Below are 54,280 nucleotides of genomic sequence, written 5' to 3' on the forward strand. Positions count from 1 at the left end.
ATGGTTTTCACCTTCCAACCGCCATTTTGGGCTGGACTGTCAGGATATGTCGCCGAGATCGGCAGCGGCCTCATCTGCGCGCAGCTCGGCCTTCCGAACGCGCTCCACGACAATCACGCAAGCTACGTCGCGCACTGGCTTGGCATTCTCCGCGCCGACAAGACCGCGATCATCCATGCGGCGGCGAAAGCGGAGCAGGCGTTCAACTATCTGCTCGCGTTCGGCTCCGACCAGGCGGTGAACGAACCGGCGTCCGCATCAATGGCCACGCTGGCCACCGCAGCCTGACCTTCTCCCTTTAATCTCAGAGGAATTTTGTCATGGGATGGCTCACCATGCCGTTCACGTCGATGAGTGGTCATGCGACGGCGAAGGCCTATCTCGACGACCAGTTCACCTATACCCGAACCGTCGATGGGGGCAGTTCGGGCCTGCGGGTCCTCGCCTCGTCCTGCCCACAGAACCGCACCTATTATGCGGCTGCGCAGGTGATGACCAACGGCGGCGGCGGCGAGGTTTTCGCGATCGTCTGCAAAGTCCTCTGGAACCCGAACAGCAAGACCCGCGAGCAATTCGGCTACAAGGACATGACGGAAAATATGGGGCCTTGCGAGGACAATTGCCCGAAGAATATTCTCGATCTGCTGACGCCGACGGAGAATGAGCATGCGCTCGACTGGCGCCGCCGTTGCGCGGAGAACCTGGAGCGCCGCACGCGGAAGCTAGCCAACGGCGATCGAATCCGCCTCGCTGAACCGGTCACATTCTCGGATGGTCATGTCGGCCAGGAATTCATCGTCGAAAAGCGCGACCGCCGCGTGACACTTCGCGATCCCGAGGGCCATGGCCGATATCGGATAAGTCGGCTGATGGAGCGGCCGTGGCAAATCGTGCCCACTACCAAGGTCCACAAGACGATCTTTGCCTGAGCAGCGCAGCCGGTATCATGCTTGCCCAAAGAGGATTTGCCATGCCCGCCTCGAGCCCCGCTCTGTCACCGAAGCGGCTGCTCCTTTGCAGCCGCGAAAACGCGAACCGCGTCGCATCCCGGCTCTTTGATGAGCGCCCGGGGCGCATCAGCATTGTTCGAACAACCAACCCTATCCAGCCATTCCGTGTCTGCACCTTGCCGAGCTTCGGCGAGCGCGTCGAAGTCGAGATGGTGCTTTGAAGCGCGGCGTCGCCCAGGTTACCGCAGTGGCGCTTTCGTGCGCCGTCGCCGCGCGAGGCTCCTCGCAATCCTTCGATGCGAAGGCGCGGGCTCTCGACGGGGATACCGTCTCGGTGGATTTCCGCCTGCTGGGCGCTGACGCGTTCGAGCGCCGCCAGCTGTGTCAAAAGGCCTCGGGGTGCTGGAAATGCGGCAAGGCCGCGCAGGATTTCGCTGCCAAGGCGCTGCGCTCCAGGAGCGCTACAATCAGCCTCAGGCCCAGCAGCTCCTATGGCCGGCCCGTTGCAACAGTGGTCGTCGACGGTGCGGACCTCGGCGAACGTATGATCCGAGCCGGATTGGCTATTCCGGAGCTGCAGTATCTCCGGGACGATCCCGCTCGCGCTCGACGCTACGCATCGGCTTTCGCGCAAGCCAAAGCGGGGAGGGCAGGGGCGTTCGCCGGTTCATGGCTGGAACCTTCCCGCTGGCGGCACGGCCAGCGCTTGACCTGCGAGCGCTGAATTCCGATGCCTGATGGCTTATCAACCGTCCGACCAGCGGATGACCGTCAGCGCAGGCCAGCAGGCCTTCCAGCGCGCGACGTTCGCGTCGTAGATCGCCTCGGTGATTTGCACCTTGTTCGGCCGAACCGTGCAGCTCAGCAGATCATCCAGACCAAAGGGAGCGAAGACCGCAAGTCCTCCTTGATCAGGCCGAATTCCGAGCGCGCCTGCTGTCGTCGGAAAGGTCGAGATCGCGTGCTCGCTCGACCGGTAGGGCGTGATCGGATAGCCGAACTTTGCCTCATACCAGAGATGAACCCGCGCTTCGTTCTTGGCATCGATCCTCAAAGGCAGATCGGAAAACAGCTCGCACACACGGTCCGCGTGCCGCGCCTCGGCTTCTTCAGTCAGGTTCACCTCATCGAAGTAGACTAAATCAACATCGGCGAGACCATATGCCGCCGGCAAGCCGAACGCGGCGTTCCATGCCGTTTGCGCGATGGCGCTGCCCGACAGCCAGCAGTCGGGCAGATCGATCGCCGACCAGCGGTTCAGGATCGTACTGAGGATCGGGCTTGCTGCTACGATGGATCGAAGGCTGCCGTGCGCTTTCGAAGTCATGCTTCTGCTTGCTTCATCGACCAGGTCCGCAGCACGTCGAAGAGACGCCAAGTACGGGCAGAACGACCAAACTGATCATCTGCCCGCACCGCGCCGTCAATTGCGATTATACGGACAAAGTCGCGTCGGCCCACCATGACGGACCCTGCTCGAAGTCGACATCCAGCTTCACCATCGGACCGTCTGGCGCGTCCGCGACATAGGGGGGCGTGAGCGGCATAGCCGTCGCTTTCAGCCGCTTCTGCTCGCCCGCGACCCGGCCACGCCGCTCAAGCAGGTCTTCGAGCCAGTCCAGATCGTCGAGCATCGCCACGACCCCGCGGCCGGCGAGACAGAAATAGATGCAGCGCTGGAAATCGTCTGCTCCGTCATTGGCGAGGATCCCGGACAGCTTTTGCTTGCCGGCAGGAATGCCCTCGTGAACCCAGGCCACGGCTTCGCGGAGCTCGCGTACCGAATAATAGGCGTCTTCGACATGCATCCCGATCGAGGCGTTGGCGATCATGCGGCGGGTCGGGCGGTTCTCCGCGTCCAGCGCGGCATCGCGCAACGTGATGTCGAGATCGAACCGCTCCCGAAATAGCGTCGTCGTCATGGCAAATCTCCTGCCTTCGGAACGTAACGTGAACGATGCGCCCCGTCAACATGAGCAAGGCCGAGGAGCTGCCCCATGTCGATCGAGATCATCATCGGTTTGCCGCATCTGAGCGAAGGACCCATTCTGGCGCAGGCGCGCAATTTGCAGCTTCCTGCCCTCATCTCCGCGAACGCACTGTCGCGCTGGTCTGACCGGCGCGGCTGGCGCGAGTGGGTCGGGTGGCGTCTCACCCGGCTTCGCAACGCCAAGGGCTTATCTTCGCTATGCCTCGATTCGGCAGGCTTCGTCGCGGCCGCTCGCTACGGCGGCTTCCCTTGGTCACTCGCGGACTATGTCGCGCTCGCAGCGGCTTATCCGTTCCGCTGGTGGGCGAGCGCTGACTATTGCGTGGAGGCCGAGGTCGCTCAGGACCGCGAAGAGGTCATCGATCGTCTGGCGCGCACGATCCGCGCCAATCGCGATTGCCGACGCCTTGCGGAGGATCACGGCATTGCCGAGACCCTGATGCCTGTCATCCAAGGCCGCCGACCGACGGACTATGAGCGCTGCGTCGATGCGCTCTGGGGATCGCTGACGCCCGGATCGCTGATCGGTGTCGGCAGCATGTGCCGCAGGGACATTCACGGTCCCGAAGGCCTGATCGCGGTCGTCGACCATCTGGACCAGATACTTCCCGCGGGCGTCCGGCTGCACGCCTTCGGCGTCAAGGGGTCGGCGTTGGCGTTCCTGCTCCCGTTCACGCATCGCATCGCGTCGATTGATAGCCAGGCCTATGGCGTCAGTGCTCGTCAAGCCGCGCACCGCAGCGGCGTTTCCAAGAGCGATCGCCTCGTCGCCAGCCACATGGCGCAATGGGTGGCCGCGCAGCAGGCCCGTCTCTCCGGGCCTCCGTTGCGGCTGCCGCATCACCGGCCAACAGATCCCGATGCGGCGCCAAGCGACAGCTGGAAGGCTGCGATCGCGCAGGCGCGCACGGAAATTCGCGAGCTCATCGAGAGCGGTGACCTCGACCATGACGAGATCACGGCACCATGGATCGAGCAATGGGCGGCCGACATCTACCGCGAGAAGCTCGCCGGCTGAGGAAAGGGGAGGGGGCAGGAATGGGATGAGCATCAGGCTCGCCAGAGGGAGGCACGCGCCCGCGATGGACCGGCCCCCGCTATTCCCACAAGGAGATTGCTCTTGACCGCACCCCAACTCGACGGGACCACCATGGTCCCGCTCGCCCGGATAGCCATCGGCTATAATCCGCGCCGCTTTTTCGACAGCAGGAAGCACGAAGAGCTCGTCACGTCGCTTCGGCTGCACGGCATGCTTCAGCCCATTCTCGTCCGTCCAGCCGCTGCCCAGAACGGCTTCACCGTCGTCGCCGGTGGCCGACGGTACCGCGCCGCGCTCGAGGCCTTCGGCGCTGACGGGTCGGTGCCGGTCATCATCCGCGAGATGACCGATCAAGAGGCGCTCGAGGCGGCCATTATTGAAAATGATATCCGCTACGAGACCTCCGAGACCGAGCAGGCGGACGCTGCAGTCCGTGTGTTCGCCGCTTGCCAGAACGACCGTGCCGAGGCCGCGCGGCGCCTTGGCTGGTCGCGCGCCAAGCTCGACCGCCGCCTTGCCCTCGCCGATTTGTCGGACGGGGTAAAGCTCGCCCTCGACGAACGCCGCATCAAGGTGGGTCATGCCGAGCTGCTCGCCGCTGTCCCCGCCGACAAGCAGGACAAGGCGCTCGAGACGATCCTTGGTGCCGACCTCGATATCGGCAAGACCCGGGATCTCCTCATGCGCGTCACCCAGAAGCTGGCGGACGCGTGTTTCGACAAATCCGATTGCACGACCTGCCCCTTCAACTCCGGGACGCAGCGCGCACTCTTCGAGACCCACGTCGACGACGGTCATTGCACAAACGCCGCGTGCTTCCAGCTCAAGACCGAGGCCGCTGAGACTGCTCGCCTCGAAGCCGAACAGAATGAAGCGTCAGAAGACGACGGCGATGAGGAGGATGGCCCCGAAGACGATACCGACGATGAAGGCGAGGCCGGCACCGATGGCGACGCCGTCGCCGGTGGGGTCGAGGCCGCAGCGCGGCGGGCAGCCTTGGCGCCCGGCGCGCCGTCCGCTCGGGGCAGCACGAAGTCGAGTGGCACCGCCGGCGGGACCAGCGCCAGCGCCAAATCGATCGCCGGGCGCACCAGCGATTTGCGGGAGGCCACTTGGAGAACCGCGCTCGCGCGCGGCGTCGCCGACAATGCCGCCCAGGCCCAGGTCACGATCCTGACGGCGGCGCTGACCGGGACGCTCTCGCAGATCAAATCAGCAACGATGACGTCGCGCGCAGGGCTCCTCGTCAACCCGACCTTTCCCGACCTGAGCTTCAGCGCCAAGATCGGGGAAATCGGCGAGCTCTCCGACGGCCAGGCCACCACGGCTCTTTGCGCGATCGGGGCTGCTTACGCGCGCGACGTCCAGTCCTTCAGCCATGTCGCGGATCTCGCCCGCGCGTTCAATATCGACATCCGCCAGGTCTGGCAGGCCGATCGCGCCTTTCTCGAACGCTACACTAGGGACGAGCTCAAATTCATTGCGCGGGAGTGCGGGCTGATCTCGCACATGGGCGAAAAGGCCTTCGCCAAGCTGCTCGGCTCGAAAAAGGCCGATCTCGTCAATGGGATGCTCAACGCCACCGGCTTCGACTGGGCGGGCCGTCTGCCGAGCGCGATGACGCTCGACGGGGATTATGGCGCGCCGCGCCCACCAGCGCCGGCCTCCGACAGCGAAGTCGCCGCGCTCGCCGCCTGAGCCATCTCCCCCCTTCTTAGCAAGGACGAACGACCATGCTCATCGCAAATCTGCTCCCGCTCCTGCACCGTTACTCATTAGGGTTCGACCTCGTCGCCGGACCCGATGACACCGTCACGCTGACCGTGATCCCCAGGAAGATCGAGGGAAAAGCCGGCATCCCCGAGGCCGGCGAGACCCGACCGATCTCGATCACCGCGAGCGCTTCCGAGATCGACGCCGAGCTCGCCCGCGGCGCCGAAGGTGCGCTCGGTCAGCTCATCACGACGCGCAAGACGCTTGCCGACCAGATCGCCGAACAGCGCGAGGCCGCTGAAGCCGCAAAGACCGCGTCGGCCGAGGCCGCGAAGGCGAGCGCTGCTCCAGCGAGGGCGGCCTCGCCGAGCCTATCGGCTTCACCTTCACCATCGGCATTGCCTGCAGAGGCCAAGTCGAGCGAGCCGAAGAGCCTCTGGTGACGGCGGCCGCCGCGCCGACATCCGTCAGACTTTCAGGAGAAGAGCCATGCAGATCAACCATCTCTCCCGCGCATATCGATATGACGGGATCGACCTTCCGGTTCCGCCGCATCTCACCGAGGACCCGCAGGGTCTGCGCGCCTACCACGCCACCCTCTATCCCGCGATCCTCAACGCCGAGCTGATCGATGCCGGCGTGACCGCGGGCGTCCACGTCACGGAATACCGCCGTGCCGTGGGCACCAAGGGCTGACCGTGCCCCGCAAGGCCGAAGCGGTCGTGCCAGCAGCACCCCGCAAGACACTCCTCGAATGGATCGAGTTCGACGATGGCGACGCTCCCCGCTCTGCCGGCCCTCCCTGCGACGCGCAGGCCCAGGCCTTCCACATCAAGATCGCCCTCGACACGGCCTCGCGGCAAGGCGAGCCGGGCGAGCCCCTCCAACCTTGCGGCAGCTTGCGACTGCCCCCGCTCGGCTGACCTCGCCGGTCGATCGGTCGGACTCGCAGACGCGGTCCCGCTCTGCTTTGACCAGCCCCTTGCGCGCCATCATAAGCTGATCGGCCGCTGGCTCGCGGCACGGGAGAAGGTGGCTCGACGCTATACACGCGGAGAGGCCCGGCGCCGGATCGAGCAGGCCTTTGAAACCGCGGTCCTCGCGATCCTTCGGCCGATCGATTTCGTCGAACTGCGGGTCGCTGTCCTCAATGCCGAACATATGGACACGCCGGCGATCGCCATAGTTTGCGACAGCATGGGCCAGCTCGATCTCGGATGGATCGAGACGAGCGACGCGCCGATCGGCTGGCGCGCAGCCGCCTATGCTGCGCTCGCCCACACCCTTGGATCCGCGCTTCCGATCTTTGGCTATGACGACCTCTTCGAAGAAATCTCAATGTACTATTGGGATGGCGAGACCGACGACGAGGCCGCGCGGAATGCGCTCGTTGCCTATCACGGTGCCGACCCGGAAGATTTCGAAGACACCGTTTTGCCGTCGGACATGAACGACCGGCGGCCGGACTGGATGGTCTCCGCAAATGCCGCGCCGGCGAAGTCGCTTCCCAGCGGATTGCGCAAGGCGCTCAGCTCCGTGCGCGACGCCCACAAGGCCCTCGGCCGCATCCCGGACGAGCAAAACGCCTGGCATTTCGACGGCCCGACGATCCAAGATTATCTGCCCGACCTTGAGGACTCGTCTTCGTTGCCGCCGCTGACGCTCGTGCCCGTCGAGCAGTTCGCGCGCGAGGTCGACGATATCGCCCGTCACGGCATGGAATATGGTTTCATGGATCTCGCGGGTCTCTGCCCGATGCCGACCGCCGACCGCGTGTCCGGCTGGTTCGCATCGCTGGAGGCGGGAGCCCGGTTCCTCCTCGCCGCCCAACATCTGATCTCTCTCGATCCCGCCACCCTGTGAGGCAGTCATGTCGAAACATTCAACCCAGTTCGAAGCCACGCCGGGCGGCATGGTGCTGACCAATGCCATCCTGCTCTACAAGACCGAGGTTCGTCGCGGCGCCTCGACCCATGGGGCGCCCGGTCAGCAAGGCGGGGCCTTCGCCAGCCTTCACCATGTCGAGCACGACGATGAGGCGGGTCCACGGATTGCTGCCGGGACACCACTGACGCGGGCGCATTTACGCCAGTGGTCCGAGGCCCTCGTGCGCACCGCTCCTCCCGAGCTTCTTCCCGCTGACGTGCTCGTCGCGCACCAGGATCTCCTGGCGTGGTGGATTCCTGCCCAGGTGCGATCTGCCTACTTCGATCTGAGCACGCCACCGACGAGCCTCAAAACGCTCCGGAGCCGCACGGTGGTGCCCGTCCCATATCCGCCCCATCTGCTCATTGCCACCAGGCGAGCGCTCGGCGTCTACGCCCTTCGGGATGACCAGCGACCTGTGGCGGACACGCCCATCTTCCACTCCCCCATCCTCAACGTTTACGCCGATGGCACCCTCTGCTGGGGCAACATTCCCAGGCCCAGAAGCCTGACAATCTCCGCGATCCCGGAATTCGAGCGCGCGTTGTTCGAGTCCTGGTCGACCCACCCCAATTACGGCCAGGACCAGACCGTCTCTGGCAAAGGCGGTCTGGTCGCCCTCTGGGACGATCTTGCGACCCGCCGCGCCGCCCGTTTTCCCGTCACGCGTCTGAAGGCCTTTGCCAGACGTCGGTCGCCGCAGACTTCGTCGTCCCGCAAGGCCACAGAGCCGCTAACGCTTGGCCGGCTGATCGAACGGGTGGCGCGATGACCGTCCTGGCAGATGATCCGACCGCCGCGGCACTGCTCGCTGCGTTCCCTTGCTTTCCAGCACCCCCCACCGGTCGCTCGCCCGGGCTGGATGCGGTCCGCGCCTCCCGCGTCGGCCACTGCCTTGCGGTCGGGCGCGACGGGGTGTTTCTCATCGTCCGGCGGCCCTGGCTGGAACTCGAGGTGCCTGTCACGTCGCCGATCGCCGCCTATCTTCCCTATGGCGCTGTCGGCGCGCCCCGGGCCGATCTTCGTTGCGGCCTGATACCCCGGACGCTGCTTGACGAGGTCATCACCCAGTTCCGCGCGGCACTGCCCAACGAGGCGGCGGCCTTTATCGTCTGGGACGAGGTTGATCGCGCATTCTCGCTTCACATGCCGGAAATCGACGAGGCGACACCTTCGCGCCTTATATACCGAACGCCGATCCTGCCATCTCACCGCCATATCGTCTGCGACATCCACAGCCACGGCCATGGCCGGGCATTCTTCAGCGCCACAGACGATGCGGACGACGTTCATGCGACGAAGATCGCGCTGGTCCTCGGCCGCGTCGCCCATCCTGACGGACCGGATCTCGCCTCGCGCCTGTGCGCGGGCGGCATGTTTCTCCCGCTCCCGCGCAGCCCTTTCGATGGAGACGGCCATGACGGCTGACACAAACCACCGCCATTACCTGATGGCTGGATTCGATCATCGCGAGCTCCGTGTCGCCCTGATCGGCTGCGGCGGAAACGGCGCTCAGATGCTCATGGGGCTCGCCTCGCTCGACACGGCCCTTCGGGCCATCTCCTCCCGCTCGCTGCATGTCACCGTGGTCGACGACGACATCGTGACCGAGGCCAATCTCGGGCGGCAGCCCTTCTACCGCTGCGATCTAGGAAACTCGAAGGCGCATACGCTGACCGAGCGGATCAATCTTGCCAACGGCCTCGCCTGGCACGCCGTGCATGGCCGGGCGCCCGATGCGATCGACGTGACGGGCGCGGACATCCTCATCACCTGCGTCGATACGGCGTCCGCTCGCCGCGCACTCGGCGCTGAGCTCGCCACGAGTTCCAAGGCGCCCGCCTATTGGATGGATCTCGGCAATCGAGCCAGCGATGGCCAGGTCATTATCGGCTGTCCGGCCTCGCCCAATCGCGGTGCCAGGCACCGCCTTCCGACCGTCCTCGAATATTTCCCTGAGCTCGCGGATGAAAGCTTGCCCGAAGACCATGCTCCCTCTTGCTCGGTCGCCGAGGCCCTGGAGCGGCAATCCCTCTTCGTGAACCGCATCATAGCGAGCCATGCATTGGCACTGCTGTTCGACCTCCTCGGCCGCGGGTCGATTGGCCATGCAGGGGCATTCATCAATCTCGGGAGCGGGCGCTGCGCTCCGATCCCGCTGCCGGCGGCCGGCTGATGATCGCGAGAAGCTGAGCTTACGACGTCGGGGAGAAGAGAGGGGAAGGGCCGATCGAGCGGATTTGCGCTTGAGATCGGAGTCTCCCCATGGAGCATATTGTCACATTGCCGCGCCACCCAGCGTTCGAGTTACGGCCCGGAGATCATCGGTCCCCGGGCGTTGCTGCCATCCCCGCCTTTAATCCCTTGGACGGGGCACGGCTGTGAGCAAGCGGGCATCGCGACCTGATGTGCGAAACCCCGTGCTCGCGCTTCCAGCGGTGGCCCGCCTCCGCGCGCTCAGTCCTGAGGCCCGCCATGCGCTTCAGGAGATCCTGCTCGATATCCAACGCGACGCGCAGGTCCGGGCAGAAAACAGCTGGCGCAGCCATAAGCCGCCGGTCGCCGCCTATTGGGCGGCTTGCGGCGTTTACGCCGGCCACATCGCGCGATCGATCGGTCCGCTTGCTGGTCGCCGCTCCTCAGCGCGCTGAGCGTCACATTCCAAAAAGGACATCGCCACATGCGGATCGAATTGCGCAAGCTGAAGATCGTCAAGGCGCTCTCCGAAGAGACGCCTTGCTACACGGCAGAGATCTGGATCGATGGTGCCATCGCTTTCCTTGCCAGCAATCGTGGTCACGGTGGGGCCGACGAGTATCGCCAGGTCGGAGCGCTCACCGAGGCCGAGGTCAACGCATGGCTCAAGATCAACCGACCGAGCCGATCCTACGATGGTCTCACGCTGGAGCCCGATCTCGAGCATGAGGTCGCGCGGTTGATAGACGAGGCCGAGCAGCTTGCACTGCTCCGGCGTCGCCTTCGGTCCAACATCATCACGATCGAGGGCGGTGCGGTCTACACCTACGCGCTGAAGGGCCGTCCGGCGGCTGCAGTGATTGCCGCCGTCCGCGCGCGCAAGCCCGACATCGGCGTTGTCAACGAGATGGGCGAGCCGGGCCTCGCCCGCGCCGTCCAGATCCTGCTGGCTCAAGCCGACGCTGCGGACGCGGAGCGGCCAGACGGCGCGGACTGACGTTCTGGCGCCCCTGCATCACCGTCGCCCGAGGACAAGGAGCCGCGGCGCTCCAGGGCGTAGCCGGCTCCCCGCAGGCGGATCAGCAGCGCGTAAAGAACGATGTCTGCCTTGAGCAAGCCGCTGGACGGAAGAGGGGAGGGGGAGAGGGCTGGTCGAGCGGATTTGCGCTCGAGACCGGAGTGCCCGACCCATGAACTACGACGTCGCGATGCGCCACCAGCAGGCACTCGACCCCAGCGCGCTGACCACCATCGCCGGAGCATTGCACGCGATCGGCGCCGCGATCACCGATTGCCGCAATGCCGGCAAGGACGCCGAAACCGACGCCGCCGTGATCCTGCTCGTCCGGCATCTCGCTTCGGTCACTGATCGACGACCCGACAGCATAGCGCTGCGTCGCGCCTGCATGGACCAGATCGCCGAGATCCGCCGTCACCCAGTTCTCCGCACGCTCGCCTATCGTGGCGTCGCCTATGACGAGGCCGCGAAGCGTACCTTCCATGCCGAAGGGCGCACGGCCATGCGGCGGCTCGCCGAAGCGCTAGGCCTCGAGGCCGAAAGCTACTCGGTCCGGTCCAACAAGGGCGGCCCCGCCGTCTCTGGTGAAATCACGCTCCATGGCGAGGAGGTCTATGTCCAGCTCTCGCTAGGCGGTCTCGGCCAGGACCGCGAAGTCCTCTACCGCCGCGTCAACGGACGGACCGATTATTGCGGCGAGCGCAACCACTTCGCACCGGTCACGACACTGCTCGCGCCGGACCGCTTCGCACAGCAACTCCGGCGCGATCTCCAGCTCTCGCCTCCGGTCGCCCGGTCTGAGCGGCTTTTCGCCTGACCCATCTCACCATCGGCCCGTCGCCGAGGGAGCGCTCCCATGACCCATCACGCTCGACACGCCGCAGCGACGGCATCGCACGTCATTCTCCCGGAGCTTCCTGATCTCGCCCTCACGCCGGAGATCATCCGCGCTATCCGCGATGGCGCCTGGATCGTCTTCAACCTGTCCGGCGGCAAGGACTCGAGCGCGGCGATGGCCGCGGTCAATCTTTTCCTTGACCTGCTCGGACACCCACGCACGCGCCGCATGGCCATCCATGCCGATCTTGGTCGTGCCGAATGGGCCTCGACCCCGGAGACGGTGGAGCGCATTGCCGCTGAGGCCGGCATACATCTTACGGTCGTCCGGCGGGCTGCCGGAGACCTGGTCGATCGCTGGATCCAGCGGTTCGAGAGCGGCAAACGGCGTTACGAGGCGCTCGAGACCTATAATCTCATCGGCCCCTGGTCCTCGGCCTCGCTCCGCTTCTGCCAGTCGGAAATGAAGGCGGCCGTCATCGGCCCGGCGATCGCGCGGATGCACCAGGGCGCTCAGGTAATTTCGGTTCTCGGACTGCGCCGCGATGAAAGCCACACCCGCGCGTCGATCCCGATCGCCAAGACCGACACGCGATATGCCAAGGCCGGGAACCGGCATGGCACAAGGATGATGGTCTGGCATCCCATCGCCGACTGGACGAGCAACGACGTCTTCCGCGCCCACCGTCTGCTCGGCATCATGCTCCACGAAGCCTATTCGGTCTGGGGCTCGAGCCGCCTGTCCTGCCGCTATTGTATTTTCGCCTCGCTGCAGGATCTCGAGGCGTCCGCGGCTGCCCCGCCCAACGCGGAAGTCTATCGCGAGCTGGTCGGTATCGAGGCGCGATCCACATTTCCGTTTCAGCCGGCGCGGTGGCTCGCCGATGTCGCGCCTCTCTTGCTGAGCGCCGGACTGCGCGCCGATATCGTCCGAGCCAAGGCCGACCAACGCGAGCGCCTCCGGCTGGAGGCAGAGATGCCGCCCGGGCTCCGGTACGTCAAAGGTTGGCCGCCCCGGCTGCCCGCCAGGGATGAGGCCGAGAAGATCGCCACCTCCCGGCGCCGCATCCTGGCGCGCCATTCACTTGCCGAACATTTTGCGACGGCGTCCTCGATCATCGATCGATTTGCCGAACTGCTCACGATCGCCGCGCGGAAGTCCGCGCGATGATCGCGATCGATGTCCGTGCGGGCCGCTGGTCAAGCGTTGTCGACATAGAGGATCAGCCGCCGCTCGGCTGGCGGTTCTGGTCGCTCGCTGGCTTTGCAGGCGATCCGCTCAACCCCGACCCGCATGCCGGCTCCCGCTGCCTCGCCCTCGCCATGGTGCAGCTGGAGGGCGGCGATCGCTGGCTGTGCGCGATGGAGCTCGACCATAGCTTTCGTCTGCTGTGCCCGCATGACCTCTTTCCATCCGCTGACCAGGCGGGTGCCGACCGCTTCGCCCGCCAGATGCTCGACGCGCACTCCCGCCAACCCCGTCTGCTCTGACTTCCGGATGATCATTCGATGCATACCGACCGCAGCCAGCGATGGCGCGAGCGACGCGCGCTCTGGGCGCGCGACCTCGAGCTCATCGATCCCACCGCCTATAGTGTCGAGGTTATCGGCCATGCCGAAGCGCGCGCCTTCATCGCCAGGCATCATTATCTCCCAAGCTATCCAGCCGCGCAGCTCGCGATCGGCCTCTACGGCCGTGCCGGGACGCTGGAGGGCGTCGCGGTCTTCGCGGTCCCCGCCACCGGCGCGGTCATCTCCCATCACACCGGCTTCGACGATCCGGCGCGCGGCTGCGTCCTCGCGCGGCTCATCCTGACCGACGCGGTACCGCAGAACGGCGAGAGCTTCTTCGTCGCACGAGCCTTTCGGCATCTGCGCCGCGAGCGGCCGACAATCGAGGCAGTGGTGTCGTACAGCGATCCCGGTGCCGGTCATATCGGGCGCGTCTATTGCGCGCTCTCGGCGGCGCACCGAGCGGTCACGAGGCCGCGAACCGTGCTGCGAGCCGGCGGCGTCACGATCTCAGGCCGGACCCTTTCGAAAATCCGGCTTGGCGAACAGGGCCAGGCGGGCGCGATCGATCAGCTCGTCGCATTGGGTATGCCAAGACCGGGTCTCGGCGAGGAGCCGCGCCGCTGGCTCTGGCGGCTTCAACGCGAGCGCCACCTTGTCGCCCACCGGCAGGCCGGCCTCTACGCCTATTGCTTCGAGCTGACCCGCGAGGCGCGGCGCCGCGGCCGCGCGCTCCCGCGCCTCCCTTATCCCAAAACCCTCCCACTGCAGCACCCCATGCTGCCGCTCTTCCAGGCCGACCCGGAGATTTTCCATGGCTGACATCACGACCCTTCCCGTCATGACCGCGGCCGATGCCGAAAGCATCGGCTTTGCGCGCTTCAATGATGTGCCGACGCTTCCCATCGACATTCCTGACGGCAATTTCACCATCACGGCGAAGACCTCGGACGGGCGCCGGATCACCTTCTTCTTCGGCGAATATGAGCCCGGCGCGCCGCCGAGCTTCGTCGACGTCCAATATCACGATTCCCGTACCAGCATCGCGAACGCCAATGGCGGCACATCACCCACCTTCGACCTGCTCACGATCGGTCTCGGCGGACGCCAAGTCTTCGACAGCCGCAAGCTCACGGCCGACGACAAGCCGTCGATTGCCGTCATTCTGATAGGCGAGCCCGGCAACAAGGAATGAGGGGAGAGGGGACTGCTGGGTCGGTGGTGATGACCGCCTTCGAGACCCGAGGCTTTGAGCATGTCCGCATTTCTGCACCCCGAGGCCGCGAACGCACGGTCTCCCGATTACATCCTCGTCTCCGCGCCACCACCGGTCGTTCTCGCCTATGGCATCGGGGTCGATTCCACCGCTCTCCTCGTCGAGCTGGAAGCGCGCGGCGAGGCTCCGGATCTTGTCCTCTCCGCAGATCCGGGTGCCGAGAAGCCGGAGACATACGAATATCAGAAGATGATCGCCGCCTGGATGGCGGCGCGAGGTATTCCCTATGAGGTGGTCCGGTATGTTCCGCGGCGCTTCAAGCACTGGCCACCCTATTATTCCATTCTCGCGAACGTGCTTACCAACGCGACGCTCCCGAGCATCAGCCTTGGCCGGCATAGTTGCAGCTTAGGTCTAGCCTGAACGAGTGTCTTGTTAGCTCGCCGTGAAGAAGGGTCAGGCCGGACGACGCGCTAACCCAAAAAGCTGGCGGCGGCCGGCCTGATCCTTCTTCACTCCAGCGTCACGATGTGGATCGGCAGCGCGTCAGGCGAGCGCCCGGCGTTCATACCAGGGCCGGGTGCGCTTCACGATGCTGACCACGGAAAGCATCACCGGCACTTCGACCAATACGCCGACGACGGTAGCGAGCGCCGCGCCCGAGCCCAAGCCGAACAGGCTGATCGCGGCGGCGACCGCCAGCTCGAAGAAATTGGACGCGCCGATCAACGCGGCCGGCGCCGCGACGCACCAGGCCACGCCGAACCGGCGGCTCAGCCAGTACGCCAGCCCGGCGTTGAAATAGACCTGGATGAGGATGGGCACCGCGATGAGCGCGATCACCAGCGGATTGGCGATGATCGCCTCGCCCTGAAACCCGAACAATAGCACCAGCGTCGTCAGCAGCGCGACCAGCGACACCGGCCCCAGCAGTCCAAGCAGGCGATTCAGCGCCGGCTGTCCGCCTGCGGCGAGCAATGCGCGGCGGATGAGCTGCGCGGCGATCACCGGGATCACGATATAGAGCGCGACCGAGATCAGCAGCGTGTCCCACGGCACCGTCACCGAGGCGACGCCCAGCAGCAGCGCGACGAGAGGCGCGAAGGCGAACACCATGATGATGTCGTTCAACGCGACCTGGCTCAGCGTGTAGTTGGGCTCGCCGTCGCAGAGGTTCGACCAGACGAACACCATCGCGGTGCAGGGCGCTGCCGCGAGCAGGATCAGCCCGGCGATGTAGGAGCCGATCTCGGCCTGCGGCAGCAGCGGGCGGAACAGCCATCCCAGGAACAGCGTGCCGAGCAGCGCCATCGAGAAGGGCTTCACCGCCCAGTTGATGAACAGGGTGACACCGACGCCCTTCCAGTGCTGGCGCACCGATCCCAGCGCGGCGAGATCGATCTTGAGCAGCATCGGCACGATCATCAGCCAGATCAGCACCGCCACCACGAGGTTGACGCGGGCGACCTCGGCCGCGGCGATCGCCCCGAACAGGCCGGGAAGCGCATAGCCGAGCGCGATGCCGACAACGATGCAGGCGGCAACCCACAGGCTCAGATAGCGTTCGAAGAACCCTATCGCCGGGCGCGGCGAGGCAAGTGCGACATCGGTCATGCGGTGATCCTGTTGCCGGCATCATCGACGACCTTCTCGCCGTCCTCCTTGGTGAACGCGCCCTGTTGCGGCGACGGCAGCAGGTCGAGCACGGCTTCAGAAGGGCGGCAGAGCTTCACGCCGAGCGGCGAGACGACGATCGGGCGGTTGATCAGGATCGGATGCGCCATCATCGCGTCGATGATCTGGTCGTCGGACAGAGCGGATCGCCAAGGCCAAGCTCAGCGTAAGGCGTGCCTTTCTCCCGCAGCATGGCGCGTGGTGTGACGCTCATACGCGCGATCAGCGCGACTAGCATCGCCCGGCTCGGCGGGGTCTTCAGATACTCGACGACGTGAGGCTCGATCCCGGCGTTGCGGATCATCGCCAGCGTGTTGCGCGAAGTGCCGCAGTCGGGGTTGTAATAGATGACGATATCGACCGGGCTCATGCCGCGTCTCCGCGCCGGCTGCTGGCGCCATCGGTCTGGCCGATCTCATGGACGTGTGCCTTCAGCGCGAGCGCGTCGAGCCGGTCGAACGGCAGCGCGAGGAACAGGCGGATGCGGTTCTCAAGGTAGCGCAGCGCGGTCACGAATGCGCGCTCGCGCTCGATATCATTACCCTCGACCCGGCTCGGATCCTCGATCCCCCAGTGCGACGTCATGGGATGGCCGGGCCAGACCGGACACGTCTCGCCGGCCGCGTCGTCGCAGACGGTGATCACGAAATCCATCACCGGCGCGCCGGGCTGGGAGAACTCTTCCCAGCTTTTGGAACGCAGCCCGTCGGTCGGATAGTCGATCCGCTCCAGAAGGCGCAGCGCGTCGGGGTTGACCGCCCCCTTGGGGAAGCTGCCGGCGGAGTAGCCGCGGAAACGGCCTTGCGCGAGCTTGTTCATAGCGCTCTCGGCGAGGATCGAGCGTGCCGAGTTGCCGGTGCAGAGGAACAGCACGTTATAGATGCGGTCGGTCATTGGACGGCTCCGGGCTGGCAGCAGGCGGCCTTGGCGGCGACTTCGGCGAGCGGTGCACAAATCTCCGGCACGCCACCGCAGCAATCCTCCATCAGGAAGCCGAGGAGGCTGGTCATCCGCTCATAGTCAGCCGTGTAGATGATCGAGCGACCCTCGCGGCGCGACGACACCAAGCCGGCGTGCCCCAAAATGTTGAGGTTGCCCGACAGCGTCTGGGGGACATGGCCGGTGGCGCGCGCGATATCGCCTGCGGCCATGCCGTCTTTGCCGGCACGGATCAGCAGGCGGAACGCTTCGAGCCGGCCCGGGTGGGCGAGCGCGGAGAGCGCCGTGACGGCGGCGGGCGCGTCCATCAGCAGCACGCCTGCTTGGGCGTGGGGGCCGTCGCCGGTCCGCAGCAGGCTGACCCTGTCGGCTCTGGCAGAACTTCGTCCTCGCCATAGCTGGTCGCTTCGCCGAAGGTGAAAAAGGTCTCCCAACGGACGCCGGCCGGATCGTGGACCCAGCTCTTGTCCGACTTCGCGTAGCAGCAAGTGGTCGCTTCCTGGTCGAACGTCTCGGCGCCCGCCGCCTTCAGCCGATCGGCCAGCGCGCCCAGCTCCTCGGCACTATCGACCTGGATGCCGATATGGTCGATGCCCGTGGCGCGCGTGCGCTCCGAGATCGCGAAGTTGACCTTGGGATCGTCGAGCATCCACTTGGCATAGTCGTCCTTCACGACGACCGGCGCCACGCCAAACAGCGTCTCGTAGAACTGGATCGACCGGGCTAGGTCGGGCACGCTGACGTGCAGGTGCATGCGCTTCATGGGACTGGCCTCCTGACGACTCGATGATATTACGAGTATATCCGTAATATGGTGGAGTCAATCATCAGGCGGACTGCGAAGCGTCCTGAAAACTCATCGCTCCGCCGCCCCTGTCACCTGCCAGTCGCCCGGATGCGGTATCGTTGCGGACTCCCAGCGCGAGGGAATCCGACAAGATGGTATCGATCATCCGTGCGATAGCGGGTGAGCCGGGCATACCCGCCGGCTTTCCGATCCTGTTCGACGCCGACATGGCGATCATCGAACCGGCGTTCGTCTGGCTGATGGAGCACGCCGAGCTGAACGGTCGCGCGCAGGCGTCGGAAACCGTGCGGACCTATGGCGAGCATCTCCACGACTGGTTCGACTCCCTCGAACAATCGGGGATCGAATGGCGCGAGGCCGACGAGCGTGTCATCGCCGCTTATCGCAACCGGATGCTTGAGACCCCCAGCACGCACACCGGCCGACCCTATGCCCGGACCACGATCAACGCGCGCGTCTCCACAATCTGCCGCTTCTATGGTTGGGCGCTCGACCGGGGGCTGATCGACCATTGCCCGTTCCGGTTGACCGAAAAGATGACGCTGATGCTCGACGGCGCCTACCGCCCGGGCTTGCAGCGGCGGCAGGTCAACGCGCTGATCGTGTCGCGCCCCGAAAAGTTGCCTCGGCCATTGCGCGCCGACGAGCTGGCACGGCTGTTCGCGCATCTCAGGCCCACCGCGCGACTTGCCGCGCAATGGGCGCTCGGGGCGGGCCTGCGCCGCAAGGAGCTTTGCGCGCTCGCCATCGACCAGATCCCCGATAGCTGGCCGCTCGATCTCGGCAGCGACCCGCTGGTCGGCGTGCCGCTGCATATCACCAAGGGCGACCGACCGAGGACGGTCTATCCGCCGCTTCGGCTGCTTGATCATACGCATTGGTATATCGGCGAGGAGCGCGCGCGGATCGTCCGCCGTACCCGTCGTTCCGACCACCGCTACCGCGCGCCGTCCAATCTCCTGCTGAACGAGCATGGCCACGCCATGATGCGCAAGCTCCTGACGGGGCAGCTCGCGGAAGCGTTCGCGGCCGCAGGACTCCACGGCACGCTGCACTGGCTGCGCCACACCTTCGCGATGGCGATGCTCGCCCGCCTTCAGGTTCAGGCCCGCACCAATCCTGATCTCAACCCGCTCAAGGTCGTGCAGGTGCTGCTCGGCCACGCCTCGATCACGACCACGGCTATCTATCTGCGCTGCGTCGAGCTGCACGAGCGCGACCTGAGCGAAAGCCTCGCCTATCTCTACGGCGAGTTGATACCCGCCGATGGCTAGGGTCCGCCTCGATCGAACGCTGCGCCTCGAACCGGCGCCAACGGATCATCCTGCCGAGATCGCAGAAATCCAGTTCCGCGACGAATGGGGCAAGATCGTTCAGCGCTTCGACCCGGCGCTGTTCGGTATGCCGGACGACATCAGCGCAGCTATCGCTCGGGCCTTCCGCGATCATGACGTGGCCTCCAGCGCCGCCACCCGCACCGCACGATGGTTCGCGCTGCGCGTGTTCGGCAGGTTCCTGCGCGATGATGCGCATGTCAGGCGCGCGGGCGACCTCGATACGGCAACGATCCGCCGGTTCATCACTTGGCTGGCGAAGCCTACGAACGGACGCAGGCGCGGCATCCAGTCGCAATCCGGCCAGCTCGGTATGGTCAGGCCGGTCCTCAAGCGCGCGATCACGGACAATCCCGGCCTGTTCGCCCCCGACTTTGCCGTGCCCAACAATGCGATCCCGCTCGCCGGCGTTCAGCGGCTACCGCAGGACAGGCTGACAACCGCGGCAATGCGCGCGCTGCTGGCCGTCTGTTATGCCGAGATCGACACCGCATGGGACAAGTTCCAGCACGGTCAAGCCATAGTCGCTCTTCGCCAGATCCCGCCGCACGGCAGCCATGCCGCGCACCGCGACCGCTGGATCTGGAAGCTCCATCGCCTCGGCAACGGCATTATGCCGCCCGCCCGGGGCTCTGTCCTGCGAAAATCGGATCGCCAGCGGATCGCCGAAGCGGGCGGGTTCCGCGAGCTGGAAGGCTATCTCCACCTTACGACCGACACGCTGGTCGCGTTCTACATCGTGCTGCTGATCCAGACGGCCGCAAATGCCGGGCCGCTGCGTCAGATCAAGCGCGACTGCCTGGTGCCCCATCCGCTCGAACGGCACCGCGTCATGGTCGAGTGGGTGAAGCCCCGCGCCGGCGGCAAGGTGAAGCGCATGCAGCGACGCTCGTTCGACAATCGCCGACCGTATGCCGCGCCTCACCTGATAGAGAAACTTCTTGCGATGACGGCACCTCTGCTACCGCATGTGGAGCCATCCAGACGTGACCGTCTGTTCCTGCACCGCTTCCTCATGACGACAGGCCGCCTCGAGCGCGAGCATCACGCCGGCCATATCGTGCAGGCCACGTTGCGATCGGCAATGTTGCGCTTCTACGAGCGCCAGAACGCCACCATCGCCTCATGGAACAAAGCACATCCCGGCAAGCCCCGGCCATTGCTGCCCGACTTCTCACCCAAGCTGTTCCGCAGCAGCATGGCGAGCGCCCACTATACCGCGTCGCAGGGCGACATCATGGCGGCCAAGGCGGTTCTCAATCACGCGAATGTCGCCACCACCGATATCTATGTCGATGGCGAGGCCGTTCGCCGTCTCGAACGCGATACGATCGCCCGGCTCCAGTCGCTGATGATTACATGGGTCAGCGGCGAAACAAGCTCGGATCGCTCGCAAAGATCGGATACCGGCGTGCCGGTGACGGTGCTGTTCGGTCACGACTGCCTTCGCCCGACCGACGATGGGGCCGCGCGCGCTGGGCGCACATGCCCGAAACTGGGTGGCTGCCTTGCCTGTCCGGGCCTGATCGTCCCGATCGACCCTGATCATCTGGCGCGGATCGTCCAGGCCATCCGGCATCTTGAAACGGCGCGGGAGCGGATCGACCCGATCCGGTTCGGCCTCTTCTACGCACCCAGCCTTCAGGTGCTGACGCAAGACCTGTTCCCGGCGTTCCCGCCCGAGATGATGCCGGACGCGGAACGGCTCATCGTTGCTCTGCCGCCGCTGCCGGACCTGGAATAGCTCATGGCCTCCATCCCGACATCCACGCTCACCCAGGTTCCGGCGCCATTACTCGGAAGCGATGGCGTGCCCGCCGCCATGACGTTCAACTGGGGCTTCGAAATGCCAGACGGGAGTCGGTTCACCGACGATCGATGGACGCCGCTCCGAGACGCCGCGGTGCTGTTCCTGCTCTCGCTGCGGAACGATCCACCCGAAAGGCGAATGCCGCTACGAAAGGCGACGATCGGCGGCCACTTCAGTCACATCCGCTTCCTCGTTCGATGGATGGCGGCCGAAAATGTCCGATGCTTCAGGGATCTCGACCGGGATACAGTCGATCGGTTCGTCGGGATGCTTCGCGCCCGTCTTGGCAGGAATGGCGCGTTGCTCTCGCTCAGCACCGCTGAAGGCCATCTCGGCACGATCCGCACCTTCCACATGCAGAGCGACAAGCTGGAGGATGCGCCGTTGATGGCTCCGCCTCGCGTTGCCGCGATCGGAAAGCGGCACTGGAAGCCTTATGGCGGCCATCCCTACACGCCCGACGAGATCGCCGTGCCGCTGATCAGCGGCGCTATCGAGCTGCTTGGCGAACCGGCCGATCAGATACTTGCGCTGCGCGACCGCCTCGAAGATCTCTATGCCCAGTTCCGACCACGGCACCAAGGGCGCACGCTTCACTGGCATATCAGACGCGCCATGCTGGATGAGGCCTGTCCCTACGCGGATCGCTATCCGAATCCGGACTGGCCGCTGCGCCGCCTGGCGTTCATGCTCGACCGGCTTGGCGACGTATGCTTCGTCGTCGTCGCCTATCTCGTTGGCGCGAGAGCTTCAGAGATCCTCAGGCTTGAAGAGGGATGTCTCGAGCGCCACACGGCCGACGGTGACGGGGAGGAGCACGTCTATCTGGTGGGCACGATCACGAAGACGTCGCTGACGGAGCATGGCGACATCCACCGCTGGCTCCCCCCCCCCCCCCGCTTCGTGAACTCAGCGGCACGAGGAATCTCTGGCTCCACCAGCACGGCTACGGGCGATCACCACTGCCCACGGCAATGCCGGTTGGGCAACTGACTTCGTCGATGGTCAATGTCCGACTGAACGAGCGGCTCGCGCCGTTCCTCGCCTTGCCGGACCACCAGGGCGACACTTGGCGTCTGACCACCTATCAGGGGCGCAAGACGTTCTCGCGGTTCATCGGACGGCGCGATCGCACCGGCCTGACGGCGCTGCAACGCCATCTCGGTCACGTCCATCGTGCGATGACCGACCGTGCCTATGTCGGCACCGACTTCGAGCTTGCCGAGCTGATCGACGAGCAGGCCGCCGACGAAACCCGGAAGGCGCTGGAGGATCTGCTGCTCGCCCCGTGGGTCGCCGGCAAGGCGGGCGTCATGCTCTCCGAACGATCGCCGTTCCGCGGACGCACGCACTCGGGCGAGGTGGACGCCTATATCACGGAGATCCTCGCCGAAACGGATATGCGCCTCGGCGTCTGCGACTGGGGCTACTGCCTATACCGCCGGGAAACCTCTGCCTGCCTCGGCGGTGAGCGCGAGCCGAACCCGGTCCTTCGCACGCAAAGCACCTGCTCGACATGCGCCAACTTCGCCGTGACCGAGAAACACAGGCCAGTCTGGGAAGCACGCCTTGAGCGCAACACCGCATTACTTCAGCGCGATGACCTCGATGTCGAGAGCAGTGCGCTTGCCGAAGCCCGCATCCAGGAATCCCGCCGCATCCTGGACCAGCTCAACGAGGGAAATGCCGATGGCACCCGAAGCTGACCTCTCCAGCCCGCAAGCTCGACGCCGGGCGAAGACCGACGCCCGCCTGCGCGACGCCCTTGCTGGCCTTGCCGGCAACCCGTCCACAGAACCCACCGTCGCCGCGCTCGCACGGGCAGCCGGGGTCGGCCGCAACATCATATATACCCATCATGCCGGCGTTCTCGACGCCCTCCGCGCGCTTCAGTCGCAGCGTGCCGGCGCGAACGAGACGGCTGCCGGACAGGCCAATCGCACGCGCTCGGATCTTCGGGATGCCGAAGCCCGAAACACCGCCCTCGCGACGCATAATGCCAGCCTGTTGAAACGCGCCGTCGATGCCGAGCAACGTGCCGAGCGGCTTGAGCGGCGCAATGCCCAACTCGTGCAGGAACTCGATCGGATACGCAGGCCAGTCCCGATCCGCCCCAGCGCTGAAGCGCACGATCCATCCGCTGTCTGACCTCGATCACGCCCTAATCGGGCGTCTCGAAAGGGGAGAGGGAGGAGGAATGGTGGAAAGGCGGGCTTTGCAGGGCAAAGAAGACAGACCCATCCAGACCTAATGCAGCCTCAAGTGGAAGGTCGCGCCGCAGGACGCCTACCTCAAGCAATGGGCGCCAGCCCAGGCCGCGTGGCAGCGAGGCCAGAAGGTCGTTCGGCTAATCGGCTACGATGCCTCGCCTGCCGACACGCGTCGCTACGCGCATGCGTCCGCGTTGAACGATCCGCTGTTCGAGTGCCGCTATCCGCTGCGCGAGTGGAACTGGAGCCGCGACCGGTGCGCCGCGCGTATCGAGCAGGCCGGTCTTCCGATCCCTCCGAAATCGAGCTGCTTCTTCTGCGGGGCCATCCAGCCGGACGAAGTACGGGCGCTGCCAACCTGGTGCCTCAGGCTGATCGTGCTCATCGAGGCGCGCGCGGAACCTCGGCTGCGCACCGTCGAGGGGCTCTGGCGGCGTTCGACCAGGACGAAGCCCGGCAGGATCACCGACTTCATCCGCGGCGAGCGGCTGCTCCCGGCAGCCGAGATCGAAGCCATTCGCCGCGATGCGCCCACTAATCTCATCCGGTTCCAGGATGCAGCGAGCATCGTACCGCTTTCCGAGCGGCCGACGATGGAAGCCTGGATCGAGACCTTCAACGCTGGCCTGATGGAGGCTGCATGACCGACCAGCTATCCCGCATCGCCGAACTCAACGACCGCTGCCGGCACGGCCTCGATCCGACTGCCCGCGTCGTCATCACTGCGGCTTGCCTCGCCGCATTTGCCGGCGAGCTCTCCGCCCAAGCCGAGCTGCTCTCGGCGATCCGAGGTTACGCATTCACGCGCGACGATGGCCCGGAACGCTCTCGCGGGGAGTTCACCGTCCGTGGTCAGGCCGTCCGTTTCGCGATCGACTATTACGACCGCGCGCTGGAATGGGGATCGGAAGACCCTGGCGATCCGCACGTCACCACGCGAGTCATGACGATCATGCTGCCCGAGGACGACTGATCCTGGGGAAAGGGAAGGGGAAGCGGGTCGGGGCCGTCGGCGCGTGAATGCAAGTCGGACTCTACCCTGCAAACGCCCCGGGCCCGCTGCAGACGCGCCTTTCCGCATCCATCGTCCATCCAAGGGAGAAGCCCATGCGCCGAATCGCCTTCGCCACGCCCGCTGACGGGCACGCCATTGCGATAGCCGTTGAGCGGCTGCGCGAAGCCCGTACCTTGCTTCGCCAGGCCGGAGCGCGTCAGGCTGCGTCGGCCGCCGGCAAGGCGATCAGCAGCGCAGAGGGCGCGGCGCGCCATGTCCAGCATCGTATCCGGAGGACGATGGAATGAGCCGTCACGACCTTCAGCCCAAGCCGGACAGACCAGACGTCGTCCGTGCGACGGTCGGATGGGACCGGCCGCTTCAGACCTTCTTCGCGCAAGTCTTCTTTCGCACCGAAGACGAGCCCGCAGAAGGCGAGCCCCTCGTCTGGATCGGCACGGAGCCGGGCGAACTCCTCTCCGCCGAAACCGCGATCGCCGTTGTCGCGCCTCATGCCATCATTCCTCCCGACCTCCGCCGGCAGCTCACTGCCGACATGCAGTCGTCCATCGGCATCGAGGATGGCAGCCAGCAAGTCGCCGCCAAGCGCTACCTGTTCGGCTCGACTCACTGAAGCTGCAATCAGACAGATGCCGGCGCGGCCGAGCCGCTGCCGCCACGATCCTTTCCAAAGCCCGATCATCACCGGTCCCCGCGATCACCGCGTGGTGGCCGAACGTGCGCGCTGCGTCGCGCCCAACCAGAGGAGACCATCATGGCCGACCGGGTATCCGCCTCCATCGTCATCGGCGGCGCGCTTGACGCTCCCGCCTTCGCAGAACTTGCCGAACTCATTGCCGCCGACCGGCTTGCCGTCGAGTGGGACGGCGATCCGTTCGAGCCGGAACATCGCGTCGACGGCGAGCCGCTTCGCCTGTTTGCGCACGAAGTCGCAGGCGGGCGCTTCGAGGAGATCGAGGACTGGTGCATTATGCATCGCGTCCCCTTCGTACGCTGGTGCGGGGGCTATTCCGGGCAGTGGGGACCCGAGCGCGTCGTTGCCATCGGCGACGGCAAGGCGGTGTCCTATGCTGTCACCGAGGACGACGAGGTTGTCATCAGCCGCAGCATCATCACGGCGCTTGGCTCGCTCGATGCGATCTTCGCTCATTTCGATGCAGCGGAATTCGTCGTGCCGGCGCTCGTCGTTGCGGATGCCGCTTCCGCGCTCCCCTCGACTGCCGGAACGCACCATGTCCAATAGCTACACCAAGGCGGCGTTCGACCTGACCGTCACCGTCGCCGAGGTCGACATGCTACGCCGGGTCATCGCCGCGGTGGAACTGATCGACGACACCGAGGCCGGGAGCGACGTTCGCGAAGCGCGTTATGCCAGCCTTCGCCCGGACTTCGCCGCCCTGTTCCCGCGCGGCGACGAGGACCCGTTTGCGGGACTGCTCGACCTCTTCGAGGATCCGCAATATCCCTATCTCGATTTCCATGTCGCGTTCAGCGAGGCCGACCAGCTCGGCCAGGTGCTCGTGACCTTCTCCGGCGAGCAGTTCGGAATCGATGTCGCGGCCAAGCTGATCCAACGTTGCGCGCGCTCGGCGCTGCCCTTCGGGTTCGAATGGGCGTCGGATTGCGACAGGCTGCGGGTCGGGGAGTTCGGCGGCGGCTATGTCGTCATTACTGAACACCGCGTCAGCTATGGCCACACGACCCAATTGCTCGACCGTGCAATCGCCCGCGCGCGCGACGAAGGCGCCGATGGATTCGTCCTCGCGATCCGCGATCCGCAGCACGGGCTCAGCTTCTGGAACGACGATGCCGGCTTTGACCGATTGTCGCGCGCGCGGGTCTTCAGCGAAGCCGAGGCCGCGAACCATGACGTGCCGCTCGCGCACGACCAGCGCGAATGGCTGGCGATGCCGGAGCCCCTGCGCCTTTGATCCGAACGTCGCGATTGCGCGATCGGCACAGACGTATAGCATCGTGGCTGGAGATGCCGATGACTTCGATACCCACCGATCACGACGCGATGCTGGCGGCGCTAACCCGGCTGATACCGATCGCGATGAGCGATACCGGCCAGGCGCGCCGGGTCGCGAACTTCCTGATGGCGTGGTGGAACGGGCCGGATCTCGGCCATTTCGAGATCGCCGACCTGTTCGGATTGGATGTCGCTGTCGCCAACGATATTGCGACCATCGTCGGCTATCTCGGACAACGCCCCGGCGCTATCTACATCGATGCCCTCGGCTTCGCCGAGGAGATGCAGGACATCATTGCGCTCTGGCGCAAGCCGGTCTCGGCTTCGACCTGACCGGGCCTCCGTACCCGAATTTCTCGAACCGCGGCCGCCACAGACACCCCCCGAGGGGCGCCAAACCTTGCGCGGCATTCATCGCGCGCCATAACGTGAAGTCGTCGGGCGAAGATCGCCAGGGCGTATCCTTTCGTGGGAGGTGCGGTTGCCGGAAGAGAACAACCTTGTCGCGATGACGATCGAAGTCGTCGCAAGTTACGTGGCGCACAATAATATCCGACCCGAAGACGTGCCGGACTTCATCGCCAAGACCCACGCTGCGATCGCCGGCATCGCCAAGGAACCCGAAACACCCGCCGAAGAGACACCGGCGGCCCAGCCCGAGTTCACGCCGGCCGTCTCCGTGCGCAAGAGCCTCGCTTCGCCTGATCACATTCTTTCGATGATCGACGGCAAGCCCTACAAGTCGCTGAAGCGACATCTCAGCAGCCACGGCCTGACCCCTGCCGAATACCGCGTCCGCTATGGTCTCAAGTCCGACTATCCTATGGTGGCGCCCGGTTACTCGGCGCAGCGGCGCGAGGTAGCCAAGCGTCTCGGCCTGGGTCGCAAGCGGCAGGAGCCCGAAGCGCCCGCCAAGGCAGCACCGCCGTCAGGGGACGCCGCGCCCGCTCCGCAACCGAAGCCCCGCGCCCGCCGCGCCAAGGCCGAGGACACGCCCCCCGCCCAGGCCGGCGCCAAGACGCCGCGGCGGCGCAAGCAGCAACCCGCAGACGCTGGAGCAGTCGAAGCCTGAGCCGTGGGGCCGAAGCACCTGCGACGACGGTACGATCCCGACGGCGCCGAAGAGGCGCTCGTCGGAGCGGCGCTGACGCGCCTTACTCGGCCGAACGGCCGAGGAGCTGAGTGGGTGAGAGAGAGTGTTCGGACAAGGGGTTCGAGCGCTCAATCTCAGGAGACTTCCCATGAACATCGGCACCATCACCCAGAACGCCAGCGGCACCTACACCGGCAAGATCTCGACGCTCACCGTCGCGATCGTGATCGCGCTTCGGACGGTCCAGTCGACCAACCCGCGCGCGCCCAAGTTCGAAATCCTCGCACTGTCGGCCGCCCGCCAGTGGGTGCAGGTCGGCGCCCTCTTCGAGCTCGCCTCCAACTCGACCGGCGAGACCTTCCTCAACGGCAAGATCGAGGATCCGAGCCTCGACAAGCCGCTCTACATCTCGGCGTTCCGCCAGGAGGACGGCTCCTACAACATCGTCTGGTCGCGTCCCACCCGCCGCCGCGAGGCGCCCACCGACACGGTCGCGACCGACGACGGCCTGCCGCCGCTGCCGGGGACCGAACAGCCGGCCGCGCCCGTGGGAACCGACGGTCTGGGTGAGTCCTCGGCCGAAGGCGCGTTCGGCGGCAGCGAGCCCGCGCCGGGCGGCCGCCGGCGCCGCACGCCCGAGATGGCGGACTGATCGCCGCCAACCGATTGGCGCGCAGCTGCTCTGCGCGCCGGCGCCACGACAGGGCCTGCTTCGCCTGCCGCGAAGCGGGCCCTTTTTTTCCCAGCGTGCGAGGACGTTCTCTTCCCCTCGGCAACACATCGTTGAACAAACCCGTCCAGTGATGTATATGCTTGTGTATATGCAAGGAGTCTGCCGTGACACCCGATCATGAAGCAACGGTCACCAGAGAAGCGAAGCTGTTCCGCAACAACAAGAGCCAGGCAGTGCGCATCCCGGCCGATTTCGAGCTGCCTGGGGATCGGGTCATGATCCACCGGGAGGGAGATCGACTGGTCATCGAGCCGATCCGCCGCCGAAACATCGTCGAGGTCCTTGCGAGCCTCGAACCCCTTGGCCCCGAGGATGAGTTCCCGGACATCGACAGCGACTTGCTTCCCGCCAAGGCCGTCGATCTGTGACCCAGCTCTACATGCTCGATACCAACATCGTGTCGGAACTCGCGCGAAGCCCGCACGGCGCCGTAGCCACCCGCATCGCGCAAGTCGGTTCCGATGCGATTTGCGTCAGCATCATCACCGCGGCGGAGTTGCGCTACGGCTGCGCGAAGAAGGGGTCCCCCAGGCTCCTGGCCCAGATAGAGGCGATCCTCGGCAGCGTGTCCGTGCTTGCGCTCGATGTCCCGGCGGACACCGAATATGGCGGAATCCGAGCCGAGCTGGAGAGCGCGGACAAACCCATCGGGCCCAACGACCTGTTCATCGCGGCTCATGCCTATGCGCTCGGCGCCACATTGGTGACGGCCAACATCGGCGAGTTCTCCAGAGTCCGGGCTCTCAAGGTCGAGAACTGGCTCAGCGACGTCCATTGAGGCGATCGCACCAGAGAAGGACGGGTCGGGTCCAGACATGCTCGGCTCTCGGCTTACGCGCGTGGTTCAAGCGCCAGCCAGGGCCGACCGTGCTTCGCTCGTCGGGGCCCCATCAGGCCCTTTCCAAGTCGGCCTTCCGAGACATGGCCCCACCGCGCACCCGTCCCTGTTCATGCCACTTGACCGGTCGGCCAGCGTTTCCGTCGAGGGAAGATCGGCCCAACGGCGCGTGCCGAGAGGGATGGCGCAAGAAGTTCGAGGCGTGTCACGACGGACGTGAGCGACAGCCGCAATCAGCCACAAATCCATGTCGCAGCGGGTTGTCCCAAGGCGCTGCAGCGGCGTCGCTCCAATGCGGCGAGGCTGGTGACGTGCGGCACCGAGATCACCGGTGCCCATACCGTCCAAGCGCATGCTACCTTGATCTCTCTCCGGAAACTCCGTATATTCTGGACAGGAGAATTGCCATGCCCCAGACCGCCAGCTCCGTCGAGGTGTCGAAGTCCTTCGGCCGCTTCAGCCGCAAGGCCCTCGAAAGCCCACTCACCATCACCCATCATGGGCATGAAAGCCTCGTGCTCCTGTCGCACGCCGAATATCTGCGGCTCAAGAGCCGCGATCGGCAGGTCTTCACGCTCGACAACGTTCCGGATGAGATCGCGGAGGGCGTGCGCGCCGCGCGCGCGCCTGTCGAAGCAGCCGCGTTCGATAACGAGGTTGAGTCCTGACGCGTGAAGATACCTGAACCGGTTCCCGGTCTCGTCATCCGCTACGCCTACCTCTGGAGTCACGAAGCTAAGGCCGGCCACGAAGAGGGCAGCAAAGACCGTCCGTGCGCTATCCTCCTGACCGCAACCACCAAGGCCGGCGCCAAAATGGTCACCGTCCTTCCGGTGACGCACACGCCGCCGGCTGATCCGAACCTCGCGGTGGAGATACCGGCAGCGACAAAGGCGCGCCTCGGCCTTGATGATCAGCGATCGTGGGTGATCCTCACCGAACTCAACCATTTCCAGTGGCCCGGCCCCGACCTGCGTCCAGCGCCCGGCGATCCGACCGGCGACGTCGCATACGGCGTCCTCCCGGCCAGCCTCTACGAGACCATTCGCACACGTTGGCTTGCCGCCTACGACGCTGGCAAGATCGCCCAGGTGAAGCGGACCTCCTGACCCGCTGCGCCGTAAGGCGCGTCCGATGAGATGACGCTGCATTTGCCGGTCGATCCCCGATCGGCCGGGCATCGACGTTGTGGGTCCCCGTCATCCTTCGGTGCCGGCGCCCTTCCGTCGCCGGTCCCTGACACCTGCGACGAGACGGCCGCGTCCCACAACCCCATCCGCTCACCCGTGTTGCCGCTACGCGGCTGCCCGCGCCAGCTCGCTCCAGGGGTTTCCCTCCGCCCTTCGCGCTCCGGTGTCGGCCTCGCCCGCACGCCGCTCTTCGGTGTCACCGGCGGAAAGGCCGCTGGCAGCATCAGAGGAGCAGTCTCATGAACAACGTCAACATCGCCGGCAGGGTCGCCAAGGATTCCGACACCCGCGGCAGCGTCACGACCCTCATCGTCGCGACCGATCGCGTGAAGCTCAGGGACGGGAAGACCTATGTCGACGAGGCGACCGGGTATACCGCCAAGGAAACCGAGTTCCACAAGGTCACCTGCTTCAACGGCCTCGGCAAGGCGGCGGCGTCGCGCGAGAAGGGCAATGTCGTCGCAGTGTCCGGCCGGCTGCACTATTCGAGCTGGGAAGACCGCGACGGCATCACCCGCTACGGTTGCGAGATCATCGCGGACAAGCTCGACTTCTTCTGAGCGCATGCCGGACGGCGCTCCGGCGCCGTCCGGAACGGTCGAGCCCCGCTACCGCGCGTCAGCGTCAACAGGCGGCGCGAGCGGCGACACCGCGCTTGCATAGACCCACGCTCGGGCAAGCTGGCCGGTGAGCGGATCGCGATACACCACCAGGCGCCAGCGCCCCTGCCGCCTCTCGATCGCCAGCACCATTCCCTCGGGCGCCTTCAGCACCACGGCGCCCTCGCGCCGCGGTTCGCGCCGAAGCGTCGCATCCCGGCTCAGCTCGGCCCTTGGAAGGCCCGCGACATAGGCTTGGTCCGCGCGCGCCTCGGCCTCGTGATAGCGACGGGTCTCCTGTTGAAGCGCCTCCACCTTCTGGTTCAACGCGGCCAGCGCCGCTTTCTCCTCGGGCGACTGATCAGGATGGAGAGCGGCGATCGCCAGCAACAGACCGAGGATTCCGGCCAGCCAGCCGGTCCACTGGAACAGGCCCATCTTGTGCAGCTCGGCGATCGTCCGCGGACCGAGCTGCTGCACGAACCCGACGATGAGGTCGAGCAGCCGGCCCTGCAGCTCGGCGCTTTCCTCGTCCGTCGACGCGGCAAGGATCGCTTCGGCGATCCGCTGCGTCTCAAGCACCATCTCGGCCGCGAGCGCCGTCGCCGACTGGACCACGCCTTGGCTCGCGCGAAGCGTCATCGCGTCGAGCAGCCGCATCTGCTCGGCAATGGCCCCAAATGCCGACAGGCGCGGCAGCGCGTCCTCAATCATCCGGCGGTAGGTCCCTCCGGTCGCCGCGGCGGCGATCACGCTCGCCATCGTCGACCGGTTGAGATCGAAGGTCTTCACCGTGTCGAGCAGGCTGCTCGAGAGGCGACGCTGGTCGTCGAGCAACCCTGCGTTCCGGTCCACGATGCTGCGCGCGGTTTCAGAGATCGACAGCGCCCAGGCACTGCTGATGAGCTGCCGGAACTCGCGCTGCTGCCGGCGATCCCGCTCCAGCGTATCGAGGACGCCGCGATAGGGAGCGCCGAAGTCCAGACCGAGCCGCTTTCGCACGTCGGTCGCCTCTAGGATAACCTGGGCGGCAGTGCCGCCGCCGAGCAACTCGCGGTAGCGCCGGGTGCGCTCGCGCTCCTCGCGCAGGAGGCGCTCGACGCTGCTCTCGGGAAAACCAAACGTGTCCTTCATGCGCGCGATCCTGTCAGATCGTCTCCCTCCGCGCGACCGGCAATCGCCGCACCAGAGCATCCGCTGGAGGGCGGCGCATCCCGGCCCTTCGCGCTGCTCAGGCCGGGAACGGCGCTCTACTCGCCTCCGGCTCCCGGAGCCCCGCGATGCGCGGGTCTCCGCCCTTCGGGTGACGATCACCTTGCGGGGGGCCTGGCTGCACCGTGGTGACCAAAAATCTCTCTCTCTCTGACTTCCTAGATATGACGTGCGGGGATTCGAGCCCGTCAAGGATGAGCGGTCCCCCCAATTTTCACGAGCCCGCAACGCCCGCTGCGCGTCCGTTCCGCGCCCGAGAAAATCGGCTCCCCCGCTCCCCGCTGGCGCGGCGTTAACCGGGGTCCGGCTGCGCCGGCTTCCCGGCTAACGTCCCTGACTGCCCCGACCGCCGCACGTCGAAGGGGAAGCCTCATCGAGTGGATGAGATCCAACGGAGGCTATCATGCAGACCACTTTCACCAACTTCGCCGACCTCGCCAGCCACATCGCGGCAAGCCGAGAGAACGAGGAGCTGACGCAGACCTACGACGGCGCTTTCATCGAGCCGAACGAGATGGCGAAGCTCAGCATCGTCGACGCGCCGGAGGCACTCGACATGCCCGATCCCGAGCAGGTCCGGGCCGCCGTCGACATGATGATGCAGACGATGTTCGATGTCCTTCGCGACACGCGCATGGAGCCTTTCGCGAACGATCTCGCCTGGGGGTTCGCCAACAGCTTCCACGTCGTCGCCAAGCGGATCGAAGGGCGCGAGGACGATGCCGCCAAGAAGCTCGGCGAACTCGCCCGCAACTACGATCCGTCCGAGATCTACGCGACCGAACTGGAGGACACGCAGCTGCTCTGCCAGACCCTCCAGGGGTGCCGCGAGGCAATGGAATGCATGCGCGATCACGCCGCCGAGGTGTACCGCGTCGAGACCGGCAAGCCCTTCTCGCCGGTCCGCGGCAGCAGGGTCTCCAGCGCCCTCAACGCCTCTATGATCGACGCCCGTGACTATCTCGCGTCGCGCGCGCGGGAACGCCGCGAGCAGTTCGCACCCGAGGGTCCCGTGGTGGCCTTCTCGGGCGGGCAAGTCTGGGAGGATGCCGACCTACTGTGGAATGGCCTCGACAGCATCAAGGCCCGCATCCCCGAGATGATCCTCGCGACCACCGCGCAGGCCAAGGGCTGCGATGCGGTGGCACACGCCTGGGCGGCATCGCGCGGCGTCAAGGTCATCCAGTTCCGTCTCGACCGCAGCCAGGGCAACCGCGCGGCCTTCGTCCGGAACGACCGAATCCTCGGCCTGAAGCCGGTCGAGGCGGTCATCTGCGAGGGCTCGGGTATCCAGCAGAACCTCGCCCAGAAGCTGCGCCAGGCAGGCGTGCCGCTGCACATCGTCCGGCTCGCCCACCAGCGCACCGCACGGCGGGCGTGAAGCCCTCGCGGAGAGGCTCCGGCTACGGCCGGGGCTTCTCCTCCTTTTGCTGCGTAACGGGCGGCGCTCGGGGGCATCGAGCCCCCTCGCGCCGCGAGCCAAGGGGAGAGGGATTGGATGCGAGCGTTCAACAGGGGAGGACGAGATGTCCATCACGTTTCGCATCGCCACCGCCGCTGACGACGAGGCTCGCCCGATAGCGGTCATTAGCGCGCGCCAGCTCGCCGCCTTTCGCACCTTCCTGCGCGGCGAGGGCGAGCGCATCGGCACCGTGCTGCTCGACCCGGATGCTCCCGAGGACGCGTTCCTCTCCTACCGCTTCGAGGCTCGCGTCTGCCCGATCGCACTCGCATCGATCGCCCGCCTCTTCGACTTTGCTACGGACGTCATCACCGTGGTCGAGGAGGCACAGTTTCGCGGGCGGCGCGTCAGCGTCTTTCGCGACGAGGTGGCCGGCACGATCAACCTGGCCGTGGCACTCACCACCGATATGGGGCTCGAACTCGACCTCGCCTCGAGCAACGCGTTCGCGCTGCTCGAGAGCCTCGGCCTCGGCGCAAAAAGCGTGGGCGAGACCGCGATCGAGACCATCCGGGAACGCCTCGCCAGCCCGGCCGTCCGGCGGCACGCGGCCGAGCAGGGCATCGCCCACTATATCGAACGGCTCGAGCGCCTTGTCGCGGCGGCGGCTCCCGACGAATCCTGCCGGCTGGAATGGGCCTAGCCTCACCCAGAACCGATCGCCAGGCGGGGCGCGCCAGCTCGCTGGCGCGCCCTCAGCGGCTCCGAAAGTCAGGCCTCTCACTCGCGTCAGGATGCCGCCGCACGATCCATCTGCGGAGCCCGCTTCAGCACTGCATCCACGGCGTCGCGGAGGTGCGCGGCAGCCTTCTCCTCGTCCGCCGCTTCCAGCCACTCCAGCGCCTGCCGCATCAGCGCGAGCGCCATCGCTTTCTGGAGCGTCGGGTCCGTATCGAGATCGTCCATTTCGATTGCCCGGGCGCACCTGATCCCAGCGGTCGCGTCGGAGCGCCCCGTCCAACGAACTCCCGCGCGCTGGGCGCGGGAGCCGGGGCTGGTAACACGTCGAGACATGCGCCTACGCTTTTAGTGCCGGGGCACCTGGACATATGCGCAGGCACCCCGGCGTGAGACCACACCGAGTTGCCGTTCTCGACGGGATTACCAGTCCCGGCGCTGCCGCTTTGCAGCGCCCCTGCGGACTAACATAGGCATATCGGCGAACCAACCCGCGACTGCTCGCCGGCTGTTTGCGCCTCCCGGTCAATGATGGTTGGGCGCGCCCGCGCGGCGGCCCCAAGATCGATCAGATCTCGCGGTCCCGCCGCACGTGGCCGGACCATTCCCGCGTGTCAAATCGAGCGCCGCGGTCGAGGCTGCTCACGCCAGCCGTCGCGCCCAGATCAGAGGATGAAATCTCTCACAGACTTCCCAGTGTGTCGTTGAGGGAGACGCCGCGTCAAGAATGAGCGGTGCCCCCAATTTTGCCGCGGCCTGCGCTCCGCTTCGCTCCACTCCGACCACGACAAAATCGGCACCCCCGCTCCCCGCTTCGCGGCTCCGGCTTCGCCTCCGTTCCTGACCCGGCGTCTCCCTCAACGACGGCCATTCCCCTGTCATTCAAGACGACAGGAGGCTCCGATGCAGATCAACCCCACCAGCGCTCACAACGATACCGCCGCCTACCTCGCCGCCCTCGCATACGCCGAGCGCCGCGCACTCCACAGCTTCTTCGACCAGCACGTCATCGAGGACGATACGCGGGGCTACATCGCCATCGATGAGGGCGACTATGGCGCGCTGCCGATGGCGCTCATCGACCGGGTGGTGCACACGGTCCCGGGCGGCATGTCCGACGAGTTCTGAAACGACAGGGAGGGGCGGAAACGCCTCTCCCTTTTTTTGCTGCCGGGGCATACGGGCATGAGGGGCATCGAGCCCCCCATGCCCGTGCCGCGACTGCGTCGCGGCGGGGCCGGCTCCGGCGTTTCGCGAGCTGCTCGCGGCGCTCCGCCAACCGGCGCTCCTCTTCCTCGAGCGCCTGTCGTTCCTGTTCCAAAGTCCGTGCCATAAGGGCCTCGCTGTTCAAAGCTGATCGGGCCGTGAACGCGGCCTATTGTTGAAGCGCCTTGATCGCGCATTCAAGGGGGCTTGGCATGTTTCGGGCGGCTCGGCGGCACCTTCCGGCGCCGCCGCACGGGCTCTACTCGCGTGTCGAAGACACGCTCACGAAGCCGGCACGCGCCGTCTTCGCCCATTCGGGTGACGATCCCTGCCGATCGGGTTCGGCCTTCGCATCCGAGCCGCGGACGTTCCGGACAGCTGGCGACGCAGGCCGCAGGTTCCCCCTTTCGCGCCAGCCGTTCCCGGCGGCGCCGGTTCCGCGCGACGCGCGGCTCCATTCCCGGCCGGAGCCGGGACCCACTCCTGAACGACGATCACCAGGACCGCCCGGGACCTGGAGCAATCCTGATAGATTCTAGCACACCGTACACGGCTAGCCGTATTTAGATGGGAAAAAGTGCAATAGAATCAACGCAGGCGTTCAGCAAAGCGCTCCGCAGTGCCGGTGCCGCAGATGGCCTTGTGCTCCCCGAGAAACCGCAGATTTCCGGGACTCTTCACGGCCAGTTTGCTACGTCTGATGGCCTGATGGTCCCCAACGACCAGAGTCGCCCAAAACGGGCCTTGCTGGATGGCAATCTCGCACGGCGCAAGCTGCCGCTGCGCACCACCGAGTACTGCATCTGGGACACCGAACTGAAGGGCTTTGGGCTGCGTGTTCGGCCCTCCGGCAAGCGCCTCTGGTTCGTCCGTGTACGGCACCGCGACAAGCAACGGCGATACACACTCGGCAGTACCGAAGAGCTGGATGCGGTGCTCGCCCGATCGCAGGCACGGCGACTGCTGGCTGAGGTCGCACTGGACGGCCTGCCGAAGCGCGTTGTCGTGAAGGCGACGCCAACAATGGATGACTTCGTCGAGACGTACTTCCCTGACCTCGCGAGGGGGTGGAAGCCAAAGACCGTAGCGCGGAACATGAACGCCTGGAGATTGCAGCTGAAGTCGCCATTCGGAGCTTGCAGGGTAGCGGACATCTCCCGCGCGGATGTGGTGCGCTGGAGGGATGGTTGCGCGGGTAAAGACGAGGCGCAATTCAATCGCGCCGTGCCGGTGTTGGCGGCGTTGATGAAGTATGCCGAAGCGTTGCATCTGCGGCGCAAGGGATCCAATCCGTGCAGTGGTATATCGCGCTACAAGCGGGAGGCGATGGAGCGCTATCTCACGCCGTTGGAATACCGGCGGATCGGCAAGGAGCTGGCCGAGGATGAGGCGGCGTTTCCGGGCGAAGTTGCAATTGTCCGCTTGCTGCTTCTTACCGGCGCGCGGGTCAGCGAGATACGCGACTTGCAGTGGGAGTGGGTGAAGCCGCCGCGGCTTGTCCTGCCGGACAGCAAGACCGGCCCCAAGATCATTTGGCTGAACAGCCAAGCACTTGCGATCCTTGAGGCTGTCCCGCGAATTGATGGCTGCCCGTTCGTCTTTCCAAACAGGAAGAGAACCAAGCCGATGTGGCTTGATCCCTGGTGGCCGAAGTTTCGTCGCCGGTGTGCCCTGCCGGACGTGCGCCTTCATGACCTACGTCACAGCTTCGCCTCGGCCGCCATCATGGACAACGTGCCGCTGGCGACCATCGGCAAGCTGCTCGGCCATGTGCTGCCGGAGACGACAGCGAAATATGCTCATCTGGCGGATGATGTGATTGCGGACGCCGCGCAGCGGGTTTCCGGTTCGCTCGCCGCTGCCATCGGGCTGCGCCAATGACGGCGCTCGCCCTCAAGCAGGTGGTGGCAGAGGCGCTGGCCCGTGTCGGCGCCGACACCAGCTTCGGCCGCGTGCCGAAAGGCAAGCCACGCTCGACCACATGGATTGGTATCGAGAACGGTTTCGGAATCCGGCACTATTCCACCGGCCGCAACGTCTACATCGTCCAGACCCGCATGGCGGGGCGGCTGCGTACCGTCACGATCGGACCGGCATCGGTCATCACCCGTGACCAGGCGACCAAAGTCGCGCGCATGGTCCTGGCCTACGCCCGCATCGGCGACGACCCCGCCACCGATCGGGCTCGCATCCGCTCGGCACCCAGGTTCGACGACTTTCTCGATGAGTTCTGGACCAAGTGGGCCGTGCGCTGGAGCGACCAGACCTTCAGCAACAATTCCGGGTACCGCCGCAACTATCTCGACGATGCCTTCCCTGGCGTCTTTGTGGACGAGTTGAACGAGGCGCATGTAACCAAATGGTTCGCCGACCTCAACAATAAGACCAGCCCCGGCGCGGCGAACATGACGCTTGGCCTGCTCAGCCTGATGATGAACAAGGCCGAGGCATGGGGCTACCGATTGGAGAACACCAATCCGTGCCGCGTGGTTCGCTGGAACCGCCGCCGGCACTGCCAACGCTTCCTCAGCACCGAGGAGCTGCACCGCCTAGGCGAGGTGCTGGAGCGGGAGCGTGCCTCTGAGAACCCGGTGAAAGCGCTGGCAGCAACAGCCGCGACCCTCCTGCTGCTCACCGGTTGCCGCCATGGCGAGATCATCGGCCTGCATTGGAAGGACATCCGCGGCAATCGACTGAAGCTGAGCCATGGCAAGACTGGGCCGCGAACTGTTTGGCTAGGGGACGAAGCGCGGGCGCTGCTCGACACCATTCCGCGCCACAAGAACATCGATTGGGTTTTCTGGAACGTGCGTTTCCGCCGGGCGATGAAAAGCATCATCCACTACTGGCACGAGTTCCGTGCGGAAGCCAAGCTGCCCGGCGTGCGCATCCATGACCTACGCCACACCTTTGCCAGCCATGCCGCGATGAACAAGGAAACACTGCCGATGATCGGCCGGTTGCTGGGCCATGCGTCCGTGCAGTCGACGGCGCGGTACGCGCACCTCGATGATGAGCATGTGCTTGAAGCAGCGGAACAGATCGGGACGGCGATCGAGCGGATGATGCAACCGCCGGGACAACACGCGGGAGTGTAGCTGGGCAGTTCAAGCGATTGTGCTGCTCTCGAACTCGATAATATGCAGCGTCGTGGTCGAGGGCAGGGTCGTTCCGTCGCGCATCGCCGTCTTGATCGCCGAGGCCTCGTCCGGGTCGCGGGCAAGTGCCAGCGCCGGCACCCCGGCCAGCGTCAGCACGGTCCCGGGCTGCGAGGCCAGGTAGCGCAACCAAGCAGGGTCGAACGCAAAAGCGTTGTTGGCCAACAGGACGGGAGCCGCGCCACTCTCCTCCGGCACCAGCTTGTTCGCACGGGCGATGCGGCCCGCACGTTCGGAGGCGGTGAGACCCCAGAGCCTCGTAGGATTGTCGCCAATCGCAGCAAAGGCGATCGGGGGTGAAACGGCAGAAGCGGCGGTGACCATTCGGCGCGACCTAGTGGAGCTTGGCCGGGCAGGCAATCGCCGCACGTGACTCGGGCGATACAGGCTGCAGCCATGCCGACGTGGAACACGGTCGCTATGTCATGCTCATGCACCAGGACAGAGATTCCGGGAAAGGATATTGCCAGCACTGTCTTCAGTGAACTGACAGGCTACCCGCGTTCCGCCGCCCTCCTTCTACCTTCGGTGGCGGACAAAGCCTGTCGGCATGGATCGGCCTTACACCGCGCCAGAACTCCAGCGGCGGCAAGGAGCGGCTTGGAAGCATCACCAAAGCGTGCAACACTTACCTGCGCGAGTTGCTTGTGGTCGGTGCCATGGCGGTGGTGCGGCGAGCGAAGCAGGGCAGCACCAAGTGGCTATGGGTGGCGCAGCTGCTGGAGCGCAAGAAGCCCAAGGTTGCGGCTATCGCGCTGGCGAACAAGAACGCCCGGATCATCTGGGCAATGATGGCCACGGGCGAGCCCTACCGGGAACCGGAGTTGGCGGCAGCCTGGGAGATCGCGCCCCAGGGCGTTACACGAGTTGGGAAGGGCAGACTGAACTGACGCAACAAGCCGGTTGAAACCGCCGGAGCAGGAGAACCCGAGTGACCCCAGCACTTCGAGTGCGTGCAATTGGGAGGGACCTGAACCGCGCGAATAGCATCAGGGCCAGCGGCCATGCAACACCGCGCAGATAGGCCGGACACATGGGCGCCACGACCAGCCAGCGCAGTAAAGAACGCCCCTTGCCAACGGATTGCCGTCCACACAGGGGTCGTTGCCGCAGTACCTTCATCGCGCCGCCGAGTGGCTTAAAGCAGCGATTTCTGTCGCAGCTAGCAGGAGCGAGTCACCTCCGTGGGATCGAGTATCCTGTGGCTCCACCTCCTCATCTGCACGGCGCTAGCTTCCGTCGAGGCCGCGCGATTCCCTGCAATCGAAGAATGAGCGGGCTTCGCCGGTGATGACCCGTTCGATGATCCGGCTACCCAGGCTGCACCGGTCCTCCCCCTGAACAATTCGCCGGCTGGCAAGGCCGATGCCCAGGGTCAGGACCAATTCGGCCAGGGATTCGATCACGGCGGGATCGGTCTGGCCGGGCAGGATGGCGACCAGTGCGGCCGACAGGCTGTTGCGCACACGCCTGTCCGTGGCCGAGAAGCTTTCCGCGACGCTGGGGTTGCGGCCTGCCTCCGCCATAATCTCGGCCAGCAGGCGGTATTCTTCCATGTCGCCGGGCTGGTTGAAGCGGGTCAGCCATGATCGGATCGCCGGCAGGTCGCCATCCTTCACGGCGGCGGCCAGCACGTCTTCTTCCAGCCAGGCGGCCATGTCCATGTCGCAGATGGCGGCGATGATCGCCTCCTTGCTCTGGAAGTCGCGATAGATCTGGCCGACCTTGATCCCGGACTCGGTGGCGATCTGCGCCACGCCCGTCTGATGAAAGCCCTGGCTGATGAACAGCCGGCGCGCCACGTCCAGCAGGTGACGCCGCCGCATCTCTGCCCGCGTGATCCCACCCGATCCGTCCTGTTGATCCGAGCTTATCTGCCGTCTCCTTTGCACTTGCCAAGCTGCCACAACGCGATTAGTGGCACAACATCCATGTGAGTGAGCGATCACTCTTAAAAAAGATCGAGCCGGTCCGCGAGCAGTCCGGCCGATCACCTGCGGAGAGAACGTCACGGAAGGACCGCCGCACATGGGTGTCGGCGGTTTTCGGGCGTTCGCCGGGCATTGCGCGCGCGGGCAGAGCAGAGCGAAACGAAGGTGCGAATGAACAAGATTGCTTCAGTGGCCGGCCTGGCCTTGTTCCTTGCGGCGTGCGGTGGTGGCGAACAGCAGCAGGCACCCGCCGGGCCGCCACAGGTCGGCTATATCACGGTCTCGGCCCAGCCCGTCACGCTCAGCACCGAACTGCCGGGGCGCACCAGCGCCTACGAGACTTCGGATGTGCGCCCGCAGGTCAACGGCCTGATCCTGGAGCGCCTGTTCCGCGAAGGCGACATGGTCCGCAAGGGGCAGCCGCTCTATCGGATCGACCCCGCCCCGTATCGGGCGCAGGTGGCCAGTGCGCGTGCTGCCCTGGCCCGTGCCCGCGCCGGGATCGCCAACAGCGAGGCTCTGGCCCGCCGCTATGGCGAGCTGGTCGACATCAACGCCATCTCCCGCCAGCAGGCGGAGGACGCGACCAGCGCCGCACAACAGGCCCGCGCCGACGTCGCGGCCCAGCAGGCGGCCCTGCAGGCGGCAGAGATCGACCTGGCGCGCACCACCATCCGTGCGCCGATCAGCGGCCGCATCGGCCGTTCGACCTACACCACCGGCGCGCTGGTTTCCGCCGCGCAGGTGGAGCCGCTGACCACCATCCAGCGGCTGGACCCGATCTTTGTCGATATCCAGCAATCCAGCGCCGAAGTGCTGGACCTGCGCCAGCAGCTGGCCTCGGGCGAGCTGGACCGCGATGGCGGTGCCGCCCAGGTGCAGCTGAAGCTGGAGAATGACAGCACCTACACGGCCGCGGGCACGCTCAGCTTCACGGATGTGACGGTCGACCCCGAGACCGGCAGCCAGGTGATCCGCGCCGTGTTCCCCAACCGGCAAGGCCTGCTGCTGCCGGGCATGTATGTCCGTGCGGAGATGGTGGAAGGCACGCGCAGCAATGCGCTGCTGGTGCCGATCCGCGCCGTGTCGCGTGACGAGCGTGGCAACCCGGTCGCCTCCGTTGTAGGGCAGGACGGCAAGATCCAGCTGCGCACGCTGACCGCGCCGCGCACCGTGGGGCAAAACTGGCTGGTGACAGCCGGGCTGAAGGCCGGGGATCGCGTGATCGTGGAAGGGGGCCAGAACCTGCAGCCCGGAACCGAGGTGAAGGCCGTGCCTTACCGCGCGCCGGCGCAGCAGGGGGCGCAGCCGGCAGGGCAGCGTCCGCAGCCTGCTGCCACTGCCGCGAAGGCGGACTAAGCCACCATGTCACGCTATTTCATCGACCGGCCCATCTTCGCATGGGTCATCGCCATCGTGCTGATGCTGTTCGGCGTGCTTGCGATCCGCAGCCTGCCGATTTCCCAGTTTCCGACGATTGCGCCGCCCACCGTCACCATCAGCGCCAGCTATCCCGGCGCCGATGCCACGACGCTGGAACGCACGACCACGCAGATCATCGAGCAGCAGCTGAAAGGCATCGACAATCTGCGCTATTTTTCCGCTTCGTCCTCCTCGGCCGGGCGGGTTACCCTCACGCTGACCTTCGAACAGGGTACTGATCCCGACATCGCGCAGGTGCAGGTACAGAACAAGCTGCAGGCCGCGACACCGCTGCTGCCGCAGGAGGTTCAGCGCCAGGGCGTGACCGTCGCCAAATCCGCCGCCAGCTTCCTGTTGGTCGCGGCAATCTATTCCGAGGACGGCAGCCATACGGCGAACGACCTGTCCGACTACCTCGTCGCGCAGATGGTGGACCCGGTCAGCCGTGTCACCGGCGTCGGCGAACTGCAGGTGTTCGGCACCCAATATGCCATGCGCATCTGGGTCGATCCACTGAAGCTGCGCAGCTACAACCTGACCATCGCCGATGTGACGGCGGCGGTGCAGGCGCAGAACGCGCAGGTTTCCGCCGGCCAGATCGGCCAGCTGCCCGCCCCGGCGGAGCAGGAGCTGAACGCTACCGTCTCCGTCCAGACCCGCCTGCAGACTCCCGAAGAGTTCGGCAATATCCGCCTGCGCAGCACGGAAGGCGGCGCCGTCGTGCGCCTGCGCGACGTGGCCCGCGTGGCCAAGGGTGCGGAAATCTTCGGCTTCGACACGCAGTATAATGGCAAGCCCGCATCCGGTTTCGGCGTGCGTCTGGCCACGGGTGCCAACGCGCTCGACACCGTGGACGAGGTGAAGGCGGAGATCGGGCGGATCGCGGAAGGCTTCCCGCCCGACGTCACCGTCGTCTACCCTTATGACTCGACGCCGTTCGTACGCCTATCGGTGGAACAGGTCATCCACACGCTGATCGAGGCGGTGGTGCTGGTGTTCCTGGTCATGTTCCTGTTCCTGCAGAACTGGCGCGCGACCATCATCCCGACCATCGCGGTGCCGGTGGTGCTACTGGGCACGTTCGGCGTCATGTCGATGCTGGGCTACTCCATCAACACGCTGACCCTGTTCGGCATGGTGCTGGCGATTGGCCTGCTGGTCGATGACGCGATCGTGGTGGTCGAGAATGTCGAACGCCTGATCCAGACGGAGCACCTTCCGCCCAGGGAAGCGGCGCGCAAATCCATGGACGAGATCAGCGGCGCGTTGATCGGCATCGGCATGGTGCTGTCCGCGGTGTTCCTACCGATGGCGTTCTTCGGCGGATCGACGGGCGTGATCTATCGTCAGTTCTCCGTCACCATCGTGGCTTCCATGGTGCTGTCGGTGTTGGTGGCGCTGATCCTGACGCCGGCCCTGTGTGCCACCATCCTGAAGCCGCACAAGGCAGACCAGGCGGAGGGCAAGGGTCCGCTGGCCCGCTTCTTCCGCTGGTTCAACCGCACCTTCGACCGGGGCACGCAGAAGTACGAGCGCACCGTGGTGCGCACTGCGCGAAACTGGAAGCGCTCAGGCTTGATCTATCTGGCGATCGTCGGCGTGATGGCGCTGCTGTTCATCCGCCTGCCGGGCGGCTTCCTGCCGGAAGAGGATCAAGGCTCCATGATCGCGCTGGTCCAGGCGCCGCCGGGCTCCACGCTGCCCCGCACGCAACGCGCGCTGGACGTGGTACGCGACCATTTCCTCAAAGATGAATCCGCCAATGTTGCCAGCGTGTTCACCATCAGTGGTTTCTCCTTTGCCGGCCAGGGACAGAATGCGGGCCTCGCCTTCATCCGCCTGAAGGACTGGGAGGAACGCCCGGGCGCGGAGAACAGCGCACAAGCGCTCGCCGCGCGCTCCATGGGCACCTTCGCGCAGTATCGCGACGCCAGCATCTTCGCGCTGGTGCCACCTGCGGTGTCGGAACTTGGCAACGCCACCGGCTTCGACATGTGGCTGGTAGACACGGGCGACCTTGGCCATGACGGCCTGCTGGCCGCGCGCAACCAGCTGCTGGGCATGGCGGCGGGCGACAGCCGCGTGGCGCAGGTTCGCCCGCTCAGCTTGGACGATGCCCCGCAGTTGTCGGTCAACATCGACCAGGACAAGGCCGGCGCGCTGGGTCTCGACATCAGCGCCATCAACCAGACGATCTCGACCGCCTGGGGCGGCGCCTATGTCAACGACTTCCTGGATCGCGGCCGCACCAAACGGGTCTACATCCAGGCGGACCAGCAATACCGTTCCTCCCCCGACGCGATCGGCGACTTCTATGTGCGGAGCACCAGCGGGGAGATGGCGCCCTTCACCGCCTTTTCCGACCTCTCGTGGCAGCAGGCACCGGTTGTCCTGACCCGGTATCAGGGGCAGGCGGCCATGCAGTTGCAGGGCGCGCCTGGCGCTGGCCTGAGCACCGGGGCCGCGATGGAAGCGATGGAGGAGATGCAGGCCAAGCTGCCGCCCGGCACGGCGCTGGCATGGACCGGCCTGTCCTACGAGGAACGGCTGTCCGGCGGTCAGGCCCCGGCGCTGTACGCGCTGTCCCTGGCGATCGTGTTCCTGTGCCTTGCTGCCCTGTACGAAAGCTGGTCGGTGCCGATCGGCGTCATGCTGGTGGTGCCGCTCGGCGTGATCGGCGCGGTGCTGGCCGCATGGCTGACGGGACTGAACAACGACATCTACCTGCAGGTGGGGCTGATCACGACCATCGGCGTCTCGGCGAAGAACGCGATCCTGATCGTGGAGTTTGCCGAGGAACGGGTGCGCGACGGCATGAATGCCTTCGACGCGGCAATCGAAGCGGCCCGGTTGCGCCTCAGGCCGATCCTGATGACCAGCCTGGCCTTCGTCTTCGGCGTGCTGCCGCTGGCGCTGTCCACCGGCGCCGGTGCCGGCGGCCAGAACGCGATCGGCGGCGCGGTGGTCGGCGGCATGCTGTCCGCAACCGTGCTGGCCATCTTCTTCGTACCGATGTTCTTCGTGGTGGTCGCCCGGCTGTTCAAGCACGGCCAGACCGACCAGCCTTCCCTGAACAGCGACGTGGAGCCCGATGGGGGCAACAAATCTTCCGACGGCGGCATCGCGCCGCAGGGAGCGTGACGTGAAGACCAAATCATACCTAGCGGGCCTCGTTGCCGCGACGATGCTCACCGGGTGCAACCTCGCACCCGATTATAATCGGCCCGGCGGCGCGGTCCCGGTGGCGTTGCCGCAGGGCGGCATCTACCCCGCCGCGGCGAGTGATGCGCCCGACATTACGCAGGTCGGCTGGCGGGACTTCTTCCTCGATCCTCGGCTGCGGCAGGTGATCGAGACGGGTCTCGCCAACAACCGCGACCTGCGGATCGCGGCCGGCAACGTGCTGCAGGCGCGCGCGCAGCTGCGCGTCCAGCGGTCCGACCTGCTGCCAACGGCTGCGGTGACGGGATCAGCCACCTATACCAACAACGTGCTTGGTGCTGCTGGCGCGGCCGGCGGAGCGGGCGCCGGGGCTGGCGCAGGGGCAGGAGATGGGGTCGGCACCAGCGGCGGATCCGACCTGGAGTTCTACTCGGTCAATGCCGGCATTTCCGCTTTCGAGCTGGACCTGTTCGGCCGCATCCGCAATCTCAGCCGCGCCGCGCAGGAGCAGGTCTTCGCCAGCGAGGAGGCGCAACGCTCCACCCGGATCAGCCTGATCGCGGAGATCGCCAATGCCTGGCTGACGATGGCAGCCGACCAGGAGCAATTGCGCATCGCGCGCGAGACGCTGGAAACGTTCCGCCAGACGCTGGAGCTGACCAGCGCGCAATTTCGCATCGGTGTGGGCTCCGAACTGGAGGTGCAACAGGCGCAGACAAACTTCCAGGCGGCGCGCAACGACATCGCCACGCTGGAAACCCGCATCGCGCAGGACCAGAACGCGCTGAACTTGCTGGTCGGCACCACCGTGCCGGCGGAGCTGCTGCCGACCGGTCTGGCGGCAGGCGACGTCACGCTGGATGCGCTGCCTGCCGGGGTGTCGTCCGACATCCTGCTGCGCCGGCCGGACGTGTTGCAGGCCGAACATCAGCTGATTGCCGAGAACGCCAATATCGGCGCGGCGCGGGCGGCGTTCTTCCCGACCATATCGCTGACCGGCACCGTGGGCACGATTGGCACGGCTCTGTCCAACCTGTTTTCGGGCGGCAGCTTCACTTACACCGGCTCCCCCGGTATCTCGCTGCCGATCTTCGATGCGGGGCGCCGGCAGGGCAATCTCGATTTTGCCCGCGCGTCGGAGCAGGTGGCGGTGGCGACCTATGAGCGGGCGATCCAGACCGCCTTCCGCGAAGTCAGCGACGCGCTGGCGCAACGCGGCCGGATCGGCGAGCAGCTGGATGCGCAGACCGCGCGGGCAGAGGCCGCCACGGGCGCGGCACGGCTGTCAGATGCGCGGTTCCGCGCGGGGGTGGATTCCTTCCTGGTCACGCTGGATGCGCAGCGCACCGCCTATGCCGCGGAACAGCAGCTGGTCACCACGCGGCTGACCCGCGCCACCAATCTGGTCGAGTTGTACCGTTCGCTGGGTGGGGGGCTGAGCTGACCGGGGCGAGCGCCCTTCATGCGGATGACCGCCTGAACCGCCGCCGCGAATGCTTCATCGCGGCGGCGGAAGAACTGTTCATGGAACAGGGCTTCGACCGCACGGCGCTGGCCGATGTGGTAAAGCGGGCAGGCGGGTCGCTGGCGACGCTGTACAAGCTGTTCGGCGGCAAGGCCGGGCTGCTGGAAGCCGTGATGGTGCGGCGGGTGGAACAAAGCGGCGCCCGCATGGCGGAATGCGCCGCCAACAGCCCGCCCCGCGAAGTCCTGCTGGGGCTGGCCGACGATCTGCGCCGCAAATTCGCCGACCCGGCGGAGATCGCCCTGTCGCGGGTGGTGATCGCCCATTCCATCGAAGACCCGGACTTCGCCCGCCGGTTCTACGGCACCACCATCCTGGAAGCGCAGGGGCGGCTGGCGCAGCTGTTCGCCCGCTGGCGTGACGAAGGGCAGAAGCTGGCGACCGATCCCGACCTGCTTGCGGCGATGTTCGTGGGCATGTTCATCTATGAAGCGCACTCCCAGGCGATCGCCCATGGTGCCTGCTGCGAGCTGGACAATGCCAGCCTGGCAGCCCGGGTGGAGTTCTTCTGCCAGGGCGCCGGGCTGGGCTGAGCAGCGCAGTTGCTGGCCGAACTGTGCCAACCTTGCCATAGTCATTCCACCCGGTCCGATCCACGCTGGAGAGCAGTGCCGACATGATAAGATCACTCAACTATCTGCCGGCAGCCCTCCTGATCGCTGCACTGCCGGGCACCGCATATGCCAGCCCCGTGGTCGAGATATTGATCGGGCATGTCGAGGCGGGCCGGGACGGCCAGGCCGAAGTCGCTGTTCGTCTGCTCAACACGGGGCCGGTCGCGACCGAGGCGAGCCTGCCCGAGACCGTCGAGGGGCGGCTTGTCCACCCCGGCGGATCACGCGAAGGGCGGGCAGTCACGCTTCTGCGCGATGCGGCCACCCCCGCCAGCGTGACCATCGCGTCAGGCAGCTTCGCCACTGCGCGTTACCGGCTCGGGCGCGAAACCTTGGCGGATGGCGCATTGCTGTCCATCCCCGCATGGGGCAGCCAGGCCGTGGCACTCACGGCGACGCCCCTTACCCCGGTCGATCCGGTCGGGAATGACGGCGTGCAGGTGGCGGCCACGCCCCCCGCGACCCCGCCGCCCAGCGATCGCACCGTGGGCAACGCCTTCCTAGAGAACCTGAGCGCCTACGAGCCGATCTACGCGGTCTATGGCCCCGGTACCAACAGCGAGGCGCGCCTCCAGCTCAGTTTCAGGTACCGGCTGTTTGGCAGCAGGGCGCGTGAAGGCCGACGGACGCTGGGCGATGGCTTCTACTTTGCCTACAGCCAGCGCATGTTCTGGGACCTTGGTGCGGATTCCTCGCCCTTCCGCAACATCGACTTCCAGCCGGAAATCTTCTACGTCACCCCGCCAAAGGCGCTGTCGGACACTGCCACCCTGAGCGCGCAGATCGGCGCGCGCCACGAATCCAATGGTCGCGAGGGCGATCAGTCGCGCAGTATCAACACGGTGTACGTTGCGCCGATGGCGGCATTCTCCCTGGGTGGCGATACCCGCCTGACCGTGGCGCCACGCGCATGGTTCTACGCCGGCGACCTGTCGGACAATCCGGACATCCGCCGTTATCGCGGCAATACCGGCCTGTTCGTCGAGATCGGTGAGGATGACGGCTTGCGCCTGTCCACCTCCAGCCGGTTCAACTTCGGTAGTGGCAAGGGCTCGATCGCGGCGGATCTGTCCTATCCCTTGCGTCGCATCCTGGGCGGTGGCCCCGACTTCTACCTCTTCGGCCAGACCTTCACCGGCTATGGCGAGAACCTGCTGGATTACGACCGACGCACAACCCGTCTTCGCATCGGCGTGGCACTGGTGCGGTAGCGCCCGGCGTCTCCTATCGCTTGAAGGCGGAGGTCAGGCGGAGATTTCCGGCGCGGCCGTTCCCGTCTGCCGTTCGAACAGCCGGCGGTAATGCCCGGCGCCGGACCGCAGCAGGGCATCATGCGTGCCGTCCTCCACGATGCGGCCGTCTGCGAAGACAAGGATGCGCTCGAGAGCGCGGACGGTCGAGAGCCGGTGCGCGATAACTATGGCCGTGCGTCCGATCATCAGCCGCTCCATTGCCTGCTGGATCGCCGCCTCGGATTCCGAATCCAGACTGGAGGTCGCCTCGTCCAGGATCGGAATCGGCGCATCGACCAGGAAGGCTCGTGCGATCGCCACCCGCTGGCGCTCTCCGCCCGACAGCTTGACGCCGCGTTCCCCGACCATGGTTCGATAGCCCTTCGGCAACGCCATGATGGGGGCATCGCAGAATGGCACCCGCCGGAGCGGCAAACCAGGTATCCCGCCCTCAATTCCAAGCAGATCATGATAGTTGAGGTTTGTTGCATGGATCCTGAGCAGCACCTCCCCCGCCTTGGGCTGGGGAATGGGGCGTTCGATCGTTGGCGAAAGCACGCCATCCTGTTCAACCAATCTGGCCCGAGCTGTCATTCGTAGATTCCTCTGGTTTGGAAAAGCGGATCGGCCTGGGATGGAAAAAGCATTCCGCAGCTTAGCACTACTTTGGCAGAAGTGAGGTTGGAGCGTTTGGCAGGGAGCAACCGCATTGCGGGCATTGCCCGGGCGGCGGTCGCAACAGACGGTCAAGGATGGATTGTCGAACTGCCGGCAGGCTGGGCTGAGGTGGCGGGCCGGGGATTCTTTTTTTCCGTCCCGCCTGAGCGAGCCTTTGGGTTTGAAGGAAGGCATATGCCATCATCGTCATGAGTGCGTGGCGATGCAGCCCGATCCAGGATCGCCCTTCGAAGTGGTCGAGACCGAGCTCTTCCTTGAGCTGCTGGTGTGCCTGCTCGCAGATCCAGCGCGCCTTGATCGCGCCAGCCAGATCCTTGATCGGGGTGTCGGCTGGTAAATTCGAGAGATAGTATTTTTGCTCGCCGTTCGAGCGATGCTCGCCGACCAGCCAGGGCTCCTCGCCGGGCATGTGCTGGGCTCCGGCGGAGCCGATCCGTTGCGGCGCGCCGTGCGCAATGCGGACGCGCACTGCGGCAAAGCGCGCAACAAGCCGCCCCTTTGTTCCTCGGCGCCAACCGACCTGACGCCACTTTGCATCTTCCAGCATGGCGTGTGCGGCCCGGGATTTAACGTCGGGCACGTGCCGAACAAGCGAAGAGCCGATGTCATCGGCATCTTCCCCAACACCGCCGCGGTCATCCGCCTCGTCGGAGCGCTCATGCTCGAGCAAAACGACGAATGGTCTGTGTCGCGCCGCTACATGACGCGGGAAACAATCAGCACCTTGAGCGATAACCCACGCATCAGCCTGTCAGCACTGGCAGCCTGACATCCTTGGCCCTGCTGAGGATCGGTGTTCCTACACCACTCCTCGGGGCACTACCCGGTTTCGCGCCTCTCCTTGAGCAATTCACCGGCGCGAGCGCCTAATGCGAGAAGGTCGTGCATCCCGTCTCCTTGGCTTGATCCTCACATATTCGGGGAAGCAGCGCCAGCCTTCCCATACTAAAGAACACGGCCCTGCAACGGAGCGCGTCATGAAAGCGTCGATGGTTCAGCTGTTGATCCGAGACGGGCGGGGGGGCCTGCGTTGCCATGATCGCAGCATCCGCGGCAATCAAAGGTTCTTCAGAAGCGCGCTGATCCACTCCCACAACGACCGCGTGGCTGCCGCAAGTAGCCCGATTTTGTCGTCACCGAGGCGGTAGGGAGCACCATCATAGCGCGCCACCTTGCCGCCAGCCTCGTTCAGGAACAGCACGCCCGCAGCATGATCCCAGGCGAGCGTGCGATTGGCGAACGCAATGTCGTTCCGGCCGAGTGCGATCCTGGGGTACTGCTCAGCAGCACAGCGTGGGATGCCAACGAGGGAGCAGCGCGGCTCAAGCAACTCGCGCATCCTAGGTGCGTACTTGGGATCGGCCAGCGCCAGAGAGAGAGCGACGATGGGCTTGGCCTGCCCGGAGCCAGCGGAATAGATCCGCTCACCATTGACGAAGGCGCCTCTGCCGCGCCCCGCGTGGCAATAGCGGCCCGTAAGGGGGGCGTAGATCCAGCCGGCGATCGTCTCGCCAGCCTCAGCCAACGCCACGATCATGCCGAAGGGCGGCTGACCCCTCGCAAAAATTGTTCGTCCCGTCGAGCGGATCGATGATCCAGCATAGCGCATCGCTTAGTCTTGCGGTGAGCGCCGGATCCACATGCGCCGCCTCCTCGCCGACGATGGTCGCTTCTGGCAGCAGCTTTGCAAGCCCTGCGGCTAGAATAGCCTCGCTTTCCTGATCAGCGATCGTGACGATGTCGTCCGCGGATTTAGTGGCGACTTCATGAGCTTGCAGTGACCGGTAGCGCGGGAGAATCGCCCGTGCCGCAGCTTGACGCATCAGGGTATGGACAGACAGGGTAAGCGTGTCCATCAGCCGCAATCGCTACACATCGATTTCATCCTTTGCCTACGCATCCTGCCGCTGATGCCAGAACAACCACCTATGTGCGGCTATCTCGACCTTGAACGCCCACTTTGCCCAACTAGTCCGCGAGAAGCCGCTGGAACGCTAGCTGCCAGACCCGCTCGTTCAACATCACGAGCCGGCGAACGCCTGAAAGTCCGCTCCCGCCAGAAGCTGTCGTTCACCGCTATCGTGGTGAATGGCAGCAAAGTCCCAATTTAAGCCGGTGCGAGTGGCTCGTTAGCCCAGCATAGAGCCATAACGTAGGTGAACAAATGTCCGCTTCTGGGAAACGGAAAAGGGGCGCTGAACGTCCAGTTTGGGGTCCTCGCTACGTCAGAGCCGCCAGACAACTCCTGCCCTACATTCAGCAGTTCAGGGCGAAGGTCAGCAACATTGCTTGGTTCGCTAAGATCTGCCGTATTCCCGCGACCAGTATCAGCGAAGCAAGCGTTCACCATCGCTCTGCTAGCAACTCGGCCTGCTGGATGACTGTTTGAACGGCGACGTCCTGAAGGTCAGGGGGGAAACCGTATTTGCGCAGGATCCGCTTAACCAGCACCCGCATGCGCGCGCGGGCGCTTTCGCGATGAGACCAATCGACTGTAGCACCCGCGCGTAAGGTGTTCACCAGCTCTGCGGCGATTACCTTCAGACTGTCGTTGCCTATGATGTCTACGGCGCTCTCGTTGTCGGCCAGCGCGTCGTAGAAGGCAATCTCGTCACGGGTCAGGCCTTCTGCCTCGCCGCGCGCCTGTTCGGCGCGGATCTGCTTGGCCAGATCGATCAGCGTCTGCAGCACCTCGACCGTGCTAACGGCGTTGGTGTGGTAACGGGCGATGGCGTCGGTCAGGCGTTCGGAATAGCGTCGGCTCTCGACCGCGTTGGTGCGGCTGCGCGAGCGGATCTGGTCGCCAAGCAGCTTCTTCAACGCCTCCAGCGCCAGGTTCGGTCGATCCATCGCCTTCACCTCGGCAAGGAAGTCATCGGACAGGATCGAGATGTCGGGCGTACTCAGCCCTGCAGCTTGCAGGATGTCGACAATCTCGGTCGATACCACCGACTTGTCGATGAGCTGCTGGACGGCGAAGTCGCGGTCGCTGGTCGAGCCGCTGCCGCTACCTGTCTTGGCAAGCGCGGCGCGGATCGTCTGGTAGAAGGCGATATCGTCACGGATCGCGCGGGCCTCGACGTTGGCGGCGGCGAGCGCGAAAGCCTTGGTCAGCGCGAGCACCGCGTCTTGGAAGCGGCGGTGCGCAGCTTTACGGGCGTCGTCATTCGTCTCCTTCGCGGCCGCTTCATGCTGGCGGGCAAGGACGAACTCGATTGCCTCGGCGAGGCACTTCAGCCGCTCAACCGGCGTGCCGGATATTCCGGGCGTGCAGTCGAAGCCGTGGAACATCGCCTGGACCACGTCAAACTTCTCGAGCAGCACCGCGACCGCCTGCGCCTCATCGATTCCTGTCTCGGCGGCGTCGGAGGCGGAATACTGGCCAAGCGCCTTCTTCAGGTTCTGCGCGACGCCGATGTAATCAACCACCAGTCCGGCCGGCTTGTCGCGGAACACCCGGTTCACCCGTGCGATGGCCTGCATCAGGCCGTGGCCGCGCATCGGCTTGTCGATATACATGGTGTGCATCGACGGCGCGTCGAAGCCGGTCAGCCACATATCGCGCACAATCACGAGCCGCAGCGGATCGGCCGGGTCCTTGGCCCGCTTGGCCAACAAATCACGCCGCGCCTTGTTGCCGATGTGGGGCTGCCACGCGGGCAGACCGGCGGCGGAGCCGGTCATGACGACCTTAACCGTGCCCTGCCTGTCGTCTTCATCGTGCCATTCGGGCCGTAGCGCGATGAGCTCGTAGTATAGCGCCACGCAGATGCGGCGGCTCATGCAGACGACCATCGCTTTGCCATCCATCGCTGTCAGCCGGTCCTCCAGATGGGCGACCAGATCGGCGGCGACCATCTCAAGCCGTTTCTTCGATCCAACCAGCTTCTCCACTGCAGACCAGCGTTGCTTCAGCCGCTCTTGCTCGCTTGTCGCCTCGTCCTCGGTAAGTCCGTCGATCTCGGCATCAATGACGGGCAGCTCTTCGGGTGGCAGTTCGATGCGGGCGAGGCGGCTCTCGTAGTAGATCGGCACAGTCGCGCCGTCCTCGACAGCGCGGGAGATGTCGTAGATGTCGACATAATCGCCGAACACGGCGGGCGTGTTGACGTCGTCCTTCTCGATCGGCGTCCCCGTGAAGCCGATGAATGAGGCGTTTGGCAGTGCGTCGCGGAGATACTTGGCGAAGCCATAGGCCAGCTCACCCGTCTTGCGGTCAATCCGTGCACGGAAACCGTATTGCGATCGGTGGGCCTCGTCCGCGATAACGATGACGTTGCGACGATTGCTGACCACGGGATAGTCGCTCGTCCCCGCCGCCGGCGCGAACTTCTGCATGGTGGTGAAGATCACCCCGCCGGACGCGCGGTCGAGCCGGTCGGTCAGGTCCTCGCGGCTGTCGATCTGGATGGGCGTCTGACGGATCAGGTCGGCGCACATCGAGAAGGTGGCGAAGAGCTGGTCGTCCAGGTCGTTGCGATCGGTGATGACGACGATCGTCGGGTTCTCCAGCGCCGGCTCCCGCACCAGTAGCCCGGCATAGAAGGCCATCAGGAAGCTCTTGCCACTACCTTGCGTGTGCCAGATGACGCCGATCCGGCGGTCGCCGTCAGGATGCAACGCGGCGTCGGGCAGACCGTAGCGTAACGGGCTTTCGCGCACCGCCTTTGCAGCCGAGATGCCCGGCACGGCCCGCAGGGTCGCGGCGACGGCACGCTGTGCGGCATGGAACTGGTGATAGCCGGCGATGATCTTGACGACGCCACGCCCGGCATCGCCGAACACCGTGAAGTCCCGGATCAGCATCAGGAGGCGTTGCTGGTCGAGCACGCCGGCGATCATCACCTCCAGCTCGGGCAGGCCCTTGGGCGCGATGTCCTCGCCATCCACGGTGCGCCACGGCATAAACCGCTCCTCGTCCGCGGTCAGCGAACCTACTCGCGCGGTCATGCCGTCGGAGGCGATCAGCAGCGCGTTGGTGCGGAACAGCGATCCAATCTCGCGCTTGTAGGTCTGGAGCTGGTTGTAGGCACCGGAGACGGTGGCGTTCTCGTCGCCCGGATTCTTCAGCTCGATCACCGCGATGGGCAGGCCATTGAGGAACAGCACGATATCGGGCCGGCGGGTATGACCGCGCTCGATGACGGTGAACTGGTTGATGGCCAGCCAGTCGTTCATGTCGAGGCCGCATCCGGCAGGGCTGAAGTCGACCAGCCGCACGCGGTCGCCACGGATAGCGCCATCGGCGGCGCGATATTCTACCGGCACCCCTTCGACGATCAGCCCGTGGATGGTTCGCGTCACCCTCGGCCGCCGTGATCGACAGCCAGTCGGTCAAGACGACCGAGAGCGGCGGGCCACGCGGCTACGATGCCGCCAAGAAGATCC

Annotated in this window: 61 protein-coding genes and 8 pseudogenes (1 of these 69 cut by a window edge); 53 read left to right on the top strand and 16 right to left on the bottom strand. The window is 65.6% G+C overall.

Annotation, left to right across the window (positions count from 1 at the left end):
- The 4 genes from ET21_RS28065 to ET21_RS0121055 all read left to right on the top strand — a co-directional run.
- The coding region (locus ET21_RS28065) for a zincin-like metallopeptidase domain-containing protein (RefSeq protein WP_030541218.1) at nt 1-288 on the top strand (288 nt) is incomplete at its 5' end.
- Nucleotides 289-320: 32 nt separating this feature from the next.
- The gene (locus ET21_RS0121045; RefSeq protein ID WP_030541219.1) at nt 321-929 is read left to right on the top strand and encodes a hypothetical protein; all 609 of its coding nucleotides are present in this window, start codon (nt 321-323) and stop codon (nt 927-929) included.
- Nucleotides 930-970: 41 nt separating this feature from the next.
- Nucleotides 971-1,171, top strand: coding sequence for a hypothetical protein (locus ET21_RS0121050; RefSeq protein WP_030541220.1), 201 nt, complete (start codon nt 971-973; stop codon nt 1,169-1,171).
- A 26-nt stretch (nt 1,172-1,197) separates the two neighbouring features.
- The gene (locus tag ET21_RS0121055; protein WP_051585642.1) at nt 1,198-1,674 is read left to right on the top strand and encodes a thermonuclease family protein; all 477 of its coding nucleotides are present in this window, start codon (nt 1,198-1,200) and stop codon (nt 1,672-1,674) included.
- A gap of 21 nt (nt 1,675-1,695) precedes the next feature.
- Here the strand turns inward: ET21_RS0121055 and ET21_RS0121060 are convergent, their stop codons facing one another.
- Nucleotides 1,696-2,277, bottom strand: a complete 582-nt coding sequence (locus ET21_RS0121060; protein WP_030541222.1) for a nucleotidyltransferase family protein — start codon at nt 2,275-2,277, stop codon at nt 1,696-1,698.
- Nucleotides 2,278-2,383: 106 nt separating this feature from the next.
- The gene (locus ET21_RS0121065) at nt 2,384-2,872 is read right to left on the bottom strand and encodes a hypothetical protein (protein WP_030541223.1); all 489 of its coding nucleotides are present in this window, start codon (nt 2,870-2,872) and stop codon (nt 2,384-2,386) included.
- Nucleotides 2,873-2,947: 75 nt separating this feature from the next.
- On the opposite strand from ET21_RS0121065, the gene ET21_RS0121070 reads away from it, so the two are divergent.
- The 17 genes and pseudogenes from ET21_RS0121070 to ET21_RS26120 form a co-directional block, all read left to right on the top strand.
- A complete protein-coding gene (locus ET21_RS0121070) occupies nt 2,948-3,958 on the top strand; it encodes a hypothetical protein (protein ID WP_030541224.1) in 1,011 nt (336 codons plus the stop codon).
- Between the two features lie 132 nt (nt 3,959-4,090).
- The gene (locus ET21_RS0121075; RefSeq protein ID WP_150113432.1) at nt 4,091-5,677 is read left to right on the top strand and encodes a PRTRC system ParB family protein; all 1,587 of its coding nucleotides are present in this window, start codon (nt 4,091-4,093) and stop codon (nt 5,675-5,677) included.
- A gap of 35 nt (nt 5,678-5,712) precedes the next feature.
- Nucleotides 5,713-6,135 (top strand): PRTRC system protein E, encoded by a 423-nt coding sequence (locus ET21_RS0121080; RefSeq protein WP_030541226.1) that lies wholly within the window; start codon nt 5,713-5,715, stop codon nt 6,133-6,135.
- Nucleotides 6,136-6,181: 46 nt separating this feature from the next.
- The gene (locus ET21_RS0121085; RefSeq protein WP_030541227.1) at nt 6,182-6,388 is read left to right on the top strand and encodes a PRTRC system protein C; all 207 of its coding nucleotides are present in this window, start codon (nt 6,182-6,184) and stop codon (nt 6,386-6,388) included.
- A 26-nt stretch (nt 6,389-6,414) separates the two neighbouring features.
- Nucleotides 6,415-6,615, top strand: coding sequence for a hypothetical protein (locus ET21_RS28615; RefSeq protein ID WP_237751627.1), 201 nt, complete (start codon nt 6,415-6,417; stop codon nt 6,613-6,615).
- 238 nt (nt 6,616-6,853) lie between these two features.
- Nucleotides 6,854-7,555, top strand: a complete 702-nt coding sequence (locus ET21_RS28620; protein ID WP_237751628.1) for a hypothetical protein — start codon at nt 6,854-6,856, stop codon at nt 7,553-7,555.
- 7 nt (nt 7,556-7,562) lie between these two features.
- The gene (locus ET21_RS0121095; RefSeq protein ID WP_030541229.1) at nt 7,563-8,390 is read left to right on the top strand and encodes a PRTRC system protein B; all 828 of its coding nucleotides are present in this window, start codon (nt 7,563-7,565) and stop codon (nt 8,388-8,390) included.
- Complete coding sequence (locus tag ET21_RS0121100; RefSeq protein ID WP_030541230.1) at nt 8,387-9,046, top strand: PRTRC system protein A; 660 nt, start codon at nt 8,387-8,389, stop codon at nt 9,044-9,046. The genes ET21_RS0121095 and ET21_RS0121100 overlap by 4 nt, the downstream gene beginning before the upstream one ends.
- A complete protein-coding gene (locus tag ET21_RS0121105) occupies nt 9,036-9,794 on the top strand; it encodes a PRTRC system ThiF family protein (RefSeq protein ID WP_030541231.1) in 759 nt (252 codons plus the stop codon). The genes ET21_RS0121100 and ET21_RS0121105 overlap by 11 nt, the downstream gene beginning before the upstream one ends.
- A 244-nt stretch (nt 9,795-10,038) precedes the next feature.
- On the top strand, nt 10,039-10,269 hold the full coding sequence (locus tag ET21_RS0121110; protein WP_237751629.1) for a hypothetical protein: 231 nt from the start codon (nt 10,039-10,041) through the stop codon (nt 10,267-10,269).
- A 29-nt stretch (nt 10,270-10,298) separates the two neighbouring features.
- Nucleotides 10,299-10,811 (top strand): hypothetical protein, encoded by a 513-nt coding sequence (locus ET21_RS0121115; protein WP_030541233.1) that lies wholly within the window; start codon nt 10,299-10,301, stop codon nt 10,809-10,811.
- A 193-nt stretch (nt 10,812-11,004) separates the two neighbouring features.
- Nucleotides 11,005-11,649 carry a hypothetical protein gene (locus ET21_RS0121120; protein ID WP_030541234.1) on the top strand — a complete coding sequence of 215 codons (645 nt, stop codon included), beginning with the start codon at nt 11,005-11,007 and terminating at the stop codon, nt 11,647-11,649.
- 39 nt (nt 11,650-11,688) lie between these two features.
- The gene (locus ET21_RS0121125; RefSeq protein ID WP_051585634.1) at nt 11,689-12,840 is read left to right on the top strand and encodes a phosphoadenosine phosphosulfate reductase family protein; all 1,152 of its coding nucleotides are present in this window, start codon (nt 11,689-11,691) and stop codon (nt 12,838-12,840) included.
- Complete coding sequence (locus ET21_RS0121130) at nt 12,837-13,160, top strand: hypothetical protein (RefSeq protein WP_030541236.1); 324 nt, start codon at nt 12,837-12,839, stop codon at nt 13,158-13,160. Before ET21_RS0121125 ends, ET21_RS0121130 begins: the two co-directional genes overlap by 4 nt.
- A gap of 18 nt (nt 13,161-13,178) precedes the next feature.
- A complete protein-coding gene (locus ET21_RS0121135) occupies nt 13,179-14,003 on the top strand; it encodes a hypothetical protein (RefSeq protein ID WP_037471640.1) in 825 nt (274 codons plus the stop codon).
- A complete protein-coding gene (locus ET21_RS0121140) occupies nt 13,996-14,376 on the top strand; it encodes a hypothetical protein (protein ID WP_030541238.1) in 381 nt (126 codons plus the stop codon). Before ET21_RS0121135 ends, ET21_RS0121140 begins: the two co-directional genes overlap by 8 nt.
- Nucleotides 14,377-14,436: 60 nt before the next feature.
- Nucleotides 14,437-14,808: pseudogene (locus ET21_RS26120) on the top strand (hypothetical protein); the annotation flags it as partial.
- A gap of 135 nt (nt 14,809-14,943) precedes the next feature.
- Here ET21_RS26120 and arsB read toward each other — a convergent pair.
- The 5 genes and pseudogenes from arsB to ET21_RS0121170 all read right to left on the bottom strand — a co-directional run bounded on the left by arsB (nt 14,944) and on the right by ET21_RS0121170 (nt 17,773).
- Complete coding sequence (arsB, locus tag ET21_RS0121150; RefSeq protein WP_030541239.1) at nt 14,944-16,011, bottom strand: ACR3 family arsenite efflux transporter; 1,068 nt, start codon at nt 16,009-16,011, stop codon at nt 14,944-14,946.
- Nucleotides 16,008-16,441, bottom strand: a pseudogene (gene arsC, locus ET21_RS26125) (arsenate reductase (glutaredoxin)). Before arsC ends, arsB begins: the two are co-directional and overlap by 4 nt.
- Nucleotides 16,438-16,965, bottom strand: coding sequence for an arsenate reductase ArsC (locus ET21_RS0121160; protein WP_030541240.1), 528 nt, complete (start codon nt 16,963-16,965; stop codon nt 16,438-16,440). The pseudogene arsC and the gene ET21_RS0121160 overlap by 4 nt, the downstream one beginning before the upstream one ends.
- Nucleotides 16,962-17,318, bottom strand: a complete 357-nt coding sequence (locus ET21_RS0121165; protein WP_030541241.1) for a helix-turn-helix transcriptional regulator — start codon at nt 17,316-17,318, stop codon at nt 16,962-16,964. The genes ET21_RS0121160 and ET21_RS0121165 overlap by 4 nt, the downstream gene beginning before the upstream one ends.
- Nucleotides 17,318-17,773 (bottom strand): ArsI/CadI family heavy metal resistance metalloenzyme, encoded by a 456-nt coding sequence (locus ET21_RS0121170; protein WP_030541242.1) that lies wholly within the window; start codon nt 17,771-17,773, stop codon nt 17,318-17,320. Before ET21_RS0121170 ends, ET21_RS0121165 begins: the two co-directional genes overlap by 1 nt.
- A 176-nt stretch (nt 17,774-17,949) precedes the next feature.
- Here ET21_RS0121170 and ET21_RS0121175 point away from each other — a divergent pair, with 176 nt between their 5' ends.
- The 19 genes and pseudogenes from ET21_RS0121175 to ET21_RS0121265 all read left to right on the top strand — a co-directional run bounded on the left by ET21_RS0121175 (nt 17,950) and on the right by ET21_RS0121265 (nt 30,573).
- Nucleotides 17,950-19,092, top strand: coding sequence for a tyrosine-type recombinase/integrase (locus ET21_RS0121175; protein WP_030541243.1), 1,143 nt, complete (start codon nt 17,950-17,952; stop codon nt 19,090-19,092).
- Entirely contained in the window at nt 19,085-20,896 is a 1,812-nt protein-coding gene (locus tag ET21_RS0121180) for a site-specific integrase (RefSeq protein WP_030541244.1), read from the top strand. Before ET21_RS0121175 ends, ET21_RS0121180 begins: the two co-directional genes overlap by 8 nt.
- 3 nt (nt 20,897-20,899) lie before the next feature.
- Nucleotides 20,900-21,955: a hypothetical protein gene (locus tag ET21_RS28625; RefSeq protein WP_237751631.1), complete on the top strand. Its 1,056-nt coding sequence runs from the start codon at nt 20,900-20,902 to the stop codon at nt 21,953-21,955.
- A gap of 8 nt (nt 21,956-21,963) precedes the next feature.
- Nucleotides 21,964-22,668 (top strand): hypothetical protein, encoded by a 705-nt coding sequence (locus ET21_RS28630; RefSeq protein ID WP_237751632.1) that lies wholly within the window; start codon nt 21,964-21,966, stop codon nt 22,666-22,668.
- The gene (locus tag ET21_RS0121190; RefSeq protein WP_037471653.1) at nt 22,652-23,110 is read left to right on the top strand and encodes a hypothetical protein; all 459 of its coding nucleotides are present in this window, start codon (nt 22,652-22,654) and stop codon (nt 23,108-23,110) included. Before ET21_RS28630 ends, ET21_RS0121190 begins: the two co-directional genes overlap by 17 nt.
- A gap of 103 nt (nt 23,111-23,213) precedes the next feature.
- A pseudogene (locus ET21_RS0121195) lies at nt 23,214-23,816 on the top strand (hypothetical protein); the annotation flags it as partial.
- A complete protein-coding gene (locus ET21_RS0121200; RefSeq protein ID WP_030541247.1) occupies nt 23,813-24,145 on the top strand; it encodes a DUF3768 domain-containing protein in 333 nt (110 codons plus the stop codon). The pseudogene ET21_RS0121195 and the gene ET21_RS0121200, both read left to right, overlap by 4 nt.
- A gap of 134 nt (nt 24,146-24,279) precedes the next feature.
- Nucleotides 24,280-24,474, top strand: a complete 195-nt coding sequence (locus tag ET21_RS0121205) for a hypothetical protein (protein WP_030541248.1) — start codon at nt 24,280-24,282, stop codon at nt 24,472-24,474.
- Nucleotides 24,471-24,800 carry a hypothetical protein gene (locus tag ET21_RS0121210; RefSeq protein WP_030541249.1) on the top strand — a complete coding sequence of 110 codons (330 nt, stop codon included), beginning with the start codon at nt 24,471-24,473 and terminating at the stop codon, nt 24,798-24,800. The genes ET21_RS0121205 and ET21_RS0121210 overlap by 4 nt, the downstream gene beginning before the upstream one ends.
- A 141-nt stretch (nt 24,801-24,941) precedes the next feature.
- Entirely contained in the window at nt 24,942-25,430 is a 489-nt protein-coding gene (locus ET21_RS0121215; RefSeq protein WP_030541250.1) for a hypothetical protein, read from the top strand.
- Nucleotides 25,420-26,118, top strand: a complete 699-nt coding sequence (locus ET21_RS0121220) for a hypothetical protein (RefSeq protein ID WP_030541251.1) — start codon at nt 25,420-25,422, stop codon at nt 26,116-26,118. The genes ET21_RS0121215 and ET21_RS0121220 overlap by 11 nt, the downstream gene beginning before the upstream one ends.
- Before the next feature lie 59 nt (nt 26,119-26,177).
- Nucleotides 26,178-26,492 (top strand): hypothetical protein, encoded by a 315-nt coding sequence (locus ET21_RS0121225; protein WP_030541252.1) that lies wholly within the window; start codon nt 26,178-26,180, stop codon nt 26,490-26,492.
- Nucleotides 26,493-26,640: 148 nt separating this feature from the next.
- Nucleotides 26,641-27,231: a MucR family transcriptional regulator gene (locus tag ET21_RS0121230; protein WP_226998468.1), complete on the top strand. Its 591-nt coding sequence runs from the start codon at nt 26,641-26,643 to the stop codon at nt 27,229-27,231.
- A gap of 169 nt (nt 27,232-27,400) precedes the next feature.
- The gene (locus ET21_RS0121235) at nt 27,401-27,904 is read left to right on the top strand and encodes a DUF736 domain-containing protein (protein WP_030541254.1); all 504 of its coding nucleotides are present in this window, start codon (nt 27,401-27,403) and stop codon (nt 27,902-27,904) included.
- A 185-nt stretch (nt 27,905-28,089) separates the two neighbouring features.
- Nucleotides 28,090-28,353, top strand: coding sequence for an antitoxin (locus ET21_RS0121240; protein ID WP_030541255.1), 264 nt, complete (start codon nt 28,090-28,092; stop codon nt 28,351-28,353).
- 11 nt (nt 28,354-28,364) lie between these two features.
- A complete protein-coding gene (locus ET21_RS0121245; RefSeq protein ID WP_202807156.1) occupies nt 28,365-28,763 on the top strand; it encodes a type II toxin-antitoxin system VapC family toxin in 399 nt (132 codons plus the stop codon).
- A 467-nt stretch (nt 28,764-29,230) separates the two neighbouring features.
- Nucleotides 29,231-29,491 carry a hypothetical protein gene (locus ET21_RS0121255; protein WP_030541257.1) on the top strand — a complete coding sequence of 87 codons (261 nt, stop codon included), beginning with the start codon at nt 29,231-29,233 and terminating at the stop codon, nt 29,489-29,491.
- 3 nt (nt 29,492-29,494) lie between these two features.
- On the top strand, nt 29,495-29,932 hold the full coding sequence (locus tag ET21_RS0121260) for a hypothetical protein (RefSeq protein WP_030541258.1): 438 nt from the start codon (nt 29,495-29,497) through the stop codon (nt 29,930-29,932).
- 320 nt (nt 29,933-30,252) lie between these two features.
- Nucleotides 30,253-30,573, top strand: a complete 321-nt coding sequence (locus ET21_RS0121265; RefSeq protein ID WP_030541259.1) for a single-stranded DNA-binding protein — start codon at nt 30,253-30,255, stop codon at nt 30,571-30,573.
- 48 nt (nt 30,574-30,621) lie between these two features.
- Here ET21_RS0121265 and ET21_RS0121270 read toward each other — a convergent pair whose 3' ends face one another.
- The gene (locus tag ET21_RS0121270; protein WP_030541260.1) at nt 30,622-31,746 is read right to left on the bottom strand and encodes a hypothetical protein; all 1,125 of its coding nucleotides are present in this window, start codon (nt 31,744-31,746) and stop codon (nt 30,622-30,624) included.
- A 481-nt stretch (nt 31,747-32,227) separates the two neighbouring features.
- Between ET21_RS0121270 and ET21_RS0121275 the strand changes: the two genes are divergently transcribed.
- Together ET21_RS0121275 and ET21_RS0121280 are read left to right on the top strand one after the other, a co-directional pair.
- The gene (locus ET21_RS0121275) at nt 32,228-33,205 is read left to right on the top strand and encodes a DUF2493 domain-containing protein (protein WP_030541261.1); all 978 of its coding nucleotides are present in this window, start codon (nt 32,228-32,230) and stop codon (nt 33,203-33,205) included.
- Between the two features lie 145 nt (nt 33,206-33,350).
- On the top strand, nt 33,351-33,929 hold the full coding sequence (locus tag ET21_RS0121280) for a hypothetical protein (RefSeq protein WP_030541262.1): 579 nt from the start codon (nt 33,351-33,353) through the stop codon (nt 33,927-33,929).
- Between the two features lie 86 nt (nt 33,930-34,015).
- Here ET21_RS0121280 and ET21_RS27890 read toward each other — a convergent pair whose 3' ends face one another.
- Complete coding sequence (locus tag ET21_RS27890) at nt 34,016-34,192, bottom strand: hypothetical protein (protein ID WP_156029321.1); 177 nt, start codon at nt 34,190-34,192, stop codon at nt 34,016-34,018.
- Nucleotides 34,193-34,867: 675 nt separating this feature from the next.
- On the opposite strand from ET21_RS27890, the gene ET21_RS0121290 reads away from it, so the two are divergent.
- From ET21_RS0121290 to ET21_RS0121300, 3 genes are all read left to right on the top strand, one after another.
- Nucleotides 34,868-35,092, top strand: coding sequence for a hypothetical protein (locus ET21_RS0121290; RefSeq protein ID WP_030541263.1), 225 nt, complete (start codon nt 34,868-34,870; stop codon nt 35,090-35,092).
- 786 nt (nt 35,093-35,878) lie between these two features.
- Nucleotides 35,879-37,051: a site-specific integrase gene (locus ET21_RS0121295; protein ID WP_030541264.1), complete on the top strand. Its 1,173-nt coding sequence runs from the start codon at nt 35,879-35,881 to the stop codon at nt 37,049-37,051.
- Nucleotides 37,048-38,268, top strand: a complete 1,221-nt coding sequence (locus tag ET21_RS0121300) for a tyrosine-type recombinase/integrase (protein ID WP_030541265.1) — start codon at nt 37,048-37,050, stop codon at nt 38,266-38,268. The genes ET21_RS0121295 and ET21_RS0121300 overlap by 4 nt, the downstream gene beginning before the upstream one ends.
- Nucleotides 38,269-38,277: 9 nt before the next feature.
- On the opposite strand, the gene ET21_RS0121305 is transcribed toward ET21_RS0121300, so the two are convergent.
- On the bottom strand, nt 38,278-38,652 hold the full coding sequence (locus ET21_RS0121305; protein ID WP_030541266.1) for a hypothetical protein: 375 nt from the start codon (nt 38,650-38,652) through the stop codon (nt 38,278-38,280).
- 203 nt (nt 38,653-38,855) lie between these two features.
- On the opposite strand from ET21_RS0121305, the pseudogene ET21_RS28805 reads away from it, so the two are divergent.
- Nucleotides 38,856-39,218 (top strand): annotated as a pseudogene (locus ET21_RS28805) (transposase); the annotation flags it as partial.
- 339 nt (nt 39,219-39,557) lie between these two features.
- Here the strand turns inward: ET21_RS28805 and ET21_RS0121315 are convergent.
- Entirely contained in the window at nt 39,558-40,154 is a 597-nt protein-coding gene (locus tag ET21_RS0121315) for a TetR/AcrR family transcriptional regulator (protein WP_051768281.1), read from the bottom strand.
- 276 nt (nt 40,155-40,430) lie between these two features.
- Between ET21_RS0121315 and ET21_RS0121320 the strand changes: the two genes are divergently transcribed.
- The 5 genes from ET21_RS0121320 (at nt 40,431) to ET21_RS0121340 (ending at nt 48,193) form a co-directional block, all read left to right on the top strand.
- Nucleotides 40,431-41,618: an efflux RND transporter periplasmic adaptor subunit gene (locus tag ET21_RS0121320; protein WP_037471643.1), complete on the top strand. Its 1,188-nt coding sequence runs from the start codon at nt 40,431-40,433 to the stop codon at nt 41,616-41,618.
- A 6-nt stretch (nt 41,619-41,624) separates the two neighbouring features.
- Complete coding sequence (locus ET21_RS0121325; RefSeq protein WP_030541270.1) at nt 41,625-44,822, top strand: efflux RND transporter permease subunit; 3,198 nt, start codon at nt 41,625-41,627, stop codon at nt 44,820-44,822.
- Nucleotides 44,823-44,865: 43 nt separating this feature from the next.
- Complete coding sequence (locus tag ET21_RS0121330) at nt 44,866-46,287, top strand: efflux transporter outer membrane subunit (protein ID WP_051768290.1); 1,422 nt, start codon at nt 44,866-44,868, stop codon at nt 46,285-46,287.
- 56 nt (nt 46,288-46,343) lie between these two features.
- Nucleotides 46,344-46,901: a TetR/AcrR family transcriptional regulator gene (locus ET21_RS0121335; RefSeq protein WP_272945233.1), complete on the top strand. Its 558-nt coding sequence runs from the start codon at nt 46,344-46,346 to the stop codon at nt 46,899-46,901.
- Nucleotides 46,902-46,984: 83 nt separating this feature from the next.
- A complete protein-coding gene (locus tag ET21_RS0121340; protein ID WP_030541273.1) occupies nt 46,985-48,193 on the top strand; it encodes a phospholipase A in 1,209 nt (402 codons plus the stop codon).
- A gap of 33 nt (nt 48,194-48,226) precedes the next feature.
- Here ET21_RS0121340 and ET21_RS0121345 read toward each other — a convergent pair.
- Nucleotides 48,227-48,604 (bottom strand): annotated as a pseudogene (locus tag ET21_RS0121345) (ATP-binding cassette domain-containing protein); the annotation flags it as partial.
- A 356-nt stretch (nt 48,605-48,960) separates the two neighbouring features.
- Nucleotides 48,961-49,478: pseudogene (locus tag ET21_RS27315) on the bottom strand (transposase); the annotation flags it as partial.
- A 3-nt stretch (nt 49,479-49,481) separates the two neighbouring features.
- Here ET21_RS27315 and ET21_RS0121355 point away from each other — a divergent pair.
- Nucleotides 49,482-49,661: pseudogene (locus ET21_RS0121355) on the top strand (transposase); the annotation flags it as partial.
- A gap of 288 nt (nt 49,662-49,949) precedes the next feature.
- Here ET21_RS0121355 and ET21_RS28835 read toward each other — a convergent pair.
- The 3 genes from ET21_RS28835 to ET21_RS0121365 form a co-directional block, all read right to left on the bottom strand.
- Nucleotides 49,950-50,429 (bottom strand): inositol monophosphatase family protein, encoded by a 480-nt coding sequence (locus tag ET21_RS28835; protein WP_337587962.1) that lies wholly within the window; start codon nt 50,427-50,429, stop codon nt 49,950-49,952.
- Nucleotides 50,410-50,748 (bottom strand): inositol monophosphatase family protein, encoded by a 339-nt coding sequence (locus ET21_RS28840; RefSeq protein ID WP_337587963.1) that lies wholly within the window; start codon nt 50,746-50,748, stop codon nt 50,410-50,412. The genes ET21_RS28835 and ET21_RS28840 overlap by 20 nt, the downstream gene beginning before the upstream one ends.
- A 487-nt stretch (nt 50,749-51,235) precedes the next feature.
- A complete protein-coding gene (locus ET21_RS0121365; protein WP_081856817.1) occupies nt 51,236-54,196 on the bottom strand; it encodes a type I restriction endonuclease subunit R in 2,961 nt (986 codons plus the stop codon).
- On the opposite strand from ET21_RS0121365, the pseudogene ET21_RS0121370 reads away from it, so the two are divergent.
- Nucleotides 54,190-54,280 (top strand): annotated as a pseudogene (locus tag ET21_RS0121370) (IS5 family transposase); its annotated part runs 398 nt beyond the window's last position; the annotation flags it as partial. The gene ET21_RS0121365 and the pseudogene ET21_RS0121370 sit on opposite strands and share 7 nt — an antisense overlap.

The sequence above is a fragment of the Sphingobium sp. DC-2 genome, from assembly GCF_000722555.1.
In the GTDB taxonomy this organism is placed as follows: domain Bacteria; phylum Pseudomonadota; class Alphaproteobacteria; order Sphingomonadales; family Sphingomonadaceae; genus Sphingobium; species Sphingobium quisquiliarum.

Excerpts from the sequence above, each read along its gene's own strand:
- ET21_RS0121045 (WP_030541219.1), top strand. The coding sequence starts at position 321 with ATGGGATGGCTCACCATGCCGTTCACGTCGATGAGTGGTCATGCGACG.
- ET21_RS0121050 (WP_030541220.1), top strand. The coding sequence starts at position 971 with ATGCCCGCCTCGAGCCCCGCTCTGTCACCGAAGCGGCTGCTCCTTTGC.
- ET21_RS0121060 (WP_030541222.1), bottom strand. The coding sequence starts at position 2,277 with ATGACTTCGAAAGCGCACGGCAGCCTTCGATCCATCGTAGCAGCAAGC.
- ET21_RS0121065 (WP_030541223.1), bottom strand. The coding sequence starts at position 2,872 with ATGACGACGACGCTATTTCGGGAGCGGTTCGATCTCGACATCACGTTG.
- ET21_RS0121070 (WP_030541224.1), top strand. The coding sequence starts at position 2,948 with ATGTCGATCGAGATCATCATCGGTTTGCCGCATCTGAGCGAAGGACCC.
- ET21_RS0121075 (WP_150113432.1), top strand. The coding sequence starts at position 4,091 with ATGGTCCCGCTCGCCCGGATAGCCATCGGCTATAATCCGCGCCGCTTT.
- ET21_RS0121080 (WP_030541226.1), top strand. The coding sequence starts at position 5,713 with ATGCTCATCGCAAATCTGCTCCCGCTCCTGCACCGTTACTCATTAGGG.
- ET21_RS0121085 (WP_030541227.1), top strand. The coding sequence starts at position 6,182 with ATGCAGATCAACCATCTCTCCCGCGCATATCGATATGACGGGATCGAC.
- ET21_RS28620 (WP_237751628.1), top strand. The coding sequence starts at position 6,854 with ATGGACACGCCGGCGATCGCCATAGTTTGCGACAGCATGGGCCAGCTC.
- ET21_RS0121095 (WP_030541229.1), top strand. The coding sequence starts at position 7,563 with ATGTCGAAACATTCAACCCAGTTCGAAGCCACGCCGGGCGGCATGGTG.
- ET21_RS0121100 (WP_030541230.1), top strand. The coding sequence starts at position 8,387 with ATGACCGTCCTGGCAGATGATCCGACCGCCGCGGCACTGCTCGCTGCG.
- ET21_RS0121105 (WP_030541231.1), top strand. The coding sequence starts at position 9,036 with ATGACGGCTGACACAAACCACCGCCATTACCTGATGGCTGGATTCGAT.
- ET21_RS0121115 (WP_030541233.1), top strand. The coding sequence starts at position 10,299 with ATGCGGATCGAATTGCGCAAGCTGAAGATCGTCAAGGCGCTCTCCGAA.
- ET21_RS0121120 (WP_030541234.1), top strand. The coding sequence starts at position 11,005 with ATGAACTACGACGTCGCGATGCGCCACCAGCAGGCACTCGACCCCAGC.
- ET21_RS0121125 (WP_051585634.1), top strand. The coding sequence starts at position 11,689 with ATGACCCATCACGCTCGACACGCCGCAGCGACGGCATCGCACGTCATT.
- ET21_RS0121130 (WP_030541236.1), top strand. The coding sequence starts at position 12,837 with ATGATCGCGATCGATGTCCGTGCGGGCCGCTGGTCAAGCGTTGTCGAC.
- ET21_RS0121135 (WP_037471640.1), top strand. The coding sequence starts at position 13,179 with ATGCATACCGACCGCAGCCAGCGATGGCGCGAGCGACGCGCGCTCTGG.
- ET21_RS0121140 (WP_030541238.1), top strand. The coding sequence starts at position 13,996 with ATGGCTGACATCACGACCCTTCCCGTCATGACCGCGGCCGATGCCGAA.
- arsB (WP_030541239.1), bottom strand. The coding sequence starts at position 16,011 with ATGACCGATGTCGCACTTGCCTCGCCGCGCCCGGCGATAGGGTTCTTC.
- ET21_RS0121160 (WP_030541240.1), bottom strand. The coding sequence starts at position 16,965 with ATGACCGACCGCATCTATAACGTGCTGTTCCTCTGCACCGGCAACTCG.
- ET21_RS0121165 (WP_030541241.1), bottom strand. The coding sequence starts at position 17,318 with ATGGACGCGCCCGCCGCCGTCACGGCGCTCTCCGCGCTCGCCCACCCG.
- ET21_RS0121170 (WP_030541242.1), bottom strand. The coding sequence starts at position 17,773 with ATGAAGCGCATGCACCTGCACGTCAGCGTGCCCGACCTAGCCCGGTCG.
- ET21_RS0121175 (WP_030541243.1), top strand. The coding sequence starts at position 17,950 with ATGGTATCGATCATCCGTGCGATAGCGGGTGAGCCGGGCATACCCGCC.
- ET21_RS0121180 (WP_030541244.1), top strand. The coding sequence starts at position 19,085 with ATGGCTAGGGTCCGCCTCGATCGAACGCTGCGCCTCGAACCGGCGCCA.
- ET21_RS28625 (WP_237751631.1), top strand. The coding sequence starts at position 20,900 with ATGGCCTCCATCCCGACATCCACGCTCACCCAGGTTCCGGCGCCATTA.
- ET21_RS28630 (WP_237751632.1), top strand. The coding sequence starts at position 21,964 with ATGGTCAATGTCCGACTGAACGAGCGGCTCGCGCCGTTCCTCGCCTTG.
- ET21_RS0121190 (WP_037471653.1), top strand. The coding sequence starts at position 22,652 with ATGGCACCCGAAGCTGACCTCTCCAGCCCGCAAGCTCGACGCCGGGCG.
- ET21_RS0121200 (WP_030541247.1), top strand. The coding sequence starts at position 23,813 with ATGACCGACCAGCTATCCCGCATCGCCGAACTCAACGACCGCTGCCGG.
- ET21_RS0121205 (WP_030541248.1), top strand. The coding sequence starts at position 24,280 with ATGCGCCGAATCGCCTTCGCCACGCCCGCTGACGGGCACGCCATTGCG.
- ET21_RS0121210 (WP_030541249.1), top strand. The coding sequence starts at position 24,471 with ATGAGCCGTCACGACCTTCAGCCCAAGCCGGACAGACCAGACGTCGTC.
- ET21_RS0121215 (WP_030541250.1), top strand. The coding sequence starts at position 24,942 with ATGGCCGACCGGGTATCCGCCTCCATCGTCATCGGCGGCGCGCTTGAC.
- ET21_RS0121220 (WP_030541251.1), top strand. The coding sequence starts at position 25,420 with ATGTCCAATAGCTACACCAAGGCGGCGTTCGACCTGACCGTCACCGTC.
- ET21_RS0121225 (WP_030541252.1), top strand. The coding sequence starts at position 26,178 with ATGACTTCGATACCCACCGATCACGACGCGATGCTGGCGGCGCTAACC.
- ET21_RS0121235 (WP_030541254.1), top strand. The coding sequence starts at position 27,401 with ATGAACATCGGCACCATCACCCAGAACGCCAGCGGCACCTACACCGGC.
- ET21_RS0121245 (WP_202807156.1), top strand. The coding sequence starts at position 28,365 with ATGCTCGATACCAACATCGTGTCGGAACTCGCGCGAAGCCCGCACGGC.
- ET21_RS0121255 (WP_030541257.1), top strand. The coding sequence starts at position 29,231 with ATGCCCCAGACCGCCAGCTCCGTCGAGGTGTCGAAGTCCTTCGGCCGC.
- ET21_RS0121265 (WP_030541259.1), top strand. The coding sequence starts at position 30,253 with ATGAACAACGTCAACATCGCCGGCAGGGTCGCCAAGGATTCCGACACC.
- ET21_RS0121270 (WP_030541260.1), bottom strand. The coding sequence starts at position 31,746 with ATGAAGGACACGTTTGGTTTTCCCGAGAGCAGCGTCGAGCGCCTCCTG.
- ET21_RS0121275 (WP_030541261.1), top strand. The coding sequence starts at position 32,228 with ATGCAGACCACTTTCACCAACTTCGCCGACCTCGCCAGCCACATCGCG.
- ET21_RS0121280 (WP_030541262.1), top strand. The coding sequence starts at position 33,351 with ATGTCCATCACGTTTCGCATCGCCACCGCCGCTGACGACGAGGCTCGC.
- ET21_RS27890 (WP_156029321.1), bottom strand. The coding sequence starts at position 34,192 with ATGGACGATCTCGATACGGACCCGACGCTCCAGAAAGCGATGGCGCTC.
- ET21_RS0121290 (WP_030541263.1), top strand. The coding sequence starts at position 34,868 with ATGCAGATCAACCCCACCAGCGCTCACAACGATACCGCCGCCTACCTC.
- ET21_RS0121295 (WP_030541264.1), top strand. The coding sequence starts at position 35,879 with ATGGTCCCCAACGACCAGAGTCGCCCAAAACGGGCCTTGCTGGATGGC.
- ET21_RS0121300 (WP_030541265.1), top strand. The coding sequence starts at position 37,048 with ATGACGGCGCTCGCCCTCAAGCAGGTGGTGGCAGAGGCGCTGGCCCGT.
- ET21_RS0121305 (WP_030541266.1), bottom strand. The coding sequence starts at position 38,652 with ATGGTCACCGCCGCTTCTGCCGTTTCACCCCCGATCGCCTTTGCTGCG.
- ET21_RS0121315 (WP_051768281.1), bottom strand. The coding sequence starts at position 40,154 with ATGCGGCGGCGTCACCTGCTGGACGTGGCGCGCCGGCTGTTCATCAGC.
- ET21_RS0121320 (WP_037471643.1), top strand. The coding sequence starts at position 40,431 with ATGAACAAGATTGCTTCAGTGGCCGGCCTGGCCTTGTTCCTTGCGGCG.
- ET21_RS0121325 (WP_030541270.1), top strand. The coding sequence starts at position 41,625 with ATGTCACGCTATTTCATCGACCGGCCCATCTTCGCATGGGTCATCGCC.
- ET21_RS0121330 (WP_051768290.1), top strand. The coding sequence starts at position 44,866 with ATGCTCACCGGGTGCAACCTCGCACCCGATTATAATCGGCCCGGCGGC.
- ET21_RS0121340 (WP_030541273.1), top strand. The coding sequence starts at position 46,985 with ATGATAAGATCACTCAACTATCTGCCGGCAGCCCTCCTGATCGCTGCA.
- ET21_RS28835 (WP_337587962.1), bottom strand. The coding sequence starts at position 50,429 with ATGATCGTGGCGTTGGCTGAGGCTGGCGAGACGATCGCCGGCTGGATC.
- ET21_RS28840 (WP_337587963.1), bottom strand. The coding sequence starts at position 50,748 with ATGGACACGCTTACCCTGTCTGTCCATACCCTGATGCGTCAAGCTGCG.